Genomic DNA, 41343 nt, shown 5'->3' with positions numbered 1-41343 from the left:
TTGTACGTATGGGCGAGTCGGGATAGCTTGCATCAGAGCACCGGTTTGGTGTAGCGGGTGTGAGAGGCTTCTTGGCGGAAGTGACTCACAATCTACTACTTCAAGTCGGTGCTCGCTCTTTTTTCCACGCAGGATCTGGGTTGAAACCGCTGCAACAACCGCGGGAAGCCTGCCTTCGCAGGCTGTGCGGGCGGGATCGGGTGGGGGAGGTAGGGGCGGTGCGGCGGCTGGTCGCCGGGGGATGGATCGCCCGGCTCGAACGACGGGAAGGCGGCTGAAGCCGGCTCGAGAACGCGGCATGGACCCGGAGTCCGCGGAGGCGGACTTTGTGCTGTTGTTGCAGCGAGTTCACTCGCCCCAACTGAAGGGCGGGGTCCCGGCCCGGGACCCCGCCTCTCTTCACCGGCGTGGCGGCGGGATGTTGATCGTCTCGCGCGGCATGGACGGCTGCGGATTGGAGGGCGCCGGCTGCGGGTACTGTTGCGGCGCGGGCGGGCCCTGCGTCGGCGCGGGGTTCTGGGCCGGCGGCGGCGGGCGGCGCACCGGGGGGCGCGGGCGCGGCGTGGCGGCCGGCGGTACCTGCACCGGCGGACGCGCGACACCCGGCTGCGTCTGCACGGGCGGGCGGGCGACTCCCGGCTGCTGCACCGGAGCACCTGGCACCGCCGGCTGCACCCCGCCCGGAGCCACGGCACCCGGCACCACACCTGGCGCGACGCCCGCGCGCTGGATCGAATCCATCCGGATCGAGTCCATGCGGATCGAGTCGCGGCGGATCGAGTCGAGCTCCTCGGGGGTGGGCGGGATGATGATGGGGGCGCCGCCCAGGAGCCGCGTAAAGGGCGCGCCGCGGGGACGGCGCACGAAGGCCGCGCGGGTGCGCGGCGGCCAGCGCTCCACCGAGAGCACGTTGGTGAGCTCCAGCCAGAGCGTGTCCCTCATCACGCGCCCAGACACGAACTGCTGCACACCCTCCCCCGGAAAGGCGACCAGCGCGAACACGCCATCCTTCCTCACCTCGCCGGTGAACGGGATCACGAAGCTGCCCGGCACCCCGTACTGCCCCGCAACGGAGTCCAGCCGCTGCGTCAGGAATCGGAACTCGCCCGGCGGCGTGAGCTGGTAGTCGCTGTTCGCCATCGCTGCGCTGTCGCGCGGCGCGATCTCGAAGCCCGCGAAGAGCCACCGCCCCCGCACCTCCGGCAAGCCCGCCCTCCGCTCCGCGGTGGGCCGCTGCAACGGTGGCAGCGGCTCCACCTCGTCGGGCCCGCATCCCGCCGCGAAGGCCAGCAGCGCCAGCCCCGCCCAGATCGCTCTTCCCCGTCGTCCGGCCACGCCTCTCTCCCTGTTGGGTTTGGATCGCACGGCCCGCCCCGCGCATCGTCCGTGCCGGGGCGGCGGCGAGTGCGGCTACGTGCGCGCGGGCGCTGGAGTTGACACCCTCCGGAACCCGCCCTAGCTTGGAAACGCCGGTGCTCCGCGATGGAGCCCGCCCGACTCCCAGGCCGCCTCCTGATACCGATGGTCACCACCGCACACCCGCGCCCCGAAGAGGTGGACGCCGTCCTCCGCGAAGCGCTGGAGGCGAACGGCCAGCGGTTCACCGAGCAGCGCGCCGCCGTGTACCGCTTCCTGCGCGGCACCGACGAGCACCCCACGGCCGACGAGGTGTTCACCGTGGTGCGCGGCGAGATCTCGGACATCTCGCTGGCCACGGTGTACAAGGCGCTGGAGACGCTGGTGAGCTGCGGGCTGGCCGCCAAGCTCTCGTACGGCGACGGATCGGCCCGCTACGACGCGCGCACCGACGAGCACTACCACTCTCGCTGCCTGGGCTGCGGCGTGGTGCGCGACGTGCACGCCGCCGAGCCCGCGTACCGCCCCCAGGTGCGCGTGGGCGACGGCTTCCGCGTCGAAGGGTTCCGGGTGGAGGTGGTGGGCTACTGCGGCAGCTGCGGCGGCTGACCCAACGCGCCTTCCCGTCCTGACGCTCCCCGCGGGGAGCGTTTTTCGTTTCCGCCTCCGAGCGCGCCACGATGCACCCCGCCGCCCCTCCCTGTCAACCCGCCGGCCCTCCGCGCGCCGCCGCGCCGGTGATCCCCGGCTTCCGGGGCGAGGTGCTGGGCGACGAGGCGCGCTGCACCCCCTTTGGCGAGGCATCGGGGATCTTTCGCGCGCTCCCCGACGCCGTTGCCGTGCCGGCGGATGCGGACGACGTGGCCGCGCTCGTGGAGTGGGCCGCCTCGTCATGGACCGCGCTCGTCCCCCGCGGCGCCGGAACGGGGATGCCGGGTGGGAACGTGGGGCGCGGGGTGGCGGTGGACCTGGTCTCCGGCTTCCGCACGGTCGTGTCGGTGGATGGAGACGCACGGCGCGCCCGCATCCTCCCCGGATGCACGCTGGCGGAGCTGAACGCCGCCGCCGCGCCGCACGGCCTCCACTTCCCCGTGGACCCGTCCAGCGCCGCGCGCGCCACGCTGGGCGGGATGATCGCCAACAACTCGGGCGGCGTGCACACGGTGAAGCACGGCTCCACGCGCCGCTGGGTCCACGCATTGGATGTCGTTCTCGCTGACGGCACGCGCGCTCACGTGGAGCGCGGCGCCCCGCCCGCGCACCCGCGCCTGCGCGAGATCCTCGCCGAAGTGGACGCCGCCATCGAGCCGCATCGCGCCGTGATCGAGGCGCGGTGGCCGCGCGTCCGAAAGAACTCGTCCGGCTATGCGCTCCGCGAGTACCTGGAGAGCGGCGATGCGGTGGACCTGCTGGTGGGGAGCGAGGGAACGCTGGCGCTGCTGACGGCCGCGGAGGTGCGCCTGGAGCCCATTGCCGCGGCGCGCGGGCTGGCGCTGCTGGAGTTCACCGACCTCTCCGCGGCCGCGGCCGCCGTGCAGCGCATCCTGGCGCTGGAGCCCGCGGGGTGCGAGATGATCGACCGCACCTTCATCGACCTGGTGCGCAGCGGCGGCGAGGACCCCGGCTACCCCCTGCGCCCTGGCCTGGAGGCGATCCTCTTCGTGGAGATGGAGGGCAGCTCGGTGGACGTCGTCGCCGCGGCGCTGGAGCGCGTCGAGGAGGCGCTGAGCGGGGTGGCGGACCGGATCAGCATCGCCGTCGATCCGCAGGAGCAGGAGCGCTTCTGGCACGTGCGCCACGCCGCGAGCCCGCTGATCGCGAAGCTGGCCGGCGGGCGGATCTCGATGCAGTTCATCGAAGACGGCGTCGTCCCCGTGGATCGCCTCGCCGGCTACGTGCACCTCCTGCGGCGCGTGCTGGCGGCCAACGACCTCCCCGCCGTCATCTTTGGCCACGCGGGCGACGGCAACCTGCACGTCAACTCGCTGGTGGACGTCGGCGCGCCGGGGTGGAAGGCGCGCGTGGAGGCCATCGTCTACGAGGTAGCCGAGGGGGTGGCGGCGCTCGGCGGCACCATGGCCGGCGAGCACGGCGACGGCCGCCTGCGCGCGCCGCTGATCGAGATCATCTGGGGCGCGGAGATCGTGGAGTGCTTCCGCGCCATGAAGCGCGCCTTCGACCCGCTCGGCATCCTCAACCCCGGCGTCATTCTCCCCCTCCCGGGCCAGCGCCCGCTGGACGCGATCCGCTACTGATGAGGGACGACGTGGAGATCGTCGCGCGTCCGGCTCTAACCGACGATCAGCTCAACGCGTTGTTCGCGGCGTCGTGGCCGGGGCACACTCCGCGCGCGTTCGGCCCGACGCTCGCGCACTGTCTGGGGCACTTAGGCGCGTTCGCGGCGGGGCGGCTGATCGGGTTCGCCAAGGTCGCGTGGGACGGCGGCGACCACGCGTTCCTTCTCGATCCCACCGTGCACCCGGAATTCCGCCACCGCGGCATCGGCGTCGCGCTCGTCCGCAATGCCGCTGCGATGGCTGCGGAGGCAGGCGTGGAATGGCTCCACGTCGACTACGAGCCGCACCTCGCCCCCTTCTACGCGGCGGCCGGGTTCCGCCCCACGGAAGCCGCGCTCCTGAGGCTTGTTGAAAAAGCTGCGCCTACTTCCTGAACGGAGCGCTGCGCCGCATCTGCCTCCGCGCCGCCGCGGGTGCGCGAAGTGAAGGAGACGACAGACGCCACCCATACCGCACCGGCCCCCGCGCCGCATTCCGTACAGGCCAGGTTTAGGAACATGGGCTAGTGGCGAGCCGGCGGCATAGATCGCTTCCTTCACTCCGCACCCGGATTCCGGCACGGGGGCACGGATCGGGCGGCGCTCCGTTCAGGAGGTGACGGCGAGTGGCCGTGCCCTTCGTCTGCTGCTCTGACGATTCACCACCCTCTCAGGCTGCGCGGTTAGCTGCGCCGCATGCAACTGAGGGCGACCCCTGCCCATGTGCCGCTTGCAGAGTGGAGGGTCGCCTTCAGTACGCGAGCAACCCCTCGGCCTCACGCGGGGTGATCTCGACGTCGTACACGGGCGCGCCAGGCTGTTGGCGGCGGCCGCCTTCGCGAAGGGTGCCGGTGTCGACGGGGGCGAAGCCGATCTCCTCGATCAGGCGCGAGACGACCGCCTTGGCATCGGCATCATCCCCGGCTATGAAGATGGCACGGCGCTCCGGGAGCGGGAGGTCGGTGCGCCCGTTGCGGGCGAGGTGCTTCCAGTAGATGGTGTTGAACGCCTTGACCAGCCGCGCGCCGGGGAGGCGCTTCAGCACCTCTTCGCTGGAGGTGGAATCGCCCAGGTCGAAGAGCCCGCCCTCCAGAGTGTAGTGATTGGTCGCGTCGATCACGATCTTGCCGCGCGTGCGCTCCGCGTCCGGCAGCCCCCCGGGGTTGCGCCAGGGGAGCGCCAGCAGCACTACATCGCCGAAGCTCGCCGCGTCGTCCACCGTCATGGCGTGCGCGCGCGGCCCCAGCGCGGCCGCCTGCCCGCACAACGAATCCGGCCCCCGCGAGTTGCTCAGCGCCACCTCGTGCCCGGCGCCCACCAGCAGCTCCGCCATGGTCCCGCCGATGTTTCCCGCCCCGACGATCCCGATCTTCACGACGCACCTCCGCGCACGATGCGGCTGAGCGTGACTACCTGCCCCGTGTGCCGCTGCGCGTGTTCGGCGGCGTGGAAGATCAAGCCCATCACCGTGCTCGGAAGCTGGAGCCGCCCTACGCCGCGTGGGAGCAGGAGATCTTCCTCACGGGTCGCGGCTATCTGCGCGAGGGCGAGCGCGATCCCCTCTTCCACGCCGCGCAGCAGCTCGTCTGCGTCAGGCGCGGGATTGCCGGGTTCAGGCTCGGCGCGGAGGTAGGCGAGCTGCGCGTCGGTGAGGGACTCGCCGCGGGCATAGGTCAGCAGGCGGTCCAGGACGCCGGGGATGTGGCGCAGGTGGAAGCCGACCGACGCCACGCCGGCCGGACGCGCCCACAGCTGCTCCACCGTGAGCCCGGCGGCCGCGCGCGCGACGTCCTCGCCCGCTCCGGCCAGGGCGTGCGCGGCGGGCATCAGCAGCGGCGGTACGCCGGGCATCGGCCCGCGCAGCCAGACTTCGGGTTGCGACATCAGTCCTCCGGGGAGTCGATTCGCGAGCGCACGATAGCGGACAGCGCTTCGACGGTGTTGAGCGACGGATCGTCCGTAACGCGCTCCAGCAGGTCGCGGAGGATCTCGCCCATGAACGGGCCCGCGGGGATGCCGAGCCGCCGCAGCTCCGCGCCGCCGATCGCCAGGTCACCCAGGGTGAGCACGGGCGCGGAGGCCAGTATCCTCCCCACACGCCGCCGGAGCTCCGCAGCTTCGCGCAGGCGCGGGTCGCCTGGGCGCGCGCCGCGCGCCTGCACGTCCGCCACGCGCAGGCGCAGCACGTCGCGCACGTAGCCGGCGCCCACCAGGCGGAGCCACCGCCGCAGCTCCGGTTCCGGCGCATCGGAGGCGGGGATGGCGCTGTGCTGCGCCACCAGGTGCACCACGCGGTCCGTGTCCGCGTTGGAGAACTTGAGGCGGCGCAGCATCCCGAACGCCGCCGCCGCGCCCGCCGCCGCGTGGTCCGCGAATCCCACATCCGCCGTGCGCGCCTTGCCGATGTCGTGTACGAGCGCGGGAAGGCGCAGCGCGACGTGGTGGCGCGGCAGTGCGTCGGCCGTCTTCAGCAGGTGGCTCCACACGGCGTCCGCGCCGTCGCGCACGCCGACGCACGCCTGCAGCTCTGGGTAAAGGGTGGCGAGCGCGCCGCATCCCTCGTACAGCCGCAGCGCCGTCGACGGCCGCTCCGTCTCGCGCAGCACCTTGAGGAGCTCCTCGCGCACCCGCTCGGCGGAAAGCTTCGGGAGCTCGGGCGCGGACTCGCGCGCGGCGGCCCAGGTCGCGTCATCGATGCGCAGTCCGAAGCGCGCGGCGAAGCGCAGGGCGCGCAGCACGCGCAGCCGGTCCTCGCGGAAGCGCTCGCGCGGGTCGCCCACCGTGCGCAGGACGCCGTCGCGCAGGTCGGGGACGCCGCCGTGCGGGTCACGCAGCTCGCGGGTGAGCGCGTGCCAGGCGACGGCGTTGATGGTGAAGTCGCGCCGCTGGAGGTCCTCCTCCACCGAGTCCGCGAAGTGCACCACCGCGTGCCGCCCGTCCGTCTCCACGTCGCGCCGAAAGGTGGTCACCTCGTACATCCGCCCGTCCTTGCCCAGCACGCCCACCGTGCCGTGCGCCACCCCCACGGGAACGGTGCGGCGGAAGATGCGCTGCACGTCGCGGGGGCGGGCGGCGGTGGCCAGGTCCCAGTCGCCGGGGGTGCGGCCGGCCAGGGCGTCGCGCACGGCGCCTCCGACCGTCCACGTCTCGAACCCCGCATCCTGCAGGACGCGGGTGATGCGGATGACCTCTTCCGGCGCGCGCAGCTCCGGGCTCGTTTCCGTCACCGGTCCTCGCCGCTCCGGGGCGGGCCGGCAGCCAACGAAGGGATCGTGTTCCGTTCGTTCATCGTCCTCGTGTGCCCCGCCGGGGCGGGCGAATGCAAGCGTATTTGCGGCAACGGCTTGGCGGATCGGCCACTCTTAATTATCTTGTAATCGCGAACCGCTCCCTCCACCCCAGCCGCGCGTGTGATGACCACCCAAGATCTCCTCCTCCAGGCTCCTGCCAGCGACGCCTTCCGCGCGGCATTCCGCTCCTTTCGCAGCAGCGGCCGTCCCAACGAACGGATCTCTTTCGACCGGCTCTCGCCCCCCGTCAAGGTGGAGCGGACGCTGACCAAGGCGCTGTTAGAATATCCCGACCTCGCCATCGAATCAATCGAGATCCGGGGGTCGAGCGGGTGCGAGTTCTATCGCGGCACGGCCATCGTGCGCACGGCGACGGAAGAGCGGCACGTCCGCTTCCACTGGGACTGCAAGTGGAGGGCGGAGCAGGAGGGGTGGGCGGACTACTTCGGCTTTCCGGACCAGGCGCGCGCGGCCCGCGAGTTCGGCCACGACTGCTTCCGCTCCTGGGTGGAGGAGCGCGTGGTGCCGCTGGAGCCGATGCTGATCGTCGAGGTGATCAACCGCCAGGAGATGCCGGCGATCCTCGCCTGAGGGCATCTCGATTTCAGATCAAGAAGGGCCGCCCTGACATCGGGGCGGCCCTTGCTGCTTGAACCGCCCATCACACAGAGACACAGAGGGAACAACAAGAAACAGGAGAGTTCACGGTGACTCTCTGTATTCTCTCTGTTCCTCCGTGTCTCTGTGTGAAACTGCCGTTCGTTGCGGAATCGGGGGAATTCCTGGAATGGACGATGCAGCACGAGCGGAGCTGTTCCGCCGATTATCGCTCTTTCCAACGGTTACGCATGTTCCTGCATGTGGATGGAGTGACGCACCTGCAGCGGTACGAGCTACGCCTGGAGTTCAACAACGGGACGGGCAAGGACGTTGATCTCGCGGCCGAGTTGCACGGCAAGGTGTTCGAGCCGCTCCGCGATTCGCGTTTCTTCAGCCAGGTCCAGGTGAACCCGGAGACGGGGACGATCGAGTGGCCAAACGGGGCGGACCTTGCTCCCGAGTTCCTGTTCGACGCCGGGAAGACGGTGCACGAGCTGGCCTGAGACCGCCGCACCGCGCTGAAACCTCTTTAAATCCCACAGACCGTGCTCACCTATCGCTGTTGGCAATGCGTCGGATTCCTGCTCTCGCTCGCCCTGGTCGCCACCCCGTCTGCGGGGCAGGATCGGGCGCGATCTTCGCCCTTCTCGACGGAGACCTGCCCGATACCCGCTGGAGTCGTGGGGTACCCGGTGTCGGTCCGTATCCCGGATGGAACTGTACTGGACGCGGAGTTCGGGCCCGCGCTGGCGCAGGCGGTGGCGCGGCGGTGGGAGCCGCCCAGCCGCGGCCGGGGCGGATACGCCGGGCTTTCCCGCCTCAAACGCCGTGTGCAGCCGCCGGAGCCGCGCTGGCCGCAGGATTGGCTGCCGTCCGCGGGCGACACTGCGCGCGTAGCGGTCACCCTCTTCCGCGCGGCACCTCCCGGGCCGGTGCAGATGCTCTCCACGTCCGGCAACCGCGCGTTCGACCGCTCGGTTGCGGCGCACTTCCGCGATCCGGCACCCGCAAGCCCCGAGCTCCCGCCGCTCCCGGGCGGAGTCGATTCGGTGCGCGTGCAGATCGGTTTCGGGGTTGACCCTGGGCCGGGTGCGGAGGGGGTCGTGCGCTTTGCGGCTCAGCAAGCGCCGGCGCAGCTCGTGCGCGGATCGCTGAGGTTCAATCCCGGGATGCGCGCCACCGAGAGCCGGGTGCAGTCCGAGACCACGGTGAAGTACGACGTCGACGTGTCCGGCCGCATCGCCTCCGAATCGATCGAGATCCTGTCGGGCGCGGACCGGGGCTTCGCGAACTCGGTCGCGGAGGGGCTCGCCGGCGCGGCGGGCACTCCGGCTGTCTCGAACTGCCGCGCGATTACTTCGACTGTGGTTCAGAAGTTCCGCGGGCGCTGAAGACGGAGGGGAGACGGTTCCGCACGAAAGAGCCGCTGGACCCGCTCCCGGAGCAGAGCGCGGGAGGGGAATGCTGGCGTACGGTTGCAGCGGGCGCACCAAACGTGCAGCTTGCTCCGCTCTCTGGCTCGCCCTTCCCCTCCCTAATCGAATTATGACCCACAGCATCCACCTGCCGCCCGACGAGCTGTCGCGGCTGGTCGTAGAAGCCGCCGTGAACGCGGACGAGCAGGGCTACTGGTCCGGCCCGGGCACCGCGGCCGAGAACGCCGTCGCGCACCTGACCCGCTTCCTCGGCGTCCTGGCCGGGGGCGATGACGACCTGAACGAGCACGAGCTGGAGCTCTTCGGCGAGGTGTTCCGCGCCGCCACGGGCGAGCACCCCAGCGACGACGTACTGCGCCGCTCCGTAGCCGAGAGCGTGCAGCTCGCCGACGATCCGGACGCGCTCAACGACTTCCTGACCGCCACCCCCGCCTACCTGGAATCCGTGCTGGCGATGGACCGGGAGCGCGGCACCCAGAACACGCGCCAGGTGGTCACCGCGCTCAGCGGCCTCGCGCTCGCCATGCTGGCCGCCGACGGGCGCGCCGAGCCGGAGGAGGACTCCGTCTTCACGACGCACCTTGGCCACCTGCGCGCGCTGGCTGAATAGCGTCCGCACGCCCAGAGAATACCTGCGATGATCCCTGCTGCGTCCGGTGGGCTGGCGATAGGGTTCGTGGTGCTCGCGGTGGCGCTGGCGGCGGCGTTCGTCGCGGCGGTGGGGCGAGTGGAGGAACGGCGGTGGGCACTGCTCGCGGTGTGCGGGGCGGCGGCGTGGCTGGGCACGACCGGTGTAGCCGCGGCGGCAGGACGGCTCTCGTTCGAGACGCGCCCGCCCACGATGCCGCTGCTTGTGCTGGCGGCGTGGGTGGTCGCGCTCTGGCTGGGATTGGGCCCGCTCGGCAAGCGCCTCGCGGAGGGAATTCCGCTCGCCGTACTCGTGGGCGTGCAGGGATTTCGGCTGCCCCTGGAACTGCTGATGCACCGCGCGTACACGGAGGGCGTGATGCCCAGGCAGATGAGCTACGAGGGGCTGAACTGGGACATCCTCACCGGGGCGAGCGCCCTGGTCGTCGCCGCGCTGCTCGCCGCCGGGCGGATGCCGCTGTGGGGCGTACGCCTGTGGAATTTCGCCGGTGCGGCGCTCCTCCTGAACATCCTCACCATCGCGCTGCTCAGCGTTCCCAACATCGGCTTCTTCGATGCGCCGAACGTGTGGATCACCTTCTTCCCGTTCGTGTGGCTCCCCACCGTGATGGTGGTGTCGGCCATCGCCGGCCACATCATCATCTTCCGCCGGCTGCGCGTGGAGGCACAGAGATGAATGCGTCTCTGTGCCTCCGTTTGTCTCTGTGAGCCCAGCCGTTACTTCACGAACAGCATGTCGCGGTACGTGGGCAGCGGCCACATGTCGTCGGGGACGATTTTTTCCAGACGGTCCACGGCGGAGCGCACGGCGAGCATCGCGGGGACGATGTTGTCGCGCATGTGGTAGGCCTTGGAGTGCACGTCGTCGCCGCCCAGATCGGCGTTGTGGGTGCGCAGGGTGTCCAGGGCGTCGCGCAGCTCGTCGATCAGGCCGTTCAGCTCCCGCAGCGTGGAGTGCAGGCCGCGCGCGTCGAGCTTGATGTCGGCGGCGCGCTCGGCGGCGGCGAGCAGGTCGTTCATGTAGCGGAACGCCGCCGGCAGGATCATCGTGGCCGCCACGTCCGCGGTGGTCTCGCCCTCGATGTTGATCGTCTTGAAGTAGGTCTCCAGCGCGATCTCGTGGCGCGACTCCAGCTCGCGGGCCGAGAGGACGCCATACTTCTGGAAGAGCGCCGTGTTCTTGTCGCTCACCATCGTCTCCAGCGCGTCCAGCGTGGTGCGCAGGTTTAGGAGGCCGCGCCGCTCCGCCTCCACCTGCCAGTCGTCGCTGTAGCCGTCGCCGTTGAAGATGATGCGCTTCACGCGGCGGATCTCCGACGCGATCAGCTGCTGCAGGGCGTCCTCGAAGGAAGTCCCCTTCTCCACCTCTGCCTCCAGGGCGGCGCACAGCTCGTCGACCGATTCGGCCATGACGGTGTTGAGCACCGTGGCCGGCCACGAGACGGACTGAGAGGCGCCCAGCGCGCGGAACTCGAACTTGTTGCCCGTGAAGGCAAAGGGCGAGGTGCGGTTGCGGTCGCCCGCGTGCTGCGGGATGTGCGGCAGCACGTGCGTCCCCAACCCCATCAGCCCGCCCTGCTTGCTGGACGTGGCCGTGCCGCTCTGCTCGATCTGCTCGAACACGTCCGCCAGCTGGGTGCCCAGGAAGACGGAGATGATGGCGGGCGGCGCCTCGTTGGCCCCCAGCCGGTGGTCGTTGCCGGCGAAGGCCACGGCCGAGCGCAGCAGGTCCTGGTGCCGCTCCACCGCGCGCAGCACGGCGGTGCAGAAGAAGAGGAACTGCATGTTCTGGTGCGGCGTGTCGCCCGGCTCCAGCAGGTTGGCGTTCTCGGTGCCCAGCGACCAGTTGAGGTGCTTGCCGCTCCCGTTGACGCCGGCGAAGGGCTTCTCGTGGAGGAGGCAGGCCATCCCGTACTTCCGGGCCACCTTGCGCAGCGTGATCATCACCAGCTGCTGGTGGTCGGCCGCCAGGTTGGCGTTCTCGTAGATGGGCGCCATCTCGAACTGCCCCGGCGCCACCTCGTTGTGTCGCGTGCGCTGCGGCACGCCCAGCTTGTACAGCTCGCGCTCCACCTCGGTCATGAAGGCAAGGACGCGGTCGGGGATCGAGCCGAAGTAGTGGTCCTCCAGCTCCTGCCCGCGCGGCGGCTTGGCGCCGAACAGCGTGCGTCCGGTGGTCACCAGGTCGGGGCGGCGATAAAAGAACTCCTGGTCGATCAGAAAGAATTCCTGCTCCGGCCCGCAGGTGGCCACCACCCGCTCCGCCGTGTCGCCAAAGAGCGCAAGCGCGCGGCGGGTCTGCGTCTCCAGCGCGGCGATGGAGCGCAGGAGGGGGATCTTGACGTCCAGCGCGTCGCCCGTCCACGACGCGAACGCCGTGGGGATGGACAGGTAGCAGCCGGCCGGTGTGTCCACGATGAACGCCGGCGAGGTGGGGTCCCACGCCGTGTAGCCGCGGGCCTCGAAGGTGGCGCGCAGCCCGCCCGAGGGGAACGATGAGGCGTCCGGCTCGCCCTGGATCAGCTCCTTGCCGCTGAACTCGGCGACGGCGCCCCCGCCCACGTTGGGGGTGATGAAGGAGTCGTGCTTCTCGGCGGTGGAACCGGTGAGCGGCTGGAACCAGTGCGTGAAGTGCGACGCGCCGCGCTCGGTGGCCCACTCTTTCATGGCGAGCGCCACCGCGTCGGCCACGCTGGCGTCCAGCGCCTCGCCGCGGTCCACGGTGTTCATCAGCGCCTTGAACACCTGCTTGGGGAGGCGCGCGCGCATCTCCGCCAGGCCAAAGGTGTTCTTGCCAAAGATTCCTTCGATGTCCATGGGGCCGCGTGCGGCGCCATCTCCGTTCCGGCTCTCGTCTGCTTCCCAGGTGGCGGCTGCCAGGGTGTCGAAGCGGGCGGCGGTCTTGGGCATGGGAGCTCCTTCCTCTGCTCGGGTTGTGGGGGCGTCGTGGTCTTGCTACCGCTCCGCCTGCACGCGCGGCCGGAGGCCGAGCACAGCGGTTTCCTTGATGGTCGAAAGGACGATGCTGGTGTTCGTCCACTGCACGCCCGGCCAGCTCTGGATCTCGGCGAGGAGCCCCTCCAGCCCGGAGGTGGTGTCGGTGCGCACCTTGAGCAGGTGCGAGCCCTGGCCGGTGATCGAGTGGCACTCCAGCACTTCGGGGTGCGCCAGCACGCGCGCCCTGAACTCCTCGTAATAGCTGGACCCCGCGATCCCCACCGCCAGGAAGGCGGTGACGTCGCGCCCCAGCAGCTTGGGATCGAGCACGGCGGCGAAGCGGCGGATGATCCCGCGCTCCTCCAGCTTCCGCAGCCGCTCCCCCACCGCCGGCGACGAGAGCCCCACCGCCACCGCGAGGTCGTGCTGCGAAGTCCTCCCGTTCTCCTGCAGCATCTCCAGGAGCCGGGTATCCACGTCGTCGAGGCGAGGCTGGCCGTTCACTTAACTTTCTTAAGTCTGGTGAGCGATGTGCAGAACTTTCGCAAATGATAAGGCGGCGGCGCTGCGGATGCAAGAGGTATGCGTCACGAATCTTTGTAACGGTAAAAGGGCCGGCCGTCGTATGACGGTCGGCCCTCACCCCCGCTCGTTCCTCGCGTTTGGATGCCTCGTAGGGGCGCGATTCATCGCGCCCTCCCTCGCCCCCGCCGCGACCTCCGCACCCCGCATCAATGCCGTATGGGCAGACCTGCGTGTCTACCCGCCCCTGCATCCGTCCCGACCTCTGCCTCGTGCACCGCTTCCGTACGGGCCGCCCCACGTGGCTGCCCGTGTCCTGCGCGGCATCGCTGGCCGCCGTCACATCCGCATCAACCCGCCACGTCGAACCCCATCACCACGTCCGAAAAGGTGGCGGCGTACACGGAGCGCTCGCCCGCCGCCGGGGAGGCGAGAAAATGGCCCGCCGGAAAGCGGTGCTGCGCGACCAGCTTCCCATCCTCCACCGCGAGGAGGTGCAGCGTGCCGTTCACGGAGCCGATCGCCACGCGACCGTCGCTGACGGCGGGAGAGGAGTCGTAGATCTCGCCGCCCGTCTCCGCCATCCACAGCTCACGGCCGTCGGTGGCGGAGACGCAGCGCACCTGCCCCTTGTCGCCAAGGCAGCCAACGTAAATGCGGTCGCCGACCAGGGTGGGCGAGGAGTAGCCGAACTTGTCTCCGGGCGCGGTAGCCTGCCAGAGTGGGGCGCCGGTGGCGGCATCGAAGGCGTGCAGCACGTTGTCGTTGGACGGCACGTACACCCGCCCTCCCCCCACCGCCGGCCCGCCGATGGCCGGCGAGTACGCGAACGACTTGTCCGTGCACTGCCGCCGCCACACCTCGCGCCCCGTGGCCACCTCCAGCGCGTACAGGTTGCGGTCCCACGCGCCGACGTAGAAGCGCTCGCCGTCCGTTGCGGCGGGGCTCTGCGCGAACGCCGTGTCGCCCGCCGGGAGGGCGAAGCGCCAGCGAACGGCACCGGTGCGCGCATCCAGCCCGTACACCGTCCCGTCGCCCGAGGCGATGGCGGCGATCCCCCCCGCCACGGCCGCCGATGCGTACACCGGCCCGCCCGTAGCGTGTTTCCACAGACGACGCCCGGTGCGCGCATCGAAGGCGTACACCCCGCCATCCGCGCTCCCCACGATCACCCGCCCCGCATCCACCGTGGGCGACGAGTGGCAGTACCCCTCCGTGCGCGCCGACCAGAGCTGCGTCCCATCGCTGGCGCGGAGTGCGGTGATGGAGCCGTCCATCGCGCTGGCGAAGAGCACACCATCCGCCAGCCGCAGGTGCGACATGACGCCGCCGGTGAGGCGCCGCTCCCAGCGCGGGCGGAGCACTGCATCCGTGCCCGTCACGCGCAGGGGGAAGGCGCGCTGCGCACCTCCCGCGCCGGCGCGCAGCGATAGGAGGTGCGCACCCGGCCGCAGCCCCGCCGTTGGCGCTCCGGCGAGCGGGAGCGGAGCCCATGCGCCCTCGTTCCAGCGGAACTCGCGCGCGCCCTCCGCCCGCGTGGGAACCGCCGCGCCCGCGCCCACCAGCGACACGCCCACGGCCCATAGCGGGCGCGCGTCGCGGCGGGGGGCGAGCGGCACCGTCAGGAGCGGACGAAGCTCGGGCCTCTGCGTCGTGCGACGGGAGAGGCGCACCTCGCCCGCGTTCCAGTCGACGTCCACGCGCTGGTACGAGCCCTGGTACAGCCCCTTGTTCATCGTCCCGGCGACGCCGTTCCAGTGCCAGAGGAGGTCCTGGTGGCCGTGGCCGTTGAAGACGAGCTTCACGTTGTACGGCTCCAGCACGCGCAGGAGCTCGTTCTCGTTGTCCACCATCACACGGTCGCGCCCCACCCAGTGGTGGGTGAAGACGAAGACCGGCGTCTCGCGCCCCACCCTGCGCAGCTCGCGCTCCACCCAGCGGAGCTGCCCGCTCTCGAAGTGCCCCCAGTGCGAAAGGGGCACCGAGCTGTCCAGGAGGACGAAGCGGCACCCCTTGTGGGCGAACGAGCGGAACGGCTCGCCGCAGTACTTCGCGAATATCTGCGGCCCCAGCGGCGACCAGCGCACGTCGTGGTTGCCGGGGATGTGGTGCACGGGAAAGCTCATCCCGGCCAGCACGCGCGCGTACCCATCGTACTCGCCGCGCCACCCGTAATCGGTCACGTCCCCGCCGTTGACCGCGAAGTCAGGGCGGATGCCGCTCGCGATCTCCTCCATCATCGCCCTGCACTCCCGCTCGTTGCGCCCCAGCGCCAGGTGCGTGTCCGAGAAGAACGCGAACGAAAAGGCGCGCGGCGGCATCGCGAACGACGCCCCCGGCGTGAGCGCGGCTGCGATGCCGGCCTTCAGAAAGTCGCGGCGGGTGAGGATCAAGGGGCTGCGGGGGTTGGGATTGTGTGCAGGGGGCCGTCGGGCGAGTGAACTCGCTGCAACAACAGCACAAAGTCCGCCTGCGCGGACTCCGGGTCTGATGCCGGTGTGGTCGAGTCGGCTTCAGCCGCCTTCCCGTGGTTCCAGCCGGGGGCTTCAGCCCCCGGCACCGCCGGGTTCAGACCAAACCAGCCTCACCCCGACGCCTCAGCTCCCCCCGCGCCTCGTGATGATCTCGATGGCGCCGTTCGGGTGCCCGTCGCCGAAGCGCTGCTGGGCGCCGGAGGCGGTGTAGTGGCGGATCATCTCGACGTCGTCCACCGGGATCGAGCGGAGCGACTCGACCGTGCCGAGGCGCTGGCCGTCCAGGTAGGCCAGCACGTCGTCCGGGCCGGAGTACGACACCCGCGCGCGGCGCAGCGTGGAGGTGTTGCTGCGCTTGCGGAGCCACTCGGGCCGCAGCGCCTGCACCAGCTCCAGCGCGTTGGCGCGGCGCGAGGAGCGGATCTCGTCGGCGGTGATCTTGGTGCCATCGCGGGCGGCAAGGGAGCCCCCGCCGGACTGCGACGCGGAGATGCACGCCGCGGACGCCAGCAGCAGGGCGAGCGTGGCCGCGCGGAGGGGGAGGCGCATACCGGACTCCGGGATGGGGTGCGGAAGGCCGGGCGAGGCACCCGGCCGGCGGGACGACGTTCGCAATACTCACCCGCGCCCGCACGGGACGCAAGGACCTCAGGGGGCGTAGCGGCCCGCCTCCACCACCTCGCGCACGCGGGCCAGGTCGCCGCCGTACGTGCCCAGCGCCAGCATCAGCTCGATGCGCGACTGCTGGCCCGTCATGTGGTCCGCGAAGATGGCGCCCATCTCCCGCAGCTCGTGACCGCCGCCGGGGTAGGCGTAGGTGTCCAGCACCCGCCCCCGCGCAGAGCGCGACGCCACCACCACCGGCCGCCCCGCCTCCACCCAGCGGCGCACGCCGGGGACCACCGCGGGCGGCACGTTCCCCCGCCCCATCGCCTCCAGCACGATCCCGTGGGCGCCGCTGTCCAGCGACGCCTCCACCAGCCGCGAGTCCATCCCGGCCACCACCTTCACCAGGTCCACCAGGGTGACGGGCGACTCGGGCTCCAGCGGCGGCTTGCGGCGGCTCTCACGGTAGAAGAGGACGCGCCCCTTGTCCGTGATCCCCAGCGGACCCCAGTTGGGCGAGCGAAAGGTGCCCGCCGCCTCGGTGTGCGTCTTCACCACCTCGGCACCCTGCACGATCTCCTCGTCCATCACCACCATGGTGCCGCGCCCGCGCGCCTCGGGGCTGGCGGCCACCTCCACCGCGCTCATCAGGTTGGCGGGGCCGTCCCACGAGAGCTCGCTGGAGTTCCTCATCGCACCCGTGATGACCACCGGGACCGCGGCCGGCATGGAGCGGTCGAGGAGGTACGCCGTTTCCTCGATGGTGTCCGTTCCGTGCATCACCACCACGCCGTCCACCCCGCCCTCCGCGATGGCGTTCAGGATGGCGCGCCGCAGCTCCCACATCCGATCGATGGTCATGTGCGGCCCAGGGTAGCGCCCGAACTCGCGCACCTCCAGCCGCGCTACCTGGTCCACGCCCGGGACGGCCTCCAGGATCTCCGCGCCGGTGAGCCGCGGAATGGCGCCGCCGCTCTCCGCGTCGATCTTCATGGAGATGGTGCCGCCCGTGGCGATCAGCACCACCCTCGGGAGTGCGTCAGCCACAGAGCACGCTCCCGCCGTTCACGTTCAGGATCTCGCCCGTCAGGTGACGGGCCAGCGGGGAGCAGAGGAAGAGGATCGGCCCCGCGACGTCTTCGGCCGACGCAATGCGGCGCAGGGGGATGGCGGCCTCGATGCGCGCGCGCCCCTCTCCCGCCATCGGCCCCGCGACCATCTCCGTGTCGATCCACCCGGGCGCCACGCAGTTGACGGTGACGTTGCGCGGGCCGAGCTCCACCGCCACGGACTTGGTGAGGGAGATGACGGCGCCCTTGCTTGCCGCGTAGTCCGCGTGCCCCGCCTCGCCGCGCTGCCCGGCGGTGGAGGCCACCAGCACGATGCGCCCGCCATCCCCAATGCGCGCCGCGGCAAGGCGCACGCAGTGGAAGATGGAGTCGAGGTTGGCGCGCATCGTCCGCGCCCATTGCTCCTCCGCCATCTCCGCGATGGGCACGTCGTCCGGCGGCCACACCCCCGCGTTGCCGACGAAGATGTCCACCCCGCCGAGCTCTTTCTCGCACCGGTCGAAGAGGAGCCGCGCCCCCTCCGCCATCCCCACGTCCGCCGCCGCGGCGAAGGCGCGCACGCCCAGCGCGCGCAGCTCGGCCACCACCGCTTCCGCCTCGCCGGCGCGGCTCAGGTAGCCGATCCCCACGTCGGCGCCGGCGCGGGCCAGGAGGAGCGCCGTCGCCTTCCCCACGCCGCGCGAGCCGCCGGTGACCAGGGCGCGCCGCCCGCGCAGGTCGATGCTCAGGCCGGCGTCCATTTGCCCCCCAGCTCCTCGGCGTGGTGCCGCTCCGTGTCCAGGATCTCGCGGAGCAACGCGTCGGTCTTTGGATCGAGGGATTCGGACAGCAGCGCCTCGTAGCGAAGCACCTCCGCTTCCTCGCGGAGGCGCGCGGCGGGCTCCCAGCCGTCCATCCCCACCAGATCGCCCTTCATCTCGCCCAGCTCCACGAGCGGTGCGCCCATCTCCATCAGCCGCACCGAAAGCCGCGAGAGGTGGTGCTGCTCGTCCGCGTGCAGGTCGTTGTAGCGCTCGGCAAGCGCCGCGGCACCGCGCTCCTCCGCCTCCGCGGCGAGGGCACGGTAGAAGAGCGCCTGCGCCTTCTCGGCGGCGCGGGCCTGCGCCAGCAGCTTCAGGATGTCGGGCATTGGAGTACGGTTCGGGTGCGGTGCCGGGCGGCGAAACGTATCGCCGCCGCACCCCGGGTGCCAGAACGCTACGACTTCGCCGCGCCGGGCGACGGGCACTCCCGCCGCGCCGCCTTGAAGAAGCCGACCAGCGTCCCCGCCGCGTTCGGCACCCGCCCCACCCGCCCGTCCGGATGGATCGTCGGCATCACGTCGGTGGTGACGGTTTCCGCCTCGTAGCGTCCGGACACCACCCCGTCGCGCACGGCGTCGATGGTGAGCTTGCCGCCCCGCACGTGTATCGCGAGGCGTTCGGCGTCGGGGTCCGGATAGCCGCTCAGGGCCGCGTCCACCTTGAAGCCGCCCGGCTGCGGCTCCATCCCGAGCAGCCAGGCGCCCGGCGAGATGGAGCCGGGCGCCCCGGCGAAGGAGATCGCCGATCTGCGCCGTTCGTCCTCCATCGTCAGCAGGACGCCGCCGGGACTCTCGCAGTACCAGGAGGTCCCGCTGAGCGGCCCTTCGATGGTGCCGCCCACGCGCCCGTTGAAGTCGCCGCTCTCCTCGCCGCACCCGGCCAGCACCAGCGCCGCGGCGGCCAGCACGCGCGCCCTCACCCGCATTTCTCCACCCATGCCACCTCGGGCATGCGCCCGGCGCGATAGCTGGTCACGGCCTTCCCATCCGTCTCGAAGATGATGCGGAATCCGCTGTCCGCGGGGGTCACCACCAAGTAGTGCCCGTCGGTGTACTTGTGCGGCTCCTGTCTCACGCGCCCCGCGTAGATCTGCCGGATGCGCGTTTCGGGGTCGCCGATACGCGCGCCCTCCAGCGTCGCCACCCTTCCGGAGTCAACGTCGATGCGCGCCACCTCGCCCTTGATGGCCAGCACCCCGACCCCGGCGGGCAGGCGGCCGGACCTCACGTACGCGCACGCCTGTGTGGCGCCCGGCGCGTCCGCGAGCGTCACGTTGAGCCCCAGCGCATCCCGCGCATTCGACCCCACCTTCACCGACCCGATCCCCCGCGGCGTGACGGACCACGCCGTGTCCGCGCGGGAGAACTTGCTCGCGCTCGCGGGCGGCTCGACGCTGAGGATCGGCGATTCGCCGGCCCCCGGCTTCGGCTCCTCCTTCGCGCCGCCTCCGCACGCCGCCAGCGCGAGGCACCCGCACACGATCCACCGGTTCATCGCCATCCACTCCCTCCCGAGGTATGCTGGTGGCTCACCTGTGGCTCTTCCCTTGAGGGCGAGTGAACTCGCGGCAACAACCGCACAAAGTCCGCCTGCGCGGACTCCGGGTCCAATCCCGCGTTTCTCGAGCCCACTTCAGTGGGCTTCCCGTCGTTCCAGCCGGGGGCTTCAGCCCCCGGTTTTCGGCGCCCGGCGTTCATCCCCCGGTGTTCACCCCTCCGCCAGCACCCCGATCCTCCCCGCTCCGCCCCACGCCTCCGCGAACTCGCCCATCCCGTCCGCATCCATCTCGGCGCGGGCCTCGAGGGCGTGGGTGAGGAGCGCGTCCGCAGCCAGGAGCGGGAGCGCATCCTCCCGCCCCCCCGTGCCGCGCAGGACCTGCTCGTACAGCGACATCGCCCCCGCCGCGAGCGCCTCCGGCACCTCTCCATCCTCTGGAAGCGCCGCGACCATCCGCTCCAGCAGGGCCGGGGGCGCGTCGGCGAGGCGGGCGCGCAGCCAGTCCGCGGCGGCGCTCACGCTCCGGCCAGCATCGGACGGACGATCTCCGGGACGCGCTCCAATGCCTCGGGCACGCGTTCCGGCTGCGTTACGCCGGCCTGCGCCATGTGCGGCTTGCCGCCGCCCTTGCCCCCCGCCAGCGCCGCCACCTCGCGCACCACCCGGTCCGCGCGCACGCCGCGGGTCACCATGTCGTCGGTGGAGACGGCAAAGATCGTGGTGCGGTCGCCGAGAGCGGCGGCGAGCACCGCCACGCCGCTCCCCAGCCGCTCGCGAAGCTGGTCGCCCAGCGCGCGCAGCTCGTCCGCGTCCGCCACGTCCACGGTGGAGGCGATCACGCGCGCGCCATCCACCTGGTGCGCGGACTCCAGGAGGCGGCCGATGACGTCCGCGCCGCCCTGGGTGCGCGCCTTCTCCAGCGCGCGCTGGAGCTCGCGCTGCTCCCCGAGCACCTGCTGGATCCGCGGGAGGAGGTTCTCCTCGCGGGTCTTCAGAAGGGCGGCCAGCTCGCGCAGCGTCGCCTCGTCGCGGCGGACGCGCTCGAACGCCTGCGGCCCGGTGACGGCCTCGATGCGCCGCACGCCAGCGGCCACCCCGCTCTCCGACACGATGCGAAAGAGCCCGATCTGTCCCGTGCTGCGCACGTGCGTGCCGCCGCACAGCTCCATCGACACGCCGGGGATGTCCACCACGCGCACCACGTCGCCGTACTTCTCGGAGAAGAGCGCCATCGCGCCGAGGCCGATCGCGTCCTGGTACCCCATCTCGCGCGGCTCCACCGGCGTGTTCGCCCAGATCGCGCGGTTGACGCGCCCCTCCACGTCGCTGATCTCGGCCGGCGTCATCGGCCCGCTGTGCGAGAAGTCGAAGCGCAGCCGCTCCGGCGCCACCAGCGAGCCCATCTGGTGCACGTGCTCGCCCAGCACGGCGCGCAGGGCGGCGTGCAGGAGGTGCGTGGCGGTGTGGTTGCGCTCCGTGTCACGGCGCGGCGGCTCCTCCACCTCCGCGCGCACCAGCCCCGGCGCGAAGTCACCCTCCACCGGCCCGACGACGGCGACGCGCCCGCTCACCTTCCTCACCTCGTCCACCTTCATCGACCACCCGTCGCCGCGCACGTGCCCCGCATCGGCGACCTGGCCGCCGCTCTCGGCGTAGAACGGGTTCTCGCGGAGCTGCAGCGCCACGCGCCCGTCCTCCATCCGCCGGAAGGCGAGGATGTCCGTGTCCAGCGAGACGGCGCGGTAGGCGGCGTAGTCCTGCTCCGCGCCGGCCGCATCGCCCACCGCCTCCCATCCGTCCGCGAGCGCGTCCGCGCCCACGCCGATGCCGGAAGCCGCGCGGTCCTCGCGCGAGCGGCGGCGCTGCGCCTCCAGCTCGTTCTCGAACCCTTCCATGTCCACCGAGTAGCCGCGCTCGGCGGCCATCAGCTCGGTGAGGTCGGGTGGAAAGCCAAAGGTGTCGTACAGGCGGAAGGTGTCCGCGCCGCTCACCGTGCCGCTCCCGCCGGCGGGGGCGAGCTCGTCGAAGCGCCTCATCCCGGCATCAACGGTGGCGAGGAAGCGCTCCTCCTCCGCCCGCGTGTTGCGCAGGATGTACTCCCGGCGCGCGTTCAGCTCCGGGAACACGCCGCCCATGCGGTCGATCACCGCCTCCACCACGTGCACCAGCGTCGGCTCGCGGCGGCCGAGGAGGTAGGCGTGTCGGACGGCGCGGCGCAGGATGCGGCGCAGCACGTAGCCGCGCCCCTCGTTGGACGGAAAGACGCCGTCCGCCAGGAGGAAGGCCGTGGCGCGCCCGTGATCGGCCAGCACGCGGTACGACACGCCCTGCGGAGTGTCGTACTCGTACGGCACCCCCACCGTCGCCACCGCGCGGTCGATGATGTCGGTGAAGAGGTCGGTCAGGTAGTTCGCCTTCACCCCCTGAAGTACGGAGGCGAGGCGCTCCAGCCCCATCCCCGTGTCGATGGACGGAGCGGGGAGCGGGTTGAGGTTGCCGTCCGCGTCGCGGTCATATTGCATGAAGACGAGGTTCCAGATCTCCAGGAACTGCCCCTCCTCGCCCAGCTCCTCGAACTGCTCTTTCGACACCTCGGTCCCGCGCTCCCCCTCGGGACGCAGGTCGAAGTGGATCTCGCTGCACGGGCCGCAGGGGCCGGTGTCGGCCATCTGCCAGAAGTTGTCCTTGTCGCCCAGCCGGAAGATGCGCTCCGGCTTCACCCCGGCGATCTCCAGCCACAGCTTCTCGGCCTCGTCGTCGGTGTAGTGCACCGTCACCCAGAGCCGCTCCTTTGGGATGCCGTACTCCTCCGTCAGCAGCTCCCACGCGAAGCGGATGGCGTCGCGCTTGAAGTAGTCGCCGAACGAGAAGTTGCCCAGCATCTCGAAGAAGGTGTGGTGCCGCGCGGTGACGCCCACCTGCTCCAGGTCGTTGTGCTTGCCGCCCGCGCGCACGCACTTCTGCGAGGTGGACGCCCGCGTGTACCCTGGGTTCTCCGCCCCCAGGAACACCTTTTTGAACGGCACCATCCCCGCATTCGTGAACAGCAGCGTGGGATCATCCCCCGGCACCAGCGACGCCGACGGCCGGACTGTGTGCCCCTGCCGGGCGAAATAGTCGAGGAACCGGGTGCGGATCTCGTCGGAGCGCATGTATGAAGACCGGGATAGGGATCGATCGGAGCGAACGCGCAACTTAACGCACGGCAGGGGCGCGGTTCAAGGCGCGCCGGGCGGATCCCGCCATCACGTTGCGAGGCGAGCCTTGATCGCGGCCTCCAGAACCGGATACGCATCACGCGCCACCCGCACGACATCAAGGACCTCGTGCCGGCCGATCGCGCGTGCCGATAGGGGTTTGCGGGGCGGCTAACGATGATGGACCGCGAATGGGGTGAGCTGGGTCGTTGAACCGATTGCTTCCGCGACGGCACGGTCGAGTCTCGCAACCTGCTGCACCAGCCGTGCGATGCTGTGCTGTTCTTCCGGTTCGACACCGTACGTGATCAGCAGAGCCTTCAGCAGCTTCTCGATCGCCTGTTGTGCATGGAATCCCATCGGACTCGCTGGCAAGCCAGCATCCGCTACACCTGCTTCTACCCCAGTCGTCACTCGCGGACGCAACGTATGATCGTGCTAACGCTGCGCGCAGCTCATGGCTGCTCATACAGCAACACGCCGCGCGTGGACGCAGGATACGCCAGCGTGCCGGGTACGGAGACGGACGCATTGTACTCGGTCTCGCCGAAAACCTGCACGTCCACGGGCCAGGGAAAGTCGTTGAACAGGTCAGAAAGGCGCAGGCTGTCCGCCACCCAATCGTCCACCGGATCCCGGACGACCACGAGGATGTCGAAATCGCTCGTCCGACGCGGACGCCCGCTCACGCGCGACCCGTGGAACAGGACCCGCGCGACACGGTCTCTTTCCGCCTCGAGAACCCGCTCGCAGATCTGCCGCGCCGAGCGCAGATCCTCCTCCGAGCATCGGATGGTTGCTTCCACTGAGTCCCTCCCGCTGTGCCGCCCGCATATGCCCTGAACCATTTTACCGCCGCAACCCGCCGCCGTTCAACCCCGCACCACGTCTCCGCCACCCGCGACACACGCCGCGCGACACGAGGCACAGAAGAAACGGCGAGAACTTCGAAGTGAGTTCTCGCCGTTCGCCCGGGGTTCGCACGTTACGCGAGCCTCTCGGAACGCACAGTAGATCCTTCGCTCCGCGCCCGAGATTGGAGACGAGGCAAGGGCGGAGCGGTGCGCCACTCAGGATGACAAAAAACGGGGACTTAGTCGGGCGCCGCGTTACTCGAGCCGGCTTCAGCCGCCTTCCCGTCGTTCCAGCCGGGGGCTTCAGCCCCCGGTGCTCGCGGCGCCGAACCGGCCCACCCGCACCACCCCCGCCCCCACAGCCCGCGAAGGCAGGCTTCCCGCGGTTGTTGCAGCGGTTTCAACCGCCGGGGCCAGGCACCGCCACCGGCTCCCCCACCGGCACCGGATGGTACAGCCGCACGCACTTCACGCGGCGCTCCTCCACCTCTTCCACGCGCAGCTCCCACTCGCCCTCCGCGCCAGGCACGGCCACGATGTCGCCCTCCACCGGCACGCGGCCGAGGGTGCCGAACACGTAGCCGCCCAGCGTGTCGAAGTCGTCCACGGGGAGGTGCAGGAGGAAGCGGTCGTTCACCTCGGAGAGCGAGACGGCGCCATCGATCAGGGTGTCGCCCTCGGGGGTGTGCTCGAACTCGGGCTCGGCCACGTCGAACTCGTCGTTGATCTCGCCGACGATCTCCTCCAGGATGTCCTCCATCGTCACCAGCCCATAGGTGCCGCCGAACTCGTCCAGCACGATGGCCAGGTGCACGCTCTGCTGGCGCAGCTCGGCCAGGATGTCGCTCACCGGCTTGGTCTCGGGGACGAAGTACGGGGGGCGCATCACGGCGCGCATCTCGAACCCGGCGCGCCGCTCGGCGTCGCGCAGCAGGGGGAACAGGTCCTTGATGAGCACCACGCCCACGATGGTGTCGATCGTCCCCTGGAAGACGGGGAGGCGCGAGTGGCCCTCCTCGAAGAAGACGTCCAGCATCTCCTCGAAGGAGGCGTCCACCGGGATGGCGGCCATGGCCGTGCGCGGCGTCATCACCTCGCGCGCCACCGTGTCCGAGAAGCCGAAGACGCCGCGGATCATTTCGCGCTCATCCTCTTCGATCTCGGCGGGGTCGGCACCGGCGGCCACCAGCATGCGCAGCTCCTCGTCCGGCTCGGTAAGGTGCGCGAAGCCCGCGCCACCCAGCCCGAACGGCCGCAGCGCCAGCCGCACGCACAGCTCCAGCGGCTTGAGCACGGGCCAGAACACCACCCACAGCGCGCGCAGCACGGGAAAGCCCAGCACCGCCGCCACCGATTCGGCGCGGTGCACGGCCACCAGCTTGGGGATCTGCTGCCCCAGCGTGGCGTGCAGCACCACGACCACCGCGATGGCGATGATGTCCGAGGCCGCGGCCGTCGAGCCCAGGATGGGGAGCGCGCGCGCGGGCCCCAGCAACGGCACGAGGTACACGCGCGAAGCCGCGAGGGCGTAAGTGCCCAGGAGGATGGATACGAGGCTGCGGCCGACCTGGCCGGCGAAGAGCAGCTCCTCCAGTTGGCCGAGCGCCGGAAGGACGCGGGCCGCGCGGGTGTCGCCCTGGCGGACGTGCTGCTCGATTCGGGTGCGGCGAACGGCGAGAAGGGCGAACTCGGCTGCCACCAGGAAGGCGTTGACCAGCACGAGGCCCAGCACTGCGAGGATGCTTAGACTGCCAGGTTCAGGATCCATGCGAGGTGTACGTAGGAAGGGAGCCCGGCCCACCCAGGCTCCCCGAATCGCGCGGAGCGGCCGGCGCGCCGAACCCTCTCGGCACTATCCCGGCCCCTCCGTGCGGCCGCCGCGTCAGGCCGCGGCGGTCTCGGTCTCGGCTTCGGCTTCCGCCTCGAAGCTGCCGGCTTCGGCTTCCGCTTCGGCCTCGACGGGCGAGTTGGCGATCACCGGGCGGCAGAAGCGCAGCCCGATCCCAGCCAGCTCGTCCAGCTCTTCGCGGGTCAGCGCCGGATAGCGCTCGCCCATGAAGTCCACCGTATCCTTCATCCACTCCTCCTGCTGCTCAGCTTCGGCGCGAAGCACGCCGCAGCGGTGGATGTGGCTGAACAGCTCGTTCCGAGCCTCTTCCAGCGCCGAGGGCGCGGAGGAACGCTGCGGCTTCCGATCACGATCGCGGTTTCTGCTCAAAAGGCCTCCAAGTCGCGAAAAAAGAACCCCTCGCGCGGAGGGGAGAGTGGTGCGTTGCAAATGTATGGTAATCTAACGCTTTCCCGGCGTTTTGGAAACTCCGGGGTCCATCCTTTGCTACCCCGGCTCCGCTCGGAGGTTGCGGCCTCGCGGGGGGAACGTCTGGCGGAGGGTGATGATGGCGCGCGGGGGGATCGAGCGGGGCCCCGTTCGGGAGCGGTGGAGGTGGCCGGTGGCGCGTGCGTGGTGGCACACGCTCGGCCTGCGCGCGTCGTCCGCGGACGTGGGCCCGTACCGCGTGCACTGGGTGGAGGCGGGCGACCCCGCGGCCGAGACGCTGGTGCTGATCCACGGCCTCAGCGGATCGTCGCGCTGGTGGCAGCGCAACATCCCCGCGCTTGCGGCGCGCTACCGCGTGGTGGTGCCGGACCTGATCGGCTTCGGGCGCAGCCGCTGCCCCGGGCCCCTCCCCGCCATGCCGGACGTCGCCTCCGTCTTCGCGAAGTGGATGGACGCCGCCGGGACAGGCCCCGTGCACCTGGTGGGGCACTCGATGGGTGGCCACCTGGCCGTTCACGTGGCCGCGCGCCACCCGGAGCGCATCTGCCGGCTGGTGCTGGCCGATGCCGCCGGGCTCCCGCGGCCCGTCACCATCAGCTCGGTGGTGCGCTTCGTCTATGAGCTCGCCCCGCCCAAGCAGTGGGGCGACCCGGCCTTCCTCCCCGTCATCTGGGGCGACGCGCTCTCCGCCGGCCCGCTCGCCGTGGCGCAGGGGCTCCGCAACATCCTGCGCGACGACGTGCGCCCCCTGCTCCCCGTGCTGACCCAGCCCACGCTGGTGATCTGGGGCGCGGGCGACGCCGTTATCCCGGTGGAGAACGCGCACGTCTTCCGCGCCACCATCCCCGGCGCGCGGCTGGCGGTGATCCCCCACGCCTTCCACAACCCCATGGTGGACCAGCCGGACGCCTTCAACCGGCTGGTGCTCGACTTCCTCGCGGGCGAGCAGGTGGGGGAGTGACGCGTCCCGGCGAGGCGCTGGGCCGCGCCGCGGCGGAGTGGATCGTGACGCGGCGGGTGGAGGTGAACGGGATCGAGGTGCGCTACCGAGAGGCGGGGAGCGGGCCCGCGCTGGTCCTGGTCCACGGCCTCGGCTGCTCGGCGGACTACTGGGTGCGCAACGGCCCGCCGCTCGCCGCCGCCGGACTGCGCGTCCTCGCCCCCGACCTCCCCGGCTTCGGCCGCACCGAGGGCCCGTGGCGCGGCCTGGACATCGACGAGCAGGCGGCGGCGCTCGCGGCCTGGGTGGACGCGATGGGCCTGCCGCCCGCCGCGTACGTGGGCCATTCGCTCTCCTGCCAGACCGTCGTGGACCTCGCCGCGGACCACCCCGGCCGCGCCGTCGCCCTCCTCCTCGCCGCCCCCACCGGTGATCGCAGCGAGAAGCGCCGCATCCGCGAGATCATCGGCTTCGCGCGCGACATGTTCCGCGAGCCGCTCTCGCTCGTCCCCTGGATCGCGGAAGCGTACCTGCGCGCGGGCCTCGTCCGCTGGTTCCTGACCTGGTGGAAGGCGAAGCACCACGACCTCTTCGGCACCGCCGCGCGGGTGGGCGTCCCCGCGCGCGTGGTGGTGGGCGCGCGCGACCCGGTGGTCCCGATATGGTTCGCCGAGTCGGTGGCCGCGGCGCTCCCCGGCGCCCGCTGCATCGTGATCCCCCGCGCCGCCCACGCCGTCATCTTCGACGCCGCCGAACGCTTCAACCTCGCCATCCTCGACTTCCTGCGCGAGATCGGCCACGCGGACGCCGGGCCGCTGCCGAGTACGGCGTTGCGGGGGAGGTGAAGGGTCGTCAGGAAACAGCCACGCACGCTCCCGAATCGCGGGAGCCCGCCACGTACACAGTACAGAACCACGAGCAGATGTGGCGAAGCTGCCCACGGTGCACCACGGCAGACAGCGGAAACCGGATTACAGCTTGACCAGCGGCCACGCGGTCAAAGCCCCGCCGAAGTAGAATCGCCCTCTGCCGTAGGTGTCGCGCGTCCGCAGGTGGTCGGCGGCCGGAAGTGTTTGCCCGAACTGCTGTCCTTGCGAGAGCACCTTGTGGCGGGTCCACAGTACGCCCGCTCCGAATTTGATCGCGCTAAACACCGTCCCACCGAGGCCCACCCCGATTGCGCGGGTATCGGTAGAGGGGTTGGCGACGACTTCCGGGCCGATGCTGAACGGGAGCTGCACCGGGCCAACGCGGTCGGTCAGCGCCACACCTAGCGTGACCGCGAACGTGAAGCGAGAGTCCTGGGTGGAGACGGAGTCGATGACCGGCCCGCCGGTAAACGTCTTAGTTCCGGGTACCGCGTACGATGCTCTGGGCACATAGAGGAACGCGAGCCCCGCCGTAGGACGGATGCGGAACCGCGGCTGCGCTTCGAGCTTCAGCTTGCGCGCCGGCAGCGTAGCTACTCGATCGGTCTCCGCCATCCCTCGTTGCCCCACGGCGATGGACAGCGATCGGCCGCTGTTTTGGCGCACGCGTACGGCGCCGCACTCGACCTCCGGCTTCGCCTCGGCCACGATTCGTACCAACTGCTCCGTGCGGTACGCCGTGGCAGTCAGTGCCTCCGCGTCCGACTGCAGCTTCCCAAGAGACGCGTTCAGCCCCGGACCGGTGAGCGGGAGCGTCTCGACGTACGGCCGGAGGTTGCGGTGTGCCTCCGCCGCCTCGCTCAACAGCGTGACCGCGCGGCTCGCGAGCGTCTGCGATCCGCATCCCGCTGCCGGGCACGCGGCGGTGCGCACACCGGTGGCCAAGCCCAGGATGCGATCGCCTTCAGCCGTCCGCATCCCGTTCAGCGCGTCAAAAACGGCCAGCCGAGTCGCGTTCAGCCCCTGCGGGCCGAAAAGGTAGTCATCCATTGCTCGCAGCGCGGCCTCCGCCGCTCGCCGGGCTCGCTCCGCCTGGTCCGAGCGCCCGGACCCGCCGCGCATCGAATCCTCGATCATATTGAGCTTGTCGCGGTCGATTGTCATGCCGAAGACGTTCGCCGACACCTGCGGGACCGTCGCCAGCGACAGCACATTGGACAGGTACGGGCCGAAGGTGGTAAGCGCAGCGCGGAACGCCTCCAACTCCGGGACCTTCGACTCGGCTTGGTCTAACGTGCAGGCGTAGAGCGCGGAGTTTGAGTTCACTACCTTCACCTGGAGCGAGTCGCGCGAATCGATGCGAATCGTCTCACCCCCGGTCAGTGCGACGGGCTTTCCGCCGTTCGCGGAGAGGTAAGACCATGTGCCGCTCTTCTGGTCCACCTGCACCTGCTGCGCGCGCAGCGCGGGTGTGGCGGTGAAGATGGCGATCGCGAGGGTTATGGAGGTTCGCAGCATGAATGCTCTCCTTTGGAACCAGCGGGTGATCGGCAGACGCGGGTCCGGTCGACCCGGACGGAGGGATAGATGGCCCCGGAACGGATTATTCACAGGCGGCGCTAGGTGGACGGCCGGGGTGATGATGCACATTTCGTCACGAGAGCACCGGGCAGGGGAGCCCCGCCTCCGCGCGCCGACTGCCGCCGAGAATCAGCGAGGTGACGAGTGCCAGCACGATTCCGACATGGAGCGACTCCGACGAGGCCATCGCGACTTCGATTGCCCGGGGGTGGAGGCGCCATCCGGGTATGCACACAAGTTTCTTGATTTCACAAATCGCATGGTGTTCGAGGTCTTTGCCTCAGAGACGAGTTGTGATGCCGAATCCCGGGCTCCAGATCATACTCGAACTTCCGGCCGACACCAGCGCTCAGTGTCCATCGGTGCCGGGTTCGGAGCCCGACCCTCAACATTGTACGGATACTGGCGAGGGATCGCTGCACAAACTCCGCGCGGCGGTTCATGCCGACTCTCGCGAGACGCCGCACTGACCAGGCTGCTGCACGTGCGATCAGCTGCTGGCGCCGCCCTCCGCCCGTTGCGCCAATAAGGCGGCCTGGAACGCTGAGGCGTACCTGCGCGCAGGACCGGTGCGCTGGTTCCTGACCTGGTGGGAAGGCGAAGCACCACGACCTCTTCGGCACCGCCGCGCGGGTGGGCGTCCCCGCGCGCGTGGTCGTGGGTGCGCGCGACCCCGTGGTCCCAATCTGGTTCGCGGAGTCGGTGGCGGCGGCGCTCCCCGGCGCGCGCTGCGTCGTGATCCCCCGCGCCGCCCACGCCGTCATCTTCGACGCCGCCGAGCACTTCAACGCCGCCATCCTCGACTTCCTGCGCGAAACTGGCCACGCGGACGCCGGGAAGTTGCCACAGACCGGGCTGCGGGGGAGGTGAGGGGCCTCAGGATACCGCCACGCACGCCCCGAATCGAACTTGCGAGCATCAGGCGGGCAGTCACACCGCGTCTACAGCCCAGCCGATGTGTGCTGCCCGTCGCTTGCCATGCAGTAGTTCGGCGGTGGTCGGTGATGTCACTCCGGCCTTGTCCCTCCACCCGCCGACCTGACCGGAAGGGGGAAACTCCTCCACCGGTCACCGGGCAGGAATGATCCGAGCATGGCGCCGGTGACGGTCACCGCGCCCATGATGGATGCGTCACGTCTGCTGGGGAACGGAACCGAGCTATCCACAGAACCTCTGGTGCATTGCGACGGATCGGCTTCGGAACATCTGACCAGCCAGATCTGCTCCGGGGAGAGCTTGCGCATCAGAAGTGCCGCAATCAGCCCGAGGGCGGCGCCGCCTGCGGCACCGACCGTCATGCCGTGGGTGCGACTCCTCCGCCCGGCATGCACGTCCAGGGCAGCGACGTCGCGTATCGCCACCTGCAACTGTGAGTCTCCCACCTGCAAGAAGAGCGAATCCTGCCCGGCGGCCAACAGCATCGCGCCGCGGCGCTCATCAATTCCCGCCATGGGGGCGAGCACGCGCAGCCGTATGCCGGGAACGAGCTCCAGCGGAGGAGGCACAGCGGCATGCCCAGGCTCCTGCGCATGCATGGGGCCTGCGGAGAGCACGAATGACGCGGCGAGAAGGAGTGTGCACAGGCGGCGGGCGGCCATCGTCGGTTCCGGTGTGGGTGAACAGCGATGTCTTCAGCCAGGCACTCGTTCAACGCCCGAACACGTACACCTTTTGATCGCTGCGTAGTGTGACGGCGTCCTTGACGAGGGGACCCTTCTCTCGTCATTCCGGCCCGGACATATAGAGTGACTGCACTGGGTGGGCAGAGGCCGTATCGCGGATCTGCGAGAGCACGCTCGATTACGGCGTCCGATGCCGCTCAACCCACGATCGTAGGTCTATGAGCTTCACGAGTCAAGGTGACCGAATCAGTTGCGCGATAGCGCTCATCGCCGCGTGTGGCGCAGAGCATCGGTGATCGCCCTCCTGATGAAGCGCATCGCCTCCAGCGCGAGGATTGCTGGTACGAGCGTATTCGCTGCTGCATCGACGTAGTGCTCTCGTACAGCGGTTTACCTGGATTCGCACGACGCGCCGGTTATACAGGCAAGCACATGAGCCAGAGGCCCGCCTGGCGCCGGCTCGGTGCCACGCGCGTGCGCCCGCCGGCTCCACGTTTCTCGTTAGATCTCCAGCTTCCGCGGTCCGCCCGGGAGCCCGGCGCTGAGTTCGAACTGCCTCATCTTGAAGTCCGCCGCTTTGAATCCATACCGCTCCTGGAAGGCCACGGTCTCCGCTCACATCAGCTCCCCGTAGGTTTGCATCAGCGTGATCGCCTTCAGAATTTCGGACTGCTGGACGTACTGCTCGATGGCTTTAAGAAGCTGCGGATAGTCCGAGTTCTCCTTCGAGCCTCCGAACACGAGACGTAGCCCTCCACGGATTGCCGCCACCGGGTCGTGCTCGAGCGCAGGGGGGAGGTCCTTCTGGAACGCGAACCACCTGAGTAGCTTCGTTGGCCGGTCGCCGAAGCACGGCGGCGAGATGATCGCCCGGACGGCCACCTTGCAGGCCTCATCGTACCTGCCCAAGCGGATGTACTGCGCCCCTAAAACATTGAGCGCCTCGGTGTATTCCGGCAGGACTCCGACGGCCCTCTCCAGCAGCGCCACCGCAGCCTCCACGCGCTGCGCCCGCAGCTCCTCTTGTGCACCTGCGAAGCAGGCAAACGGAGAATGGGGGTCACCGTCCAGCGACGGCGGTTCCGGGTACTCTTCCTCTTCGAGTGGTTCTGTGACGCGAAGGAACACATCGAGCTTCGAGTACACCGGCGCCAGCCGCCACTCGTCGTGACGTAGCTCTCCCACCAACGGCTCTTCTTGCTCCCGCCCGAACGGCCAGTAGAGGCCGAACGTGTCACCGTTGCCGAGCTCGTACTCAGCGAAAGGGTAAAACCCCAGTGGCGGGTAGAATTCAGTTGCCTCGAATGCACGATCGAGCGAGATGCGGCCGATGCCGGCAGGCAATTTCATCCTGGGCTTTTCTCCAGTTCCTGGCGCATTTGTCAGGTGAGCGCGGGGCAGAGCTACCTTTGGTCGAGCCAGGGGTGACCGGGATGCGTGTGCTCCAGCGCGGCCCGAATCCACTCCCGGCGCTCCGGGGCAAGGTGATCTCGAACGGCTCGGAAGTCCAGCTCATCGACGGCCCTGGGCTGCTTGGCCTTGTAGAGGAGCACCACCGCAGGGCACAGGACCGGGAGCCCTGCGGATGAGGCGGCGATGACCTGGCGCGCGGGGCACCTCACCGTGGGATCACGGCGGAATACCCACTGGTCCCCCACTCGTTCGTTGAGCAGGAACTCCAGCGTGATGTTCGGGTCATCGGGAGACTGGGCGTGGACCTCGTGCACGGGCGAGGCGAGCCATTCCGTTGCGGGCCAGCTCGTGAGCACTCCGTTGACCACTTTGCGCAACTGCCACCCGGCGAGGTGCTCGTGCAGACGCGCCTGATCTTCGCGAAGTAGTGCCAGGTCGACGTCGGAGTGCGCTCGTGTGAGCCGACCCAGGAAGAGGTCGAGCGCCCACCCACCGCCGATACACCACGGCGCGGGAAAGTCACGCATGAGCGTGGCAGCGGTGGTGAGCTCGCGCGGGAGCTGGCCGATCAACTCTGTGGTTTCCATACCGCTGACGTGAGCACGCCTGAGCAGCGAGCCCGGATCAACCTCGCCAGAGCCTTCCGCGGGCAAGTCATGAACACAAGCTGCGCACGATGCTGGGTGAACTGTGCCTTGTCCAGTGAAGCGCCTGCCATCCCACCTTCAGCGCAGCCTCGACATTTCGGCGGTCGTCGTCGATGAGTAGCAGTTCGTCTCCATGCACCCCCACGGCCGCCTCAACCTTTGCGAAGAATTCCCTGTCCGGTTTCTTTGCTCCCAATCGCGCGGAGTAGAAGATGCCATCCACATGCTCAGCCAAACCTAGCTTTTCCATGAGATAGGCAGCTCGCAGGTGTTCTTGATTGGTCGCTAGATACACCCGGATCCCCGCGGAGCGAACCAGCGAGAGTTCCGGCAACAAAGCTGTGGCGAGACGCGAATCCTTTTCGAACCAGTATGAGACGAACTGAGCCGGGCTGACCTGTGGAGCGATCCTGTGAAGTGCGGTCGTCAGATGCTCCATCAAGCCAGCGCAACCGAGGACGACATCCTCCCAATAGGGAGCGAAGAACGCCTCTTGAAGCGTCTCAGGCGTGAATCCAAGATCCTCTTCAAGCGACGTCTGCCAGTGACGCCCGTCTTCTGGCCGCCCGTCGACCAGAACGCCGTCCACATCCACCATCAGTGCCTTGATCGGCAAGGCTCCCCCTCATCGACGCGAGTGCTCGTTCGCAAGGGCGCGGGTACTCCCACGCGTGCGTCCAGGATTTTAGTCACGATGAACGCTTGCTGTCTGAGCCGGCTCAGCATACTCAGGTCGGTATGCCGCGCGAAACAGGCCCGCGGTTGCTCAGGCGTGGGCACTAACCTGGAGAATTCGCAGCCCGGGGATTGAAGGAAGACGGCGGCCGTTGGTCACGAAGGTGGTACAGCCCTCCGCCAGTGCAGCCGCGAGTTGCAGCGCGTCGGGAGTCCGCACGCCCGTCGTCGCGCGGAGTTGCGCGGCCGCGCGGAGCAGGGCGCGGTCGATCTCGCGGAGGCGTACGCCCCTGCTGCGATTCAGAAGCGCTTCGTATCGATTGGCCAGCGGCAGGTTGCCGGCGCGGTACGGCACGACCAGCACCTCGAGCAGCGTCACCGCCGAGGTCACGATCGTCAGACGTTCCTCGTCGGCGGCGGCGAAGACGGGAAGCAGCGTTGGCAGGTACAGCGGGTGCGCCTCGATTAAATAGATGAACGCCGCGGTGTCCAGCGCCACCGGTCCCGCGCCCACTTCATCGATCAGTCCCACGAACCACGCTCGTCCGCAACGTGGCGCGCCGCGTCCATACCCGACCAGAGCTCCTTACCGAGGCCCTGAAGATCAAGAATCGACAGCGGCTCGTCCCGAGCGAGCACCTCCGACAGGATGTGCGTGACTTCCTGGGCAACGGATCGGTGCTGAGACTCCGCGCGCAGCTTCAACGATTCGTAGAGCGGGTCGGGTAAGTTCTTGATGTTCAGCGTCGCCATGCTTCCTCCTTTCTGCCTCCAATCTGGAGGATAGTGGCGACGGGGTCAAGCTGGGAGTTAGTCGCGGGCGAGGGGAGACTTTGGCCGCAGCTTTAGACCGGGAAAGTTCCTGCACACGGTACGCACACGTGATTACCGCTGCTGCCGAGATGTTGACTCTCGAAATAACGACCGAGGTTAGGCGCATGCAGTGCCTCGCGCGCGAAATAACCCGCGAGCCGCTGTCGCTGGTCCACTGGCTCGCGGAGGCGTACCTGCGCGCAGGACTGGTGCGCTGGTTCCTGACCGGGTGGAAAGGCGAAGCACCATCACATCTTCGGCACCGCCGCGCGGGTGGGTGTCCCCGCGCGCGTGGTGGTGGGCGCGCGCGCCCCCGTGGTCCCAAGATGGTTCGCTGAATCGGTGGCGGCGGCGCTCCCCGGCGCGCGCTGCATCGTGATCCCCCGCGCCGCCCACGCCATCAACTTCGACGCCGCCGAGCGCTTCAACACCGCCATTCTCGACTTCTTGTGCGAGATCGGCCACGCCGACGCCGGCCCGTTGCCGGACACGGCGCTGCGGTGGAGGTGAGGGTCTTCAGGATGTTGCCACGCACGCGCCTGCAACAGCCGCTGGCCGACGCAAACCCACGACGACACCTGCTTCACGGCCTCATAATGCCCCAGTTATCCTTTGACATTTAGTTTCGATGACGAATGCTCGTAGCTCCGCCAGCTTGTGGTCGCGAATGCGCCAGACGTCGCAGTATTCGGAATGCAGTTATAGGAGTGTAGGCGTGCTGCCGCGCTCTTGATGTTCAGACTACTCCCTTGATCAACGAAGTTGTGAGCGTGCCTATACCGACGAGGATCAGGCCACCGAGTGGAGTGCCGATCAGTATATATCCCCATCTCAACAACCCAGCTTGCTCGGCAACGAGTGCCCGATATCCGGCTAGCAGCGCCCACACGACCAAGCACGCCCATCCGATCATCCACGCGGTGAAGAAGAGGAGAATGCTCCAATCAAACAATGCGTTGAGATCGAACTCGTCGAAGAGCCAGATTGCGGAAATACCGGTTATGGATGCGAGACTCCCTGCCAAACTCACCCACTGGAGCAGCGGCGGGACCTTGGGAGCAGTATCGGGGTCGATTGGATCGTTCATTGTCTTCCAAACAGGTAAATCCAACGATACGCCAAGCCGAGAAGGAAGGGTAATCATCTGCATATCCTCCGTCAGTCGCAACTAAACTCTCCACCACGACTGAACGGTCTACACTGCGCAGCGCGAGGTGAACGAAAATCGCATGAACGGCTGCGTTCAGCCCTCTCGTCATGCGGGCGCCGCGCGACCAAGCTCTGCCAGTGCACTAACACTCCTGGTGTAGACCGCAGGGCTCGCTGGCACAATATTGAGAACTTCACCGAGATCTGTGATGAGTTGGTGGATCTGGGCCTCCTCTGATAACTGGAGAGCATTCAGATCGCTGAGCGGCCCGCTAAGACCCGCAGGCGAAAAGTCGCGCACAAGTAAAGGAATCAGATGGCGCTGGGCTCCCCAACGGGCGCCCAGCTCGAAAAGTACGAACGTCGAACTGAGGCTCTCATGCGAAATTAAGCCGATAAACGCCTCTGCTTCGAAGATCTCGGTCCGCAGCCGTTCCTTAGCGTTTACGCCTGCTGGCAATCGGTATCCGTCCACGCTGGTGCAGCGGATTTGTGCAGGTGGGAGCGACAACGCATCGCGTAACAAACGTATCAGTGCGTCGGCCGTCTGCCTGTCGTGACTACTATGGCTGATAAACAGGCGAATTTCTGGCATTGCAGCTGGGTCCTTTGCGGGAATGGGCTCGCTCAACTGGCCGATAACCTTCCGCCCCGCTGGCAGGAGACGAATATTTAGAACATCGAATCCATCGAAAGAAGAGGCGTCCATGCCGGTGATGAGGTCACCGTCGAGGAGAGCACGGACTATGACTCCCGTCTCTCTAGTAGTTAGACCGGTCACGCTCTCGATCTCACTAAGATTCGGGTCATGACCCTCTTCCTCATACTTTGCGATTGTGCGGAGAACGCGACCTTGCTTCACAGCCCAAGACGGCTCTGGCGTGGGATCTTCGAGAAAGTCACCCGGGTGAAGCCGGATTTCATCCGCTAGGATGGTCAGGAAGGTTCGATGAGAACGCAGCATCCGTTCGAATGATCCAGGATTAAGATCATCGAAGGTGATCGATTCGCGTTGGAACTTTGTTGCTTCGTCGTCTCCAATTTTCACGCGGAGAACTCGAACAGTTCTTTCCCTCCACCTGCGAAATCGCGGCAGTAGCTCCTCTGCGGGTGCCTCGCGAAGAATTCGATCGAACTCCTCTACCTGCTGCTCAATTGCGGAGATCGCCTGAGACGCTTTGGAGTTCATGGGATGCTTGTAGATGCGGAGTAAATGATACAGGCTACCAGCTTCGCGCTGAGGGTAGAAGCGGTACCTGCTTGCGCGGTCGCGTAACTGCGCAAACTGCGCCCCGGGTGCGATCCGACGTAATCACACGAAACTCTCCTCCTCGTTGTTGTCTATGAGGATGTCATTCATGATCGTATCAACATCTGCTTTCTGGTACTTGATGGCGTCGTATAGTCGCGCAATTCCAGGAGTCGTGGGCGCTTCCCAAGTCACGTCCCAACTAATGTCAAAGAACACCAACACCTCGCGACTCGTCCAATACGAGGTTTCCGAATCAATGTCGAACCCGCGGTAGCGCTCTTCATATATCCCGACGTGCCTGCCGTTGAACGTCGCGGTGAAGAACGCCAAGATCTTAGAGTCGGTCCCAACAGCAATCGAGTCAGGTGGCTCAATCCGACTCCACTGGAGCTTCCGAGATGTCGTGAGCTCCTCTAAGCGCTTAACAACGTCAGCTATGCTGGGCATGTTAGTGCATCCACTGAGTGTCTTTGTGCTGTTCGGTTGCAGCCTCGATTGCGCTCACAAGCTCAGCACGAGCGGCTAGTGTAGCGGTTTTGTCAATCGGTTCCGCTCTCGTGCGTGCAATTACCTTGATAGTAGCCTTCAATCGCTTAGATTCGCTCCCGGACGTTTTAGGCAGCAAGTTCCGCAATAGCGATTCACTCGACGCGAGCACAACACTCACCTGCGCTACATCAAGTGTGGGCGGCAGAAGCAGCTTCGAGAGTGTCTGCTCTTGATCAGCGAGGCGCTTCAGGAGAGCTGGACTGCGCACTCGGCGCAGGTACTGCCGCTTAATTTCGCTAACCTGCCTTAGAACCCAGAGCGACGCGGCGAGCCCTAGGATAGATGCGACGGTGCCAACGGCGCTCAACAACTCCATACCAGTTCGATGATGAGGGGCGCCCGTGGGCAGTGATAGTGGCTCGAAAACTCATGTTTAACGCCCTCTAACACCAAGCTCCCGCACCGGGGCTGCACCGCCGCGTCGAACCGCTCCGTCGTTGGGATTCCTACAACGCTCTGTTCGGCGGCGGGAGGACCCTGTCTGCGTCCGACCACTCGAATACCCCGGCTTTCTAAATAACACGCAAATTTCCCGCCCACCCCACCCTAGCTCGTTTCCATCCGGAAACAGCGGAAAAGCGGGTATCGGGTAGCCGTGGAAAACGTCGTACGGAGCGGTTGCTACGCAATTCGAACCCGATCCGCGGGTATGATTCCGCTCCGTTTGGGTCAGAGACGCAGGTACATGCCGCGTACGGGCACACTCCACCTCAGGGGTGACCCGCCGGGGCGCCTCCTGTCCGCTCAGGCCAGCGAGTGCCGTGCGAGCGTCAGCAGGTTGGCCGTCAGCACTCCGCTCCAGACGTAGCTCTGGAACGACAGCTCCCCGCGCCAGGTGCAGCGGTCCAGACCGAAGGCACGCTTCAGGAACGAGATCATCCCCTCGATCCCCGCACGGAAGTCCCGCAGCTTCCGGTACACCCAGGTGCTCTTCACCATGTCCGCCACCTTGAGCCCGCGCTTCTTCGCGAAGCACACGTCCCCCACCCCCAACTCCTTGGCCGCCCGCAGGTTCTCCTTCGAGGCGAACCCGCCGTCGAGTGCCGCCTGGCGCGGAGGACGGCCGTAGATCTCCTTCTGCCGCTGGAGCATGGGCGTGGAGAGCGTCGAGTCCGCGGGGTTGCCGTCCCGAATCACGCAATCCAGCACCAGCCCCGACGCGCCACCCGTCAGGAATACCTTGTGCCCGTAGAGGGTGTCGCGTCCATCCTTGACGATCACGTCTGTGTGCGCCTCGAAGATGGAGACCACCTTCTCTCCCGCCGACACGCTCTCCCCTCTGAGCACCCGTCGCTCGGTCTGGTCCACGACACGCTCCAGCAGCAGCCGGTGCCGGTTCAGCTCGAAGGCCAGCCGCCGCGCCTCCTCCGTGGAGTCCGCCAGCACGTCTCTGGCCGCCCGGGCATAGCCGAGCACCTTGCCCGCTACCTTGAGCAGGTCGCGGTACAGCGGCAGGCGCTTTTCCTTCGTCTTTGCCCGCTGGATGGCCAGCATCCGCCGCTTCGCGCGCTTCGTGTGGTCCCTCCATACGGTGAAGCAGGCACCCGCCTGCTCCAGGAGCCGCGTCAGCACCCGCACGCTGTCCCACAGCAGCGTGGAGTCACTCGGCGCGTGGATGTTGGCCTCCACCACCGTGCTGTCGATCCGCACCTTCCGGCCCTTCTCCACCCCCTCGCGTGCGGCCCGCTTCAGCAGCATGCGTCCGATCTCCTCCAGCGTCTCCGCCCGCACCTTCTTCACGTTCTCCGCCAGCGCCGAGCGGGACGGTACGCTCTCCAGCGCTCCGAAGCGGCAGAAGGTGCGGTAGCTCGCCGAGTCCAGCAGGTGGAAGTGCAGCGCTTCGTAGCCGAAGCCGTTCATCTGCTTGACCACCAGCACCCTCAGCACCTGGTCGCCGCTCATCCCGCCGCGCCCGGTCTGCGGGTTCTTCACCCCACGCACCAGGTCTTGCCCCACACGCTCCGCCATGCCACTTTCCGCATCCAGGATCCGGCTGATCGCCTCCAGCTCGCGTGCATGCGGGTGGGCGATCCAGGGCCGGGCCAACGAGAGCTGTTCGTGACGGCGCATTCGAGTGTGCTCCGCGTAAGGTGGTTTGAGCTTCGCAACCCAAACCTACGCCTTCCGCGCGAGATCCAACACACCCGGGTGCGCCGTCATCTCTTTGCCCCCGCCTCGCTTCCGAGTTTCCGGATGGACACGAGCTAGTGCGCTCCGGTGTCGGGGAAGTTCGACTTCACGTAGAGCGGCAACGTACCGGACGTACGCCGTGTTCGCCGGAGTGGCTCGGATGTCGATATACCGTCGCCCCCCAACAACACCGATCTTGGTAATCGGCCTCCGCTTCCGCTTGAACTCCGGCCGGACCGCCTCCGTCACGAGTTCGTTGCCGAAGCGTCCGCGGCGGGTAATGCGCAGCCGCGGCCGTAGGTGGCGCGACTGGCGCAAATCGCTAAGGCTGACTGGACGTGCCCCTATAATCTGGGCCGTGACCTCATCGGGCGCTTCGCTTCGGCACCGCATCTTCGAAGCGAAGACCAGTCCCCGCATATCTTCGCGCCTCGAAATGATGGATGGGTCTACACTTGGCCAGTTATCTCCGGGAGTGTCTTCGTCTCGCCCGCTCGTGTCCAGCATCAACCGCTCGCGATCGCTCATTCCCCGGCGTTTCCAATCCGAGGCGACTGCCCACCTGCAGTGCCATCCGTCTCCACTTGCTAGGCGCACCAGAAACTCGTCCCGGTGCAACATGTGGAGCGCGTTTGTCCAAGCGTAGGGCGGAAATCCCTCGAGTCGGTACCCGGGACGGGACCGCGCGAACAGGCGAATACAGCGTGTGGTGAACGGACGACCTCCGCTGCGGCGCCATAGGTCTTTGATCGCCCTACGGCGTCGATCAATGGTCAATTCAACCTCTGACCGAACCCAGTGGGGCCCATCTGGCGGCGCGTAGTAGTTGAGTTCACGCCCTTCCCGCTGGCGGCGGTTAACCGTGTGTACGCGGCCGTGCTCACGCAAGGAGTTCAGGAGCGTCTGCACCGTCACATTCCCGCGGAGCAGGAGGTGCGGATCCTGATCAACTTCGCGTACGATCTCCGAAGTCGGAACGGCACTCTGCCAGTGATTCGTAGCCCGGACCACCGCTTCCTCGACCCGCCGGAGGTCCGTATCAAAGGCTGGGGGAGATAGGTTGCACCACCCAGTGGGCGCGTAGTATGTGTGCCCGTTATGGTGCTCCGCTCGGACCGAACCCTCCGCTTTGAGCATGCTTAGATCATTTCGTACGGTGCCCCAGCTGGGGGCTTCGCCCATGTCCTCATCCCAGCACGAGCGGATTGCCTGAACCCGCACCATCGTGGCTTCTTGCCGTACCGCTTGCTCGAGCGCTTCGAGAATATTCGCTGATCGCCGCTCAACGGTGGCTCCCATGACACGTCGCGACTGCGTTGGAGCTTCGGGGAGAGGCAGATTGCTTGCAGAAAACTGGTAGAACGTTAGCCCACCCCGTTTCGTCGCCATCACGCGGCCAGCTACAGCTGCCGGCTCGAATGCCCGCGTCCAAGATTGACCAAGTGCTGCCGGAGCTGGGGTTTCGCCGCCGACGGGCCAGAACTCGCCGATCTCGCGCCACGTGACCTGGGTTCCAGCCCGGTCCAGCGCGGCATGCAACGCGATTTCACCCAGCCCACAGATGCGTTCGCGGAATGCATTGAACCGATCCTGGGGAGGTGGAGAAAGCGGGGCTCCTCCCGCCATGCGGTAGTACACGCACGCACCCCGTTTCTCCTTCACGACGCGCTCTGCGGCGATGCTCGGCTCGAATACCCACCGCCAGGGCTGGACGCGGCAGTAGAATAAATGGAAGGGCTGGCCCCCTGGTTCAACGTGGATTAATGATCCCCGTGCGAACGCAGGAGCATCAGAGCCACATGCGGCCGAGGCCGCATTCGGACAGGAGACCAGCCCTATGCATCAGATTATCTGGCTCGG

42 protein-coding genes are annotated in these 41343 nt (G+C 68.3%); 12 read left to right on the top strand and 30 right to left on the bottom strand.

What is annotated here, in order from left to right; genetic code table 11:
• Positions 1–399 precede the first annotated feature (399 nt).
• Positions 400–1335 carry a hypothetical protein gene (locus VF584_02895; GenBank protein HEX8209108.1) on the bottom strand — a complete coding sequence of 312 codons (936 nt, stop codon included), beginning with the start codon at positions 1333–1335 and terminating at the stop codon, positions 400–402.
• 186 nt (positions 1336–1521) lie between these two features.
• On the opposite strand from VF584_02895, the gene VF584_02890 reads away from it, so the two are divergent.
• The 3 genes from VF584_02890 to VF584_02880 all read left to right on the top strand — a co-directional run bounded on the left by VF584_02890 (position 1522) and on the right by VF584_02880 (position 4027).
• Entirely contained in the window at positions 1522–1965 is a 444-nt protein-coding gene (locus VF584_02890) for a transcriptional repressor (GenBank protein ID HEX8209107.1), read from the top strand.
• A 71-nt stretch (positions 1966–2036) separates the two neighbouring features.
• A complete protein-coding gene (locus VF584_02885) occupies positions 2037–3611 on the top strand; it encodes an FAD-binding oxidoreductase (GenBank protein HEX8209106.1) in 1575 nt (524 codons plus the stop codon).
• Positions 3611–4027: a GNAT family N-acetyltransferase gene (locus VF584_02880; GenBank protein HEX8209105.1), complete on the top strand. Its 417-nt coding sequence runs from the start codon at positions 3611–3613 to the stop codon at positions 4025–4027. Before VF584_02885 ends, VF584_02880 begins: the two co-directional genes overlap by 1 nt.
• Before the next feature lie 355 nt (positions 4028–4382).
• Here the strand turns inward: VF584_02880 and VF584_02875 are convergent, their stop codons facing one another.
• The 3 genes from VF584_02875 to VF584_02865 are packed head-to-tail and all read right to left on the bottom strand — an operon-like array spanning position 4383 to position 6858.
• Positions 4383–5006 carry an NADPH-dependent F420 reductase gene (locus tag VF584_02875; GenBank protein HEX8209104.1) on the bottom strand — a complete coding sequence of 208 codons (624 nt, stop codon included), beginning with the start codon at positions 5004–5006 and terminating at the stop codon, positions 4383–4385.
• Positions 5003–5515, bottom strand: coding sequence for a DinB family protein (locus VF584_02870; protein HEX8209103.1), 513 nt, complete (start codon positions 5513–5515; stop codon positions 5003–5005). Before VF584_02870 ends, VF584_02875 begins: the two co-directional genes overlap by 4 nt.
• Positions 5515–6858 carry a CCA tRNA nucleotidyltransferase gene (locus VF584_02865; GenBank protein HEX8209102.1) on the bottom strand — a complete coding sequence of 448 codons (1344 nt, stop codon included), beginning with the start codon at positions 6856–6858 and terminating at the stop codon, positions 5515–5517. Before VF584_02865 ends, VF584_02870 begins: the two co-directional genes overlap by 1 nt.
• Positions 6859–7044: 186 nt before the next feature.
• Here VF584_02865 and VF584_02860 point away from each other — a divergent pair, with 186 nt between their 5' ends.
• The 5 genes from VF584_02860 to VF584_02840 all read left to right on the top strand — a co-directional run bounded on the left by VF584_02860 (position 7045) and on the right by VF584_02840 (position 10281).
• Complete coding sequence (locus tag VF584_02860) at positions 7045–7512, top strand: hypothetical protein (GenBank protein ID HEX8209101.1); 468 nt, start codon at positions 7045–7047, stop codon at positions 7510–7512.
• Between the two features lie 257 nt (positions 7513–7769).
• Entirely contained in the window at positions 7770–8024 is a 255-nt protein-coding gene (locus VF584_02855) for a DUF2442 domain-containing protein (GenBank protein ID HEX8209100.1), read from the top strand.
• A gap of 189 nt (positions 8025–8213) precedes the next feature.
• Complete coding sequence (locus VF584_02850) at positions 8214–8912, top strand: TonB C-terminal domain-containing protein (protein HEX8209099.1); 699 nt, start codon at positions 8214–8216, stop codon at positions 8910–8912.
• A gap of 154 nt (positions 8913–9066) precedes the next feature.
• Positions 9067–9567: a hypothetical protein gene (locus VF584_02845; GenBank protein ID HEX8209098.1), complete on the top strand. Its 501-nt coding sequence runs from the start codon at positions 9067–9069 to the stop codon at positions 9565–9567.
• A gap of 27 nt (positions 9568–9594) precedes the next feature.
• Positions 9595–10281 (top strand): hypothetical protein, encoded by a 687-nt coding sequence (locus tag VF584_02840; GenBank protein HEX8209097.1) that lies wholly within the window; start codon positions 9595–9597, stop codon positions 10279–10281.
• A gap of 41 nt (positions 10282–10322) precedes the next feature.
• Here VF584_02840 and VF584_02835 read toward each other — a convergent pair whose 3' ends face one another.
• The 15 genes from VF584_02835 to VF584_02765 form a co-directional block, all read right to left on the bottom strand.
• The gene (locus tag VF584_02835) at positions 10323–12515 is read right to left on the bottom strand and encodes a glutamine synthetase III (protein HEX8209096.1); all 2193 of its coding nucleotides are present in this window, start codon (positions 12513–12515) and stop codon (positions 10323–10325) included.
• Between the two features lie 45 nt (positions 12516–12560).
• Positions 12561–13046, bottom strand: coding sequence for an Lrp/AsnC family transcriptional regulator (locus VF584_02830; protein ID HEX8209095.1), 486 nt, complete (start codon positions 13044–13046; stop codon positions 12561–12563).
• 368 nt (positions 13047–13414) lie between these two features.
• A complete protein-coding gene (locus VF584_02825) occupies positions 13415–15457 on the bottom strand; it encodes a PQQ-binding-like beta-propeller repeat protein (GenBank protein HEX8209094.1) in 2043 nt (680 codons plus the stop codon).
• Between the two features lie 204 nt (positions 15458–15661).
• On the bottom strand, positions 15662–16087 hold the full coding sequence (locus VF584_02820) for a hypothetical protein (protein HEX8209093.1): 426 nt from the start codon (positions 16085–16087) through the stop codon (positions 15662–15664).
• A 99-nt stretch (positions 16088–16186) separates the two neighbouring features.
• Positions 16187–17191 (bottom strand): asparaginase, encoded by a 1005-nt coding sequence (locus VF584_02815; protein ID HEX8209092.1) that lies wholly within the window; start codon positions 17189–17191, stop codon positions 16187–16189.
• Positions 17184–17954 carry an SDR family oxidoreductase gene (locus VF584_02810; GenBank protein HEX8209091.1) on the bottom strand — a complete coding sequence of 257 codons (771 nt, stop codon included), beginning with the start codon at positions 17952–17954 and terminating at the stop codon, positions 17184–17186. Before VF584_02810 ends, VF584_02815 begins: the two co-directional genes overlap by 8 nt.
• Positions 17939–18343: a hypothetical protein gene (locus tag VF584_02805; protein ID HEX8209090.1), complete on the bottom strand. Its 405-nt coding sequence runs from the start codon at positions 18341–18343 to the stop codon at positions 17939–17941. Before VF584_02805 ends, VF584_02810 begins: the two co-directional genes overlap by 16 nt.
• Before the next feature lie 68 nt (positions 18344–18411).
• Complete coding sequence (locus VF584_02800; protein HEX8209089.1) at positions 18412–18954, bottom strand: hypothetical protein; 543 nt, start codon at positions 18952–18954, stop codon at positions 18412–18414.
• Positions 18933–19517, bottom strand: coding sequence for a hypothetical protein (locus tag VF584_02795; protein ID HEX8209088.1), 585 nt, complete (start codon positions 19515–19517; stop codon positions 18933–18935). The genes VF584_02800 and VF584_02795 overlap by 22 nt, the downstream gene beginning before the upstream one ends.
• Before the next feature lie 207 nt (positions 19518–19724).
• The gene (locus VF584_02790; GenBank protein ID HEX8209087.1) at positions 19725–20033 is read right to left on the bottom strand and encodes a hypothetical protein; all 309 of its coding nucleotides are present in this window, start codon (positions 20031–20033) and stop codon (positions 19725–19727) included.
• Complete coding sequence (gene alaS, locus VF584_02785; GenBank protein ID HEX8209086.1) at positions 20030–22666, bottom strand: alanine--tRNA ligase; 2637 nt, start codon at positions 22664–22666, stop codon at positions 20030–20032. The genes VF584_02790 and alaS overlap by 4 nt, the downstream gene beginning before the upstream one ends.
• 216 nt (positions 22667–22882) lie before the next feature.
• Positions 22883–23071, bottom strand: a complete 189-nt coding sequence (locus VF584_02780; protein HEX8209085.1) for a HEPN domain-containing protein — start codon at positions 23069–23071, stop codon at positions 22883–22885.
• Between the two features lie 95 nt (positions 23072–23166).
• Positions 23167–23517, bottom strand: coding sequence for a nucleotidyltransferase domain-containing protein (locus VF584_02775; protein ID HEX8209084.1), 351 nt, complete (start codon positions 23515–23517; stop codon positions 23167–23169).
• Between the two features lie 448 nt (positions 23518–23965).
• Positions 23966–25297: a hemolysin family protein gene (locus VF584_02770; protein ID HEX8209083.1), complete on the bottom strand. Its 1332-nt coding sequence runs from the start codon at positions 25295–25297 to the stop codon at positions 23966–23968.
• A gap of 150 nt (positions 25298–25447) precedes the next feature.
• Positions 25448–25783 carry a hypothetical protein gene (locus VF584_02765; protein HEX8209082.1) on the bottom strand — a complete coding sequence of 112 codons (336 nt, stop codon included), beginning with the start codon at positions 25781–25783 and terminating at the stop codon, positions 25448–25450.
• 175 nt (positions 25784–25958) lie between these two features.
• Between VF584_02765 and VF584_02760 the strand changes: the two genes are divergently transcribed.
• Both VF584_02760 and VF584_02755 read left to right on the top strand, forming a co-directional pair.
• Complete coding sequence (locus VF584_02760) at positions 25959–26804, top strand: alpha/beta fold hydrolase (protein HEX8209081.1); 846 nt, start codon at positions 25959–25961, stop codon at positions 26802–26804.
• Entirely contained in the window at positions 26801–27628 is an 828-nt protein-coding gene (locus tag VF584_02755; GenBank protein ID HEX8209080.1) for an alpha/beta fold hydrolase, read from the top strand. The genes VF584_02760 and VF584_02755 overlap by 4 nt, the downstream gene beginning before the upstream one ends.
• 126 nt (positions 27629–27754) lie before the next feature.
• On the opposite strand, the gene VF584_02750 is transcribed toward VF584_02755, so the two are convergent.
• Complete coding sequence (locus tag VF584_02750) at positions 27755–29170, bottom strand: hypothetical protein (GenBank protein HEX8209079.1); 1416 nt, start codon at positions 29168–29170, stop codon at positions 27755–27757.
• A 696-nt stretch (positions 29171–29866) separates the two neighbouring features.
• On the opposite strand from VF584_02750, the gene VF584_02745 reads away from it, so the two are divergent.
• Positions 29867–30103 carry an alpha/beta hydrolase gene (locus tag VF584_02745; GenBank protein ID HEX8209078.1) on the top strand — a complete coding sequence of 79 codons (237 nt, stop codon included), beginning with the start codon at positions 29867–29869 and terminating at the stop codon, positions 30101–30103.
• Between the two features lie 137 nt (positions 30104–30240).
• Here VF584_02745 and VF584_02740 read toward each other — a convergent pair whose 3' ends face one another.
• The 6 genes from VF584_02740 to VF584_02715 all read right to left on the bottom strand — a co-directional run bounded on the left by VF584_02740 (position 30241) and on the right by VF584_02715 (position 34343).
• Positions 30241–30831 (bottom strand): hypothetical protein, encoded by a 591-nt coding sequence (locus VF584_02740; GenBank protein HEX8209077.1) that lies wholly within the window; start codon positions 30829–30831, stop codon positions 30241–30243.
• Between the two features lie 639 nt (positions 30832–31470).
• A complete protein-coding gene (locus VF584_02735; protein ID HEX8209076.1) occupies positions 31471–32205 on the bottom strand; it encodes a hypothetical protein in 735 nt (244 codons plus the stop codon).
• 53 nt (positions 32206–32258) lie between these two features.
• Positions 32259–32840 (bottom strand): hypothetical protein, encoded by a 582-nt coding sequence (locus VF584_02730; protein HEX8209075.1) that lies wholly within the window; start codon positions 32838–32840, stop codon positions 32259–32261.
• 82 nt (positions 32841–32922) lie between these two features.
• Positions 32923–33531, bottom strand: a complete 609-nt coding sequence (locus tag VF584_02725) for an HAD-IA family hydrolase (GenBank protein HEX8209074.1) — start codon at positions 33529–33531, stop codon at positions 32923–32925.
• 150 nt (positions 33532–33681) lie between these two features.
• A complete protein-coding gene (locus tag VF584_02720) occupies positions 33682–34122 on the bottom strand; it encodes a PIN domain-containing protein (protein HEX8209073.1) in 441 nt (146 codons plus the stop codon).
• Complete coding sequence (locus VF584_02715; protein ID HEX8209072.1) at positions 34113–34343, bottom strand: Arc family DNA-binding protein; 231 nt, start codon at positions 34341–34343, stop codon at positions 34113–34115. The genes VF584_02720 and VF584_02715 overlap by 10 nt, the downstream gene beginning before the upstream one ends.
• 333 nt (positions 34344–34676) lie before the next feature.
• Here VF584_02715 and VF584_02710 point away from each other — a divergent pair, with 333 nt between their 5' ends.
• Positions 34677–34913: an alpha/beta hydrolase gene (locus VF584_02710; protein ID HEX8209071.1), complete on the top strand. Its 237-nt coding sequence runs from the start codon at positions 34677–34679 to the stop codon at positions 34911–34913.
• 226 nt (positions 34914–35139) lie between these two features.
• Here VF584_02710 and VF584_02705 read toward each other — a convergent pair whose 3' ends face one another.
• The 4 genes from VF584_02705 to VF584_02690 all read right to left on the bottom strand — a co-directional run bounded on the left by VF584_02705 (position 35140) and on the right by VF584_02690 (position 39423).
• Positions 35140–35553 (bottom strand): hypothetical protein, encoded by a 414-nt coding sequence (locus VF584_02705; protein HEX8209070.1) that lies wholly within the window; start codon positions 35551–35553, stop codon positions 35140–35142.
• 105 nt (positions 35554–35658) lie between these two features.
• On the bottom strand, positions 35659–36600 hold the full coding sequence (locus VF584_02700; protein HEX8209069.1) for a toll/interleukin-1 receptor domain-containing protein: 942 nt from the start codon (positions 36598–36600) through the stop codon (positions 35659–35661).
• A 264-nt stretch (positions 36601–36864) separates the two neighbouring features.
• Positions 36865–37251 (bottom strand): hypothetical protein, encoded by a 387-nt coding sequence (locus VF584_02695; GenBank protein HEX8209068.1) that lies wholly within the window; start codon positions 37249–37251, stop codon positions 36865–36867.
• An 846-nt stretch (positions 37252–38097) separates the two neighbouring features.
• Positions 38098–39423, bottom strand: a complete 1326-nt coding sequence (locus tag VF584_02690) for an ISNCY family transposase (GenBank protein HEX8209067.1) — start codon at positions 39421–39423, stop codon at positions 38098–38100.
• Between the last annotated feature and the right edge of the window lie 1920 nt (positions 39424–41343).

The sequence above is a fragment of the Longimicrobium sp. genome (assembly GCA_036389135.1).
Taxonomy (GTDB): Bacteria; Gemmatimonadota; Gemmatimonadetes; order Longimicrobiales; family Longimicrobiaceae; genus Longimicrobium.
The sequence above is the reverse complement of the archived record's forward strand: the minus strand, read 5'-3'. Positions and strand labels throughout refer to the sequence as shown.

Coding starts and splice junctions, on each gene's coding strand:
- VF584_02890 (HEX8209107.1), top strand. CDS start 1,522: ATGGTCACCACCGCACACCCGCGCCCCGAAGAGGTGGACGCCGTCCTC.
- VF584_02885 (HEX8209106.1), top strand. CDS start 2,037: ATGCACCCCGCCGCCCCTCCCTGTCAACCCGCCGGCCCTCCGCGCGCC.
- VF584_02880 (HEX8209105.1), top strand. CDS start 3,611: ATGAGGGACGACGTGGAGATCGTCGCGCGTCCGGCTCTAACCGACGAT.
- VF584_02870 (HEX8209103.1), bottom strand. CDS start 5,515: ATGTCGCAACCCGAAGTCTGGCTGCGCGGGCCGATGCCCGGCGTACCG.
- VF584_02860 (HEX8209101.1), top strand. CDS start 7,045: ATGACCACCCAAGATCTCCTCCTCCAGGCTCCTGCCAGCGACGCCTTC.
- VF584_02855 (HEX8209100.1), top strand. CDS start 7,770: ATGTTCCTGCATGTGGATGGAGTGACGCACCTGCAGCGGTACGAGCTA.
- VF584_02845 (HEX8209098.1), top strand. CDS start 9,067: ATGACCCACAGCATCCACCTGCCGCCCGACGAGCTGTCGCGGCTGGTC.
- VF584_02840 (HEX8209097.1), top strand. CDS start 9,595: ATGATCCCTGCTGCGTCCGGTGGGCTGGCGATAGGGTTCGTGGTGCTC.
- VF584_02835 (HEX8209096.1), bottom strand. CDS start 12,515: ATGCCCAAGACCGCCGCCCGCTTCGACACCCTGGCAGCCGCCACCTGG.
- VF584_02820 (HEX8209093.1), bottom strand. CDS start 16,087: ATGCGCCTCCCCCTCCGCGCGGCCACGCTCGCCCTGCTGCTGGCGTCC.
- VF584_02810 (HEX8209091.1), bottom strand. CDS start 17,954: ATGGACGCCGGCCTGAGCATCGACCTGCGCGGGCGGCGCGCCCTGGTC.
- VF584_02805 (HEX8209090.1), bottom strand. CDS start 18,343: ATGCCCGACATCCTGAAGCTGCTGGCGCAGGCCCGCGCCGCCGAGAAG.
- VF584_02800 (HEX8209089.1), bottom strand. CDS start 18,954: ATGGGTGGAGAAATGCGGGTGAGGGCGCGCGTGCTGGCCGCCGCGGCG.
- VF584_02795 (HEX8209088.1), bottom strand. CDS start 19,517: ATGGCGATGAACCGGTGGATCGTGTGCGGGTGCCTCGCGCTGGCGGCG.
- alaS (HEX8209086.1), bottom strand. CDS start 22,666: ATGCGCTCCGACGAGATCCGCACCCGGTTCCTCGACTATTTCGCCCGG.
- VF584_02780 (HEX8209085.1), bottom strand. CDS start 23,071: ATGGGATTCCATGCACAACAGGCGATCGAGAAGCTGCTGAAGGCTCTG.
- VF584_02760 (HEX8209081.1), top strand. CDS start 25,959: ATGATGGCGCGCGGGGGGATCGAGCGGGGCCCCGTTCGGGAGCGGTGG.
- VF584_02750 (HEX8209079.1), bottom strand. CDS start 29,170: ATGCTGCGAACCTCCATAACCCTCGCGATCGCCATCTTCACCGCCACA.
- VF584_02740 (HEX8209077.1), bottom strand. CDS start 30,831: ATGGCCGCCCGCCGCCTGTGCACACTCCTTCTCGCCGCGTCATTCGTG.
- VF584_02735 (HEX8209076.1), bottom strand. CDS start 32,205: ATGAAATTGCCTGCCGGCATCGGCCGCATCTCGCTCGATCGTGCATTC.
- VF584_02715 (HEX8209072.1), bottom strand. CDS start 34,343: ATGGCGACGCTGAACATCAAGAACTTACCCGACCCGCTCTACGAATCG.
- VF584_02705 (HEX8209070.1), bottom strand. CDS start 35,553: ATGCAGATGATTACCCTTCCTTCTCGGCTTGGCGTATCGTTGGATTTA.
- VF584_02695 (HEX8209068.1), bottom strand. CDS start 37,251: ATGCCCAGCATAGCTGACGTTGTTAAGCGCTTAGAGGAGCTCACGACA.
- VF584_02690 (HEX8209067.1), bottom strand. CDS start 39,423: ATGCGCCGTCACGAACAGCTCTCGTTGGCCCGGCCCTGGATCGCCCAC.